Raw genomic sequence first — 55135 nt, 5'->3', positions numbered from 1 at the left:
GTTCGGCCCGGTCGCCAATCTGCCGGACGGCGTCGCCCGGGTCGGCGAGGCCTTGCCGTTCGGCGCCTCCGTGCAGGCGATCACCGGGTCGTGGAACGGGGCCGGCTTCGAGCCGGGACCGGTGCTCGCGCTGGCATCGTGCACGGTTCTCTGCGGGCTGGCCGCGACCAGGTTCTTCCGATGGACGTGAACCGGGCGGGCCACCGGCGCCCGGCACCTCATCGGAGACGCCGGGGGCGGGCCACGGTCAGGAGTGGTAAGCGATGTTCACACCCAGGTTGACCGCCACGGTCACGAAGAAGACGGCCCAGCCGATCAGGTTGCGGGAGCCTACCCGCAGGTGGGCGATCAGGGCGCCGGTGAAATACAGGACCAGGCCGACGGCGGCCAGGGTGCCGAGCAGCGGGACGGCGAAACCGACCAGCAGGCCCACGGATCCGGCGGCCAGCAGCAGTCCGAGGATCGGCACCCAGGAGCGTGGGATGCGTTTCATGTCGGCCTGTGCCTTGGGATATTCGTGGCCGATCAGATAGGTGACGGCGGCGCTGCCGGTGAACAGCGAGGCGATGATGGTCACTGCGACGTAAGTGGCGAACACGAACCCTCCAGAGTGGTCAGTTGCCACCAGGACGGGACAGGCCACCGGAATGTGACAGCGGAGGCGCCGCGGCAGGCCGAGTCAGGAAGTGACGGTGTGGTGGCCTCGTGGTGGGTCACCACGGCGCGGGCACGCGCGGGATGGATACGGGCACGCGCGCAGCTGTCAGCACGAAACTCGGGCTTGGGGGCACGCCAGAGGAGCGGTGGGCACGAAAAAAGCGAGGACCTCGTCCCCGCCACTCCCAACTTATATCGCACTGGGGGACTTGCCGCAAGACCCCGGTGCTGGCGGAGAATCGTCGACCTGAGCCGGGTACAGGGCAAATGGGGGATTCACGTAATGCATACGGTTTTGCCGACGTATGAGCCGCGACCAGCGCTGCCGACCTCCGGGAGCGGGCTGATCGCGTGAACCACACGACTACGAGCGCGTTCGCCCTGCCTGATCGGCTGGCCGCCAAGGCGGAGGCCGCGCTGATCGCCGACGACGAGAAGCACTTCGCCGCGATGACCCGCAACATCGAACAGTCGATCGCCGAGCTGTCCGAACGGATCGACACCGAGCGCAGGGCACCCGCCGGCAAGGGACGGCAGGCGGTGGACCGGGACGACGCCGTCCGCCGGATGACCGCCCGGCTGCGCACGCTGCGCCGCTTCAGCCTGGACCTCTGCCTGGGCCGGATCGTGCACGCCGACGAAGCGGAACCGGTGTATGTGGGACGGCTGGGCCTCACCGACAGCGACGGCCGCCGGCTGCTGATCGACTGGCGGTCCCCCGCCGCCGAGCCGTTCTTCGGCGCCACCCACGCCACCCCGATGGGACTGGTCAGCCGCCGGCGTTACCGGTGGACCGGTGGCCGCGTCACCGACTACTGGGACGAGGTGTTCAGCCCGGACGCCCTGCAGGGGCACGCCGCGCTCGACGACCAGTCCGCGTTCGTCGCGAGCCTGGGCAGCAGCCGGTCGCCGCGGATGCGCGACGTGCTCAGCACCATCCAGGCCGACCAGGACGCGATCATCCGGGCCGGGTCGCGGGGCGCCCTCGTCGTCGACGGTGGCCCGGGCACCGGCAAGACCGTCGTGGCGCTGCACCGCACCGCCTATCTGCTCTATTCCGACCCGCGGCTCGGTCACCGGCAGGGCGGGGTGCTGTTCGTCGGCCCGCACGAGCCGTACCTGGCCTACGTGGCGGACGTGCTGCCCAGCCTCGGTGAGGACGACGTGCAGACCTGCACGCTCAAGGACCTGGTGCCCGAGGGCGCCGGCGCGCTGCCGGAGACCGACCCGGAGGTGGCCCGGCTGAAAGCGTCCGCCGACCTGGTCACGGCGATCGACGCGGCGGTGCGGTTCTACGAGGAGCCGCCGACCACCGCGATGACCGTCGCCACCTACGAGTCCGAGGTGCGCCTCACCGCCGGGGACTGGGCGGAGGCGTTCCGGGCGGCCGGGCCTGGCGTCCCACACAACGAGGCCCGTGATCAGGTCTGGGAGGAACTGATCACGATCCTGCTGGAGAAGCACGACGGTGACGAGCCGGAACACCTGCTGCGCAAGGCCCTGACGCAGAACCGGGAACTGGCCGGCACCCTCCACCGGGCCTGGCCGCTGCTGGAACCCACCGACCTGGTCGGCGACCTGTGGTCGGTTCCCGCCTACCTGCGCAGGTGCGCGCCCTGGCTGGACGCGGCGAGCGTACGACGACTGCAGCGTCCCGACCCGCAGGCCTGGACCGTCGCCGACCTGCCTCTGCTGGACGCCGCCCGGCAGCGTCTCGGAGATCCGGCGGAGTCCCGGCGGCGCCGGCAGCGGGAGGCCGAGGTCGCCACCCAGCGCGCCGGTATGTCCCGGGTGATCGACGACCTGATCGCGTCGCACAGCTACGACGACGGTGAAGGCCTGATGACGATGTTGCGCCAGCAGGACCTGAAAGACGTCCTCGTCGACGAGAACGCGCTGACCAGGGCCGAGCCGGACCAGCTGGCCGGGCCGTTCGCGCACATCGTCGTCGACGAGGCGCAGGAGCTGACCGACGCGGAATGGCAGATGCTGCTGCTGCGCTGCCCGTCGCGCAGCTTCACCATCGTCGGGGACCGCGCGCAGGCCCGGCACGGATTCACCGAGTCGTGGGAGCAGCGGCTCGAGCGGGTCGGCCTGGACCGGGTCAGCTTGGCGTCGCTGAGCATCAACTACCGCACGCCCACCGAGGTGATGGCCGAGGCGGAACCGGTGATCCGGGCGGCCCTGCCGGACGCCAACGTGCCGACGTCGATCCGCAGCAGCGGCCTGCCGGTGAGGCACGCGGCAACCGCCGACCTCGGCGCGATCCTGGACGACTGGCTGCAGGACCACGCCGAGGGGGTGGCCTGCGTGATCGGGGATGCCGGGTTCGCGGCACGGCCGAGGGTCCGGTCGCTGGCGCCGGAGCTGGCCAAGGGGCTGGAGTTCGACCTGGTCGTGCTGGTGGACCCGGACAGGTTCGGCGACGGCGTCGCTGGGGCGGTCGACCGATATGTGGCGATGACCCGGGCCACGCAGCAGCTGGTGATCCTCACGAGCGGCTGAGACACGAAACGGCCCGGGCACCGACGGGTGCCCGGGCCGTGATCAATCGGCTACTTCGGGTCGCGCGCGGATCCCGGCTCGGCAGCAGGCGGTGTCACAGCTCCCGGTGTGACCGCCGGCGGCGCGGCAGGCGGCGGTGTCACGGCCGACGGTGCGACCGCGGGAGGTGCGCCGGAGGCTGCCGGCGATCCGGGTGCGGCTGCGGCCGGATCCTCGGTAACGGTCACCGGCGCGGCACCCCCCTCGCCCCCCGGCTGCGGCGCGGCAGTGGCGACAGGCGTGGCAGTGCCGGCAGGCGTGGCAGTGCCGGCAGGCGTGGCAGTGCCGGCAGGCGCGGGCGAGCCACCCTGTTTCTCGTCGTGCTTGTCGTCGTGGCCCTTGCCGTGGCCCTTGCGGTGCAGGGTCACGCTGAGCACGGCCACGATGAGCGCACCCACGATCAGGCCGATGATGGCACTGGCCACCGTGTTGACGATCCAGCCGACCACGCCGCCGAGGGCGCCGGTCGCGTCGTGGGCGGCTTCCTCCATGTGGTGGACGAACTCGTACAGCGGGTGGAAGCCGAGCTCGTCGGTGCCGACCAGCAGGATGTGGCCACCCACCCAGAGCATCGCGGCGGTGCCGACCACGCTGAGCACCGACAGCACCTTAGGCATCGCCTTGACCAGGCCGCGGCCCAGCGAGATGGCGCCCTTGCTGGACCGCTGCGACAATTTGAGGCCGACGTCGTCCATCTTCACGATCAGGCCGACCGCCCCGTACACCAGGACCGTCATCAGGATCGCGACCACCGACAGGATCACCAGCCGGTTCACGAACGACTCCGCCGCTACCTCGTTCAGCGAGATCACCATGATCTCGGCGGACAGGATCAGGTCGGTGCGGATGGCCCCGGCGACCAGGACCTTTTCCTCCGGCTGCTTCTGTTCGGCCTCGCCGTGGGTGTCGTGGTGGGCGATCCGCTCCCACACTTTCTCGGCGCCCTCGAAGCACAGGTAGGCGCCGCCGATCATCAGCAGCGGCGTCAGCGCCCACGGCAGGAACTCGCTGAGCAGCAGGATCACCGGCAGGATGATCAGGAACTTGTTGCGCAGTGAGCCCAGGGCGATGCGCCGCACGATCGGCAGTTCACGTTCGGCTGCCAGGCCCCGAACGTATTGCGGGGTGACGGCGGCGTCGTCGATGACCACGCCCGCGGCTTTCGCGCCGGCTTTCGCGGCGGCGGCCCCGACGTCGTCCACGGACGCGGCTGCGGCACGTGCCAGCACCGCCACGTCATCCAGCAGGGCTGCGAGTCCACCGGCCAAGGGAGGTCCTTCCGTCTGTGCTGAGCGCTTGTGCAAGCTCATTCTCGTTCGGGCAGGCTACCCACCGCAGCGCTCCCTCATTCGCCAGGCACACCAACCGGCACACCGAACTCTTCAAAAGGCGGCACCGCGACGCCGGCAGCACCCCGGTGGATGATCGGTATCGCCAGTAGCGGTGAGGGGTGACCACCGATCAGAAAACCTCCGCCACGCCGTCAGTTCTGTTGACTTTCCGCACCGGTGGAGGATTACTGACCATGACCGAAGCCAGACTGCCGGGCGCCGACGAGGCCACGTTCATCGCGGCGGTCCGCTCAGGCGACACGGCGCAGTTCGCGCGCATGACGGAGCGCCACCGGCGTGAGCTGCAGGTGCACTGCTACCGGATGCTCGCGCACTACGAGGATGCCCAGGACATGACGCAGGAGACGTTCCTGCGAGCGTGGCACAAGCGCGAGTCGTTCCAGGGACACGCGGCGCTGCGGACGTGGTTGTACCGGATCGCCACGAACGCCTGCCTCGACTTTTTGGAGAAACGCAACGCCCGCACACCCGTGTCTGCCGAGCTGCCGGGCGCGGGCCCGGACCTGCGATACCTGCAGCCCTACCCGGACCGGATGCTTCCGGAGGACCCGCAGGAGTCGGCGGTGACGCGGGAGACGATCGAGCTGGCGTTCATCGTCGCCGTCCAGCACCTGCCGCCGCGGCAGCGGGCGGTGCTCATCCTGCGCGACGTCCTCGGCTGGCCGGCGTCGAAGGCCGCCGACGCCCTGGAGTTGACCGTCGCGTCGGTGACCAGCGCACTGCAGCGGGCGCGCGTGACGATGCGCGAGCAGCTGCCCGGTCGCCGCCTCGACTGGCGGTCCCCCGCCACGCACGAGCTGTCGAACGAGGAACGCGCCGTGGTGAGGGCGTATGTCGACGCCCATGAGCGCAATGACATCGTCGGGCTGACGGCCCTGCTGCGCGAGGATCTGCGCTTCGTGATGCTTCCCGATTCGGGCACTCTGATCGTCACGGCCGAGGAAGCGGTGGACAGCTGGCTCGCCAACGGGCTCTTCCAGCGCGGCTACGACGACTGGCGCTGTCTCACCACGACGGTCAACCGCATGCCTGCCGCCGCGCTGTACCTGCGCACCCCTGACGACCCGCAGTACCGGTTGTTCACCATCGCGGTGCTGCACATCGTCGACGGGAAGGTTGCCGAACTCACCGGATTCGACGCCACCGGCAAACCATGGCTGGGCCTGCCGGCGACACTGTGATCACACATTCCCCCGCGATGAGGCCGACCAGGCGTGTCATGACTGATCGCATTCGTCCGTGCCGGTGACACCATCGTCGCGCGCTCCATGGACCGTCGCCCGCGATCTCGACGACCTACGCCAGGCTCATGCGGATGTTGACCGGCAGGGACCGTGCGGCACTGCGGTGGTTGCCGGCGCAGTGCCGCACCCGGGTTCGCCGGCCGCGGGCGCTATCCGCCGTGCCGGCTGTCGTGCAGGAGCCGGACCGCGTGCACGGCAAGACTCTGCAAGGCGTGCAGGTCCTCGTCGTTGAACGCGAAGGGCCGCTCGTCCATGACGCACAGGGTGCCGGCGGACCCGTTGCCGACAGGCAACGGCACGCCGGCGTAGGAACGCATCTCGCTGGCCATCACGAGGCGATTGCCGGCATGTCGCCGGTCAAGGCGGGTGTCGGTGATCAGCACGGGCGCATGGTGAAGGATGACCGTGCCGGAGGGCGCCGACCCGGCGGCCACATTGCCGGGCGCGGCGGGCACCCCACGAGCGGTGCTCATCAACACCACGTCATCGACCACGGCGGTCACGGCCGCGACGTGGGCCTCATAGATCACGGCGACGCGGCCCACGAATTCCCGCAGCCCCCCGGTGAGGGCGCCGTCGGCGGGCAGTAACGCTGCAACCGCGCTCGACCGATCGCCGCGTAGCGACGCGTCCACCAAGTTGTCGTTGGAGCGGTGAGCAGCGTTGATCGTCATAGGGGCCCTTCGGTTGGCGTGGCAACGAAACCCGAACGCTATCGGCCCGCAGACGGATAACCGGCCACCGCACAGGTGCGAGGTGGTTGTTGCGTAGTAAGAGATCGGCTGCCGGGCATCGCCACCCCGCAAGCCCGGGATCCGACCATCACCGCACGAGAGTGAACGGTCGATCAACGCGAGATCGAGCCCAACCCGCTTCATCGCCCCCCGGTACGGAACGGTCGAAAAGGTCGTCGGCTGACGACCTGCCCGCTGCACGGTCTGCCGTCGAGGCCCAGCTCACGGGTATCGGCCGCTCACCTGATCGTTGGGACATCGAGCCGGCGCCGGCGACTGAATGTCGGCTGCGCGCAGCAGCATGTCGTGGATACGGGTGAGGGCGGTGGCGGCATCGATGAGGTCTACGGCCGCTTGCGGCTGATCAGCCGGGGCGAGGGCCGCGGTGCGAAGAACATTTTGTTGTATGGCGCGGGCCTGCAGGGCGGCGGCGAGCAGATGGTTGACGACGTCTTGTCGGTCGTAGTGCATGGTGACCGCTGGTGGTGAGTGCATGGCTAGTCCTAGCGGGCTCGTCTGTTAGGGAGGTTTGCCGCGGCGGCCGGTACACCGTTGGCGGGGTAGGACGGTGTACCGGCCGTTGCCTGCCGGCGTGGCCGGATGCGCGGACTCTCTGCAGTGGTGAGTGGCGGAGTTTGTCGTGGTGCCGGGGCCGGGTCGCCGTTGTTCAGGTGCCTGGGTTGGTGGGGGTGCGGTGTTCGGCCAGGATGCGCATGGCTTCCGTGGCGCCGGTGGTCAGCACGGCGATGTCGGCGTCGGTGAAGGTGCGGGGGGTGACGTCGATGACGCAGTGCGCGCCGAGGATGTGGCCGCTGTCGTCGGTGAGGGGTACGCCGGCATAGCTGCGGATCGGTGCCATGGCGAACAGGGGGTTGTCGGCGTGGACGGGGTCGGTCGTGCCGTCGGCGATGCAGTACGGCCGGCCGGCGAGCACGGTGTGGCTGCACAGCGCCCATTCCGCAGGCGTGCCCTGGACTGCGGAGACCCAGCCGGGTACGCCGTGCTGGCCGATGATGAACTGGGAGCTGTCGAGTACGACCGAGACCATGGACACCGGCGCGTCGAGCAGGCCGGCGGTGCGTGTGGCCAGGGTGTCCAGTTCGGCTTGCAGGGTGGAGTCGAAGACGTCGTACCGGGCGATCTGGTGGATGCGGGCCGGCTGGCCGAGACGGCGGAACAGGTCGGTAGGAGTGATGGTGCTCATGCGGAACTCCTGGTGATGGTGTGCGCGGCGGACAGGTGGGTGTGCGCCGACAGGCGGATGTTCAGGGCCTGGGCGCAGAGCCGGCTGACGGGGTCGAGGCCGGTCATCGCGGTGAGCAGCCGGTGCAGGGCGTCGTCGCCGGTCTCAGTGCCCGACATTGCGGCGGTCTGCAGCAGCCGTTCCCAGGTGGAGCGGCCGGTGTGCCCGTGCACGCGCAGCATCGCCTCGTAGGCGTCGGACATCGTCGGGCGCTGCAGCCCGTACGGGCCGTCCGCCGTGTCCCCGGATGTGATCGACATAAGTGCCTCCTGGAAGGAGTAAGCCGCCGGCCCGCTCCGGGTCAGTGGCGGAAGCTGCCGACCAGGGTGGTCAGGTCGCTGGCGAGGCGGGTCAGGTCGCCGGAGGCCTGCTGGGTGGCTTTGGCGCTCTCGGCGGTGGCGTTGGCGACCTCGGCCACCCCGGACATGGTGCGCGCGACATCGGCGCTGCTGGTGGCGGCTTCGGCCACCGAGCGGCTCATCTCGCCGGTGGTGGCGGTCTGCTCTTCCACTGCGGAGGCGATGGTGGTGGTGTAGTCGCCGACCTGCCGGATCACGTCGGTGATCTCCCCGATCGCGGTGGCGGCGGTGGCGCTGGAGGCCTGGATGTTGCCGATCCGCGCGGTGATCTCCTCGGTGGCCTTGGCGGTCTGCTGGGCCAGTTCTTTGACCTCGCCGGCGACGACGGCGAAGCCCTTGCCGAGTTCCCCGGCGCGGGCGGCCTCGATGGTGGCGTTGAGGGCGAGGAGGTTGGTCTGCTCGGCGATGCTGGTGATCAATCGGACCACGTCGCCGATCTCCGCGCTGGCCGCACCAAGGGCGGCGACCTGGCTGGTGGTGCGCTCGGCGACGGCCATGCCGTTCTGCGACACCTGCGCCGCGGAGCTGGCATTCGACGCGATCTCCGTGATCGAGGCACTCATCTCCTCGGCGCCGGCCGCGATCGACTGCACCCCGGCGTTGACGTCCTCACTCGCCGTGGTCGCCGTGGTGGCCCGGTGCGCGGCGTCCGCGGCGCCGGCCTGCAGCTGGGTGCTGACCGCGGTCAGTTCCTCCGACGCGCCGGCCAGGGTCACGGCTGACCCTTCGATGGTGGTCACCGCCTGCCGCAGGGCACCGACCGCCGTGTCCAGAGCGTGACCCATCTGCCCCGTCTCGTCGCGGGAGGTCAGCCCGGTCGTGCGGGTCAGGTCGTTGGCGGCCAGCGCCTCGCACACGGCCTTGACCTTGTTCAGCGAGCGCACGATGGAACGCGCCACGAACACGCCCAACCCCAGCGCCACGGCCAGCCCCGTCACGAGCAGCAGAATCGACATGATGCGGCTGGAGTCATAGGCCGACCGCGCAGCCCCGGCGTTGCGGGCCGCGTCGGCGTCCTCGGCCGCGGTCAACGTGGTGATGTCCTCGCCCATCTGCGTCATCAGCGGCAGGACCTCTGCGGAGCGGGTCTTCTCCCAGCCGGCGATGTCGTTACGTTGCCCGGCAGGCAACTGTTTCGTCTCCACGATCTGCACGTAGGCCTGCCACCGCGACTCCAGGTCCGCGATCAGCGCCGGATCCCCGCTGGGATTACTGGCCCGGTACGCGGCCACCGCCGCTTCGAACGCCTCCTGGTCCGCGGCGAACGCGTCGGCGTACTTCTGGGTGTCAGCGGGCTTCTGTGAGATCAACTGGAAGGCGGTATCCAGCCGCGCCTGCACCAACGTCTTGTCCACCGACGCGATCGCCTTGACCGACGCGACATTACTGCGATAGATCAACTGCGCGGACTCGCTGGCCTGCCCCAACGCGGACAGCCCCAGCACCCCGACAACCAACGCGACCAGCGCAGCCAGCGCGACAGCCATCAGAATCTTGACGTTGACACTCAGGTCAGCGAACGACCGCCGCCCCCGAGCTGCAGGCGCCACCGGAACGGCAGCAGCAGAGGTACTCATGGGTTTCTCCTCGGCGCGTGACAGAAGGATGCCAAGCTGCTTTCCAGCCCGGCCCTCTCTCGCGGTCAGCCCCCGCCGGCCGCTCTACACCCGATCGGCAACCTCCCGGCACCTGCTGAGCCTCACCACATATCTCCTTGGAGGCCGGGTCCGGCGAACTCACCGCTCCCGCAGATCATCTCTACTGGCACGGCTTGGTCCTGGATTGCTCGCCGGGCCGCTGCCCGGCCTCCTTAGCCGCGATGGGCGAGACCGAACGGGAGAACACCCGCCCGGATCGACTGCTCAGCGTTGTCTGGTCCGGGACCGGCCGTATCGGGTCATCATCACCCCACCGGCAAACGTTCGGGTCTCGACCAGGTCCAGGTTCACCCAGCTGTCCAGCGCGGTGAAGAACGGCGTGCCGCCGCCCACCAGGACCGGATAGGTGACCACGACATATTCGTCGACCAGCCCGGCACGTATGGCCGCCCCGGCGAGGGTCGCGCCGCCGATGTCCATCGGGCCGCCGTCCTCGGCCCTGATCCGGGTGATCTCCGCGACGGCGTCGCCGGTGACCAGACGCGTGTTCCAGTCGACCTGGTCGATCGTCGAGGAGAACGCCACCTTCGGCATGTCCCGCCAGCGGCGGGCGTACTCCATCTCCGCCCCTGTGGCGCCGGGTTGCTGGTCAGCGGTCGGCCAGTGGGAACTCATCGCCTCCCACAGTTTGCGGCCGTACAGCGCCAGGCTCGTGGCTCCCACCCGGTCGGACCACCACTGGAACAGCTCGTCGCTGGACGACGAGTCCGGTCCGTCACCCCCGCTCCAGCCGAGGTCGTCACCGGGCGCGGCGATGTAGCCGTCCAGCGTCACGTTCATGGCGAAGGTCAGTTTCCGCATCGTGCCAGCCTCTCGTAAGTCGATCTCACAGGTACAGACGGGCACGGCGTGAAAACTAATCGGTGCGAACCGGGCGGATTACTGGATTACCAATAACTGCAATCCAATAATCCGCCCGGTCGGTAGAAAGGGACAAAACTCCTCTACATCATAATGACAGTTATGTTGTACGAACGATCGCCGTGGTCGTGAGGAGAGAGCCGATCCGGCTCACTTCGAAGGTGCGTTCCGGAACAGGGACCTCACCGCAGGGTCAGCGGGGTCGCACTCACCACGTGCGTCAGCTTCTCCGGATTGCGGACGTAGTAGATACCGGCAATCCGGCCGGCCACGACCCGCGCCGCCATCACCCCGTCGAACTCCCCGTCCAGATGCAGCACCAGCGACGGGCTCCCGTTGAAGACCGTCACCGCGGTGTCGATCTGCTCGTGCACCCGCCGGATGCCGCCGAAGATCAGACGGGCCACCTTGCCGGCGCCCGCCACCGGGCGCAGAGCCGCCTGCTTGATGCCGCCGCCGTCACCCACCAGCACCACGTCCGGGGCGAGCACCCGCAACAGACCCTCCAGGTCCCCGGTGACGACCGCGCTGCGGAACGTCTCCAGCACCGCACGGGTCTCCGCCGCTGACACTGTCTCCCGCGGCTTGCGGCTCTCCACGTGCTGCCGGGCCCGGTGTGCGATCTGCCGGACCGCCGCCGGCGTCTTGCCGACCGCGGCCGCGATCTCGTCGTAGCCGACGTCGAACGCTTCCCGCAGCACGAACACCGCCCGCTCGGCCGGCGTCAACGTCTCCAGAACCAGCATCAACGCCATCGACACGCTCTCGGCCAGCTCCACGTCCTCGGCCACGTCCGGCGAGGTGAGCAGCGGCGACGGCAGCCACGGGCCGACGTACGCCTCCTTGCGCCGGCCGATCGAGCGCAGCCGGTTCAGCGACTGCCGGGTGGTGATCCGCACCAGATAGGCCCGGGCGTCGCGCACCGCCTCCAGGTCCACCGCCACCCACCGCAGCCACGTCTCCTGCAGCACGTCCTCGGCGTCCGCCGCCGACCCCAGCATCTCGTAGGCGACGGTGAACAACAGGTTCCGGTACTCGACGAAAGCCGCAGTGGCACGGTCGGTCACCGGTGCGCTCCCTCCACCGTCAGCTGCGCGCGCTGCGGATCCCTGCCCCACCAGGACAGCACGCCCGGGTGACGCGCCTCGAAACGCAACTGCCCGAGGATGCCCCGGCAGATCAGCTCCTTCATCACCGCGCCCGCCCGGCCACCGACGTGATAGCCCTTCGCCGTGTCGCTGCGGGTGGCCGCCTGGAAGACACCGGCGTCCCGGCCCAGGCTCAGGCACAGCCCGGCGAAACCCACCTCCGCCGGTTTCGGCTCCCGGCCGGCGACGCGGCTCAACACCGTCTCGGCGGCCTGCGGGCCGAGCTGGACGGCGGCCTGACAACTCATCCGGTACGGCCGGCCGGACGGTGCCCCGGCATCCCCGGCCGCCACGATCCGCTCGTCGTCCACGCTGGTCAGCGTCTCGTCGACCAGCAACCGGCCGGCCGCGTCGGTGGCCAGCCCGCTGCGCGCGGCCAGGTCCGGCACCCGGAAACCGGCGGCCCAGACGGTCACCGCGCTCGGCAGCTCCCGGCCGTCGCTGAGCTTGACGGCGTCCGCGGTCACCCCGGTCACCGTCACGTCCTCGACCACGCTCACCCCGAGCCGCGCCAGCTGCTTCGCCACCGACCGCCGGCCCCGCGGATGCAGGTACGGCCCCAGCTGCCCGCCGCAGATCAGCGTCGTCCCGGCCCCCAGCTCGGCGGCGGTCTCGATGCCGGTCGGGCCGCCACCCACGACGGTGACCGGCCCGGAGCCGACCGCCTGCCGCAGCCGCTGCGCGTCCTCCAGCGTGGCGATCGGATAGGTGTGCGGCGGGGCGTCCGCGAAACTGCCCACCGCATAGATCAGATAGTCGTAGCGGACGGTGCCGCCACCGTCGAGGGTCACCGAACGTGCCGGGGCGTCGATCGCGGTCACGGTGCCGACGACCAGCCGGACCCCGCGGGCCAGCACCCGGTCGTACGCGACGACCGCGTCCCGCTGGTGCAGGCGGATCCGGTCCACGAACCGGGGCCGCGGGTTGATCAACGTCACGGACACGCCGGCCCGCCGGGTGAGGCGGTTCGCGGCCATCACACCCGCGTACCCGCCCCCGATCACAAGAACGTCGATGCTCATGGCCATCAGGCACCGGCCGCCCCACGTTTCGTGACAGCGCGTGACTCAGGTCACACCACCGGCAGCGTCAGGGTTTCCACAGCGGGTCACGGCCCGTCCTGGCCAGCAGCCTGCCCAGGTCGTCCGCGTCGTCCGGGGCGGCCAGCTCCGGGCCGAACACCCCCATCTTGCGGGCCATGTCGCCCATCAGGTCGACGAACTCCGCACCGGCGGCGAGCACAGCCGGATCCGGCCGGTACGGCTGACGGGTGGCGGTGGCCAGATCCCACGAGTGCACCAGCAGGTCCACCACGAGCATCAGGCCGACGGTGCGCTGCGGCAGACCCATCCCGGGCGAGACACCCTCCAGCGCCCGCGGGTCCGACCAGGCCACCCGCAACGCATCCAGGTCACCGGCGAACGCGCCCCGCCAGTCACCGGTGAGCCGGTCCGGACCGGGACTCCAGTCGACGTCATCGCGGCGGGCCATCGCCTGGAAGTTCACCGTCACCTGCAACAGGTGGTTCAGCAGGTCACGCACCGCGAACTCGGTGCACGGGGTGGCCTGGTCCAACTGGTCGTCACGGATGCCGCGCACCACACTGGTCGCGGCGGGTGCGGCGGTCTCGAGCAGCTCACTGATCTCAGTAGACACCCGCACCAGAGTACGGACGGGGCCCGTCCCGGACCAGGCCGGTCATCCGGCCGGGCAGCCGGCGGACGTCCCGGCTCACCGCCCACGAAGATATCGGCCGCTCTGGATGCGATCGAGTCGGGAACGTGATACTCCGGGAGGTGCGCCCCACCGGCAACGGTGCGGGCCGCACCGGTCGCGGGACGGGCGCCCCCTCCCGCCCTCCCGCGGCCGACGACGGGCGGCCGAGCCCCGCCGGGGCGGGGGCTGACGGTGAGGGGGCAGATGGCCCGGCGGCCGCGCTGCGGCCCGGCGTTGCAGCACGTCGCGGTGACACTCGGGGACGGCCCGGGTTGCGCTGGGGGGCGCTGTGACCCGTACCAGAAAGGGGTTGGCGGCGAAGACGGAAAGCCGGCGGCGCGTGACGGCCGGCAGCGGGCAGGTGGGTGGCGAGAAGGGGGAAATCTGCGGTGAGCCAGCTGGGGCAAGGGCGCGGGGTATTCCGGCGTAAGCCGGTCGAGCAGATCGAGGACGAACCCGGCAGCGGACTGGAACGCACGCTCGGACTGTGGCAACTGACCGCGATCGGCGTCGGCGGCATCATCGGAGCCGGCATCTTCGCGCTGGCCGGGGCGGTGGCCAACGAGACCGCCGGACCCGCCGTGCTGATCTCGTTCCTGCTCGCCGGGATAGCCAGCGCCGCGGCGGCCCTGTCGTACGCGGAGTTCGCCGGCATGATCCCGAAAGCCGGATCCGCCTACACCTACGGATACGCGGTGCTCGGCGAGGTCGTCGGCTGGTTCATCGGCTGGGACCTGCTGCTCGAGTACACCGCCATCGTCGCCGTCGTGGCCATCGGCATCTCCGGCTACTTCAGCTTCCTGATGGGCGAGATCGGCGTCGACCTGCCGGTCTGGATGCTCGGCGCGCCCGGCTCCGGCGAAGGACGCGTCGTCGACCTGTTCGCCGCCCTGCTCTGCCTGCTCATCGCGTTCCTGCTCAGCCGCGGCATCCGCACGGCCGCCCGCTTCGAGACCACCGTCGTGATCATCAAGGTGGCGGTGGTGCTGCTCGTCGTCGGCGTCGGCGTGTTCTACGTCAACACCGCCAACTGGAACCCGTTCTTCCCGTTCGGGGTCAGCGGCGCCATCACCGGCGCCGCCACCGTCTTCTTCGCCGTGTTCGGGTACGACGCGATGAGCACCGCCGCGGAAGAAGCAAAAGACGGCCGCCGGCACCTCCCCAAAGCGATCATGTATTCGCTGGCCATCTCGATGGTGCTGTACGTGCTCGCCACCCTCGTGCTGACCGGCATGCAGAACTACCGGCAGATCGACGCCGAGAGCGGCTTCTCCACCGCCTTCCAGTCGGTCGGCCTCAACGGCCTCGCCAGCGTCATCGCCGTCGGCGCGATCATCGGCATCCTCACCGTCATGTTCACGTTCCTGCTCGGCGTCACCCGCGTCTGGTACGCGATGAGCCGCGACGGGCTGCTGCCCGCCTGGTTCGCCAAACTGCACCCCGAACGCCGGGTGCCGACCCGGGTCACCTGGATCGCCGGCGTCGTGTCGGCCGTGATCGCCGGGTTCCTGCCGATCCGGGAGGCCGCCGAACTGACCAACATCGGCATCCTGCTCGCCTTCGTGGTGGTCTGCGCCGCCGTCATCGTGCTGCGGTACCGCCAGCCCGACCTGCCCCGCACCTTCCGGCTGCCGGGCATGCCGGTCGTACCGGCCGTCGGCATCGTCTTCTCCCTGTGGCTGATCACCTACCTGGCCCCGGAGACCTGGCTGCGGTTCGCTGCCTGGTTCGTCATCGGCGCCATCGTGTACTGGGGTTACAGCCGCAAACACTCACTGCTGAACACGTAGGAACACGACCCTCCCGTTCGGCGTGACGATTTCCCCCAGGTCGGGATCGCGGACGACGGTGACCCGCTCCTCATCGAGGTCCAGCCGGTCACCGTCGTCCAGCACCACACCGTGGGAGTTGACGTGCGCGGCGGCCCGGGTCAGCAGCGTGAACGGCCACTCCGGCGGGGCCGGCGCGTCGGCCGGCACCCGCATCGTCAGCTCGAAACCCCACCCCGACCAGTCCGGGTCGTCATCCTCGGACTTACCACCCAGCTCGGTCAGCCCGTAGGTGACGAAATGCCAGTGCGCATCACTGTCATCGAGCACGGCGGAACAGCCGTGCAGACCGCCGGCGGTGGCCGGGGCCAGAGTGACGTGATGGCGCAGCACGCCGGGGTAACGGCGATCGAGCGCGGCATCGATGGCGTCGCGGCCCGGTTTGATGCTGGTCACGGCCGCATTATGCCCTCTGTTGATCTTCAGAGTGGGTGTGGTCCCACCAGGTGGCCCCCACGTCATGCGCTGGACAGCGGCCCGGACCTCCGACGGCGAAGGCCCGAGCCACCCTCCGTCAGACGGCGTCCAGGACCGGAAGCAGCGCCTCCTCCTCGTGGTCCAGGTGCGACAGCAGCGCCGAGGTCAACTGATCAACCTCGGCCACCAGGACGCCGCGCGGCAGATCCGCGTCGGCCAGCACCGCCCGGAGACGCCCCACCAGCCCGGCGATCGCCTCGTGCTCGGCGCGAAGCTCCGCCACGACCGGCGCCAGATCGGGACGCTGCTGCTCGATGCCGGGAAACATGGCCTGATCCTCCCGGACATGATGACCGTGCAGACCCGCGCACAACGTCAGGCAGTTCACCCGCAGCTGCGCCCCGAGCACCGGGCCACCCTCAGCGATCTCGGCGCGGACCAGCGCCAGCTCACGCCGGAACGCGTCATGAACCGACTTGAGGAAACCGCCGAGAGACGTCGTCGAAACGCGCGGCGGGCCGGGGATCGCGGTCAGAGCGACAACCGGCAGCGTACGACCGGACCCGCGCTCATAATCAGCCCAGCCCCCGTCGCCCTCCACCGCCCGGGCGAAGGCATCGTCGCGGTCGGCGCCGCCGAGGACGACGGCCGTCGCCTCGTAGGTGAAGGTCCCGTCCTCCACCGTCGTCACCGGGTTGGCGAGCACGTTGTGGAACCAGGCCGGATGGCGGGGCGAGCCACCCGCCGAGCCGATGACCAGCACCCGCTCGCCACCGTCCGGAAGATAGCCGAGCGGCACGGTGTGCGGGCGGCCGGTGCGGGCGCCGGTCGTGGTGAGAAGCAGCAGGCGGGCGCCGGCGAACATGCCACCGACCACGCCCTGATTGGCGCGGAACTCCTCGATGATCGCGGTGTTGAAGTCGTTCGGCATACACAACTTTCTTGATGGGTCGGACGTCAGGAACGGCGAAGCGAGAGTCGGCCCGGTGAAGACACACGGCGGCGACTCATCGACAGAAGAAGAGAAAGAGCAGCGCTGAAAGAAGCGGGCGGCGGGCCACGCGCAGCGGGCGACCGGGGCGGTCGCCGGGCGGTCACGCGCCGGCCGGGTGCCCCACTCGGTAATGGCCCAAGGCCGACCCGGCAGTCACGAGCGGAACCCTACAACGAAAAGAACGGCTCCGCTCCCCCACGGGTTGTCGGCGAAGCCGTCCTTTGTGGTTGTGCTGGGTGCGACTTGCCGCACTACCTCTAAGCCATCCTAGGATGTTAGTCGGCGGTCCGGTGTTCGCCGAGGATCTGCAGGGCCTCCGAGGCACCGGCCGTCAGCACCGCGATGTCGGCGTCGGTGAAGATGCGCGGGGTGACATCGATGACGCAGTGCGCGCCGAGCACGTGCCCGCTCTCGTCGCGCAACGGCACCCCGGCATAGCTGCGGATCGGCGCCAGGGCGAACAGCGGATTCGCGGCGTGCGCGGGGTCGGTGGCGCCGTCGCTGATGCAGTACGGTCCCCCGGCGAGCACGGTGTGGGTGCACAACGCCCACTCGGCCGGGGCGCCCTGCGCCTCGCCGGCCCAGCCGGACACGCCGTGCTGGCCGAGGACGAACTCCGAGCTGTCCAGCACCACCGAGACCGTGGAGACCGGCGCGTGCAGCAGGCCCGCGGCGCGGGTGGCGACCGCGTCCAGGCGCGCTCGCATCCGGGGGTCGAAGACGTCGTACCGGGCGATCTGCCGGATCCGGGCGGGATCGCCGAGACGGCGGAACACGTCGTCGGTGGGGGTGATGGTCATGCGGTGCTCCTGGTCATGGTGTGCGCGGCGGTCAGATGGGTGTACGCCGACAGGCGGATGCGCAGGGCCTGCGCGCAGAGCCGGCTGACCGGGTCCAGGCCGGCCATCGCGGTGAGCAGCCGCTCCAGGGCCTCGTCGCCCTCCTCGGCGCCGGACATCCCGGCCGCCTGCATGAGCCGCTCCCAGGCCGAGCGGCCGGTGTGCCCGTGCACGCGGTGCATCGCTTCACGGGCGTCGGCCATCGTGGGACGGTGCAGCCCGTACGGGGTGGCGGCACTGTGGTCGGGTGTCGTCGGCATGGGTCTCTCCTGGGCGGGAGCAAGCCGCCTGGGCCGCTCCGGGTGAGCCGGTGCGCCGGCCGGCGCACCGGCACCGGTCAGTAGCGGAAGCTGCCGACCAGGTTGGTCAGGTCGCTGGCGAGGCGGGTCAGGTCGCCGGCGGCCTGCTGGGTGGCTTTGGCACCGTCGGCCGTGGCGTTGGCGACCTCGGCCACCCCGGACACGGTGCGGGCCACCTCGGCGCTGCTGGTGGCGGCCTCGGCCACCGAGCGGCTCATCTCGCCGGTGGTGGCGGTCTGTTCCTCCACCGCGGAGGCGATGGTGGTGGTGTAGTCGCCGACCTGCCGGATCACGTCGGTGATCTCCCCGATCGCGGTGGCGGCGGTGGCGCTGGAGGCCTGGATGTTGCCGATCCGCGCGGTGATCTCCTCGGTGGCCTTGGCGGTCTGCTGCGCCAGTTCCTTCACCTCGCCGGCAACCACGGCGAAGCCCTTGCCCAGCTCGCCCGCGCGGGCGGCCTCGATGGTGGCGTTCAGCGCAAGAAGGTTGGTCTGCTCAGCGATGCTGGTGATCAACCGGACCACGTCGCCGATCTCCGCGCTGGCCGCACCAAGGGCGGCGACCTGGCTGGTGGTGCGCTCGGCGACGGCCATGCCGTTCTGCGACACCTCCGCCGCCTTACCGGCGCTGGAAGCGATCTCCGTGATCGACGCGCTCATCTCCTCGGCGCCGGCCGCGATGGACTGAACACCGGCGTTGACCTCTTCACTGGACGAGGTGGCTGTGGTGGCCTTCTGTGCGGCGTCGGCGGCGCCGGCCTGCAGCTGGGTGCTGACTGCGGACAGCTCCTCGGAAGCGCCGGCCAGCGTGACCGCCGACCCCCCGATCGTGGTGACCGTCCGGCGCAGTGCCCCGATCGCGGTGTCCAGCGCGCGGCCCATCTGACCGGACTCGTCACCGGAGGTCAGCCCGGTCGTGCGGGTCAGATCGTTGGCGGCCAGCGCCTCACACACCGACTTCACCTTGAGCAGCGAGCGCACGATGGAACGGGCCACGAAAACGCCCAGGCCGAGCGCCAGCATCAGCCCCACCACGAGCAGCACGATCGACTGGATGCGGCTCGACTCGTACCCCGACTGGGCGGACGCGGCACTCGCGGCGGCGTCCGCGTCCTCCGCCGCGTCCAGGGCGGCGAGATTCTTGTTGACGGCGTCGATGAACCTCTGGGTCTCCGTGTCGCGGATCCTGGTCCACGTGGCCACGTCGTTGGCTGCACCTGCCGGGATGAGCTTGCTCTCCAACAGCTCGGCGTACGCCCCCCACTTCGTCTCCAGATCGTCGATCATCGCCGGGTCGCCGGCCGGGTAGCTCTGCCGATAGGCGGCCAGGCCCGCCTCGACCTCCTCCAGGCCGGCGGTGATCTCCTTCGCGAAGCGGGCCATGCCGGCGGCGTCCAAGGACAGGGCATGATTCGCCGCGTCCGACCGCACCTCGGTCATCGCGCCGTCCACCGTCCCGATGGCCCCGACACTGGCCACGTTGCTGCGGTAGATCCGTTGCGCCGAACCGTTCGCGTCATCCAGCGCCGACAGCCCCAGCACCCCGACCAGCAACGCGACGAGCGCGGCGAGCGTCACCGCGGCCAAGATCTTGATATTGACGCTCAGGTCGGCGAACGAACGCCGTTCCCGAGGTGCAGGCACCGGGACGGCACCAACGTAGGAACTCATACGGAAATCTCCTCGGCACGTCACTTCCCACGGTCAGCCTCCCGCCAGCCGCATTACTCCTGATCGGCAACCGTGAGCCTCCACTGAGCGCACACCCCTTAGAGTGTCCTAGGAAGATAGGTCAGAGCCGGTAAATCGGTTGCCGTCGCCGGCCCTTCCTGATGCGGTGGGCCGGACGAACGTCGCCGGATGAAGGAGAGAACGCCAGATGCGAGCCGCGTGCATGTCCCGCCCGGAAGGAGTCCACCCCACCTCTAAGGACATGACACTTGTCCCTGCTCAACCTCGGCATCCTGGCGCACGTCGACGCCGGTAAGACCAGCCTCACCGAGCGGCTGCTGCACACCGCCGGCGTCATCGGCCACCTCGGCAGCGTCGACTCCGGTGACACCCGGACCGACAGCCTCGAGCTGGAACGCCGCCGCGGCATCACCATCAAAGCGGCCGTCGTGTCGTTCCCGCTGCGCGGCCGCACCGTCAACCTGATCGACACCCCCGGCCACCCGGACTTCATCGCCGAGGTGGAACGGGTCCTCGGCGTCCTCGACGGCGCCGTCCTGGTCGTCTCGGCGGTCGAGGGCGTCCAGGCGCAGACCCGCGTGCTGGCCCGCACCCTGCACCGGCTGCGCATCCCCACCCTGATCCTGGTCAACAAGATCGACCGCACCGGCGCGCGGTTCACCGGGGTGCTCGACGAGATCGCCGCGCGGATCAGTCCGGCCATCGTGCCGATGAGCACTGTCGACGGCCTCGGCACCCGGGACGCCAAGGTGCTCCCGCACGTCGACATGCTGCGGCTGGCCGACCACGACGACGAGGTGCTAACCGCGTACGTCGAGGACTCCCCTCCCCCACCGCTGCGGGTGCACGGCCGGGTGCATCCCGTCTATTTCGGATCGGCGATCACCGGCGCCGGCATCGACCACCTCATCGACGGGATCACCGGGTTGCTGCCCGGCGCAGTGGGATCGGCGGAAGCGCCGCCTGCGGCGACGGTGTTCAAGGTGGAACGTGGGGCGGCCGGCGAGAAGCTCGCCTACCTGCGGATGGTCGACGGCACCCTGCGGGTGCGCGACACGGTGGGGCCGGATCGGATCACCGGCATCGAGGTGGTCGGCGGCGCCGCCGCCGAGACCCGGGACGCGATCACGGTGGGCGAGATCGGCCGGGTGCGCGGGCTTGCGGCCGTCCGGATCGGAGACACTGTGGGCGTACGACCGAAGCACGCGCACCAGGCGCAGTTCGCCCCGCCCAGCCTGGAAACCGTTGTGCTCGCGTCCCGCCGGGCCGACCGCGGGGCGCTGCACGCCGCGCTGGCCGAACTCGCCGAGCAGGATCCCCTGATCGGCCTGCGCCAGGACGACGAGGTCCACGTCTCGCTCTACGGCGAGGTGCAGAAGGAGGTCCTGGCGGCGACGCTGGCCATGTCGTACGGGCTCACGGTGAGCTTCCGGGAGACGACGACGCTGTGCGTGGAACGGGTGACCGGGATCGGGACGGCCGTCGCGGTCAACCAGATGGCACCGAACCCGTTCCTGGCCACGGTAGGCCTGCGCGTGGAGCCGGGCGCGACCGGATCGGGGGTGGCGTTCCGGCTCGGGGTCGAGTTGGGGTCGATGCCCGCGGCCTTCTTCACGGCCGTCGAGCAGAGCGTGCGCGAGACGCTGCGGCAAGGGCTGTCGGGGTGGCCGGTTCCGGATTGCGTGGTGACGATGACGCACTCGGGGTACTCGCCGCGGCAGTCGCATTCGCACGCGGTCTTTGACAAGAGCATGTCGAGCACGGGGGCGGACTTTCGTGGTGTGACGCCGATGGTGCTGATGGAGGCGCTGCGTGAGGCGGGCACGGAGGTGCTGGAGCCGATCCACGCCTTCCGGGCGGAGGTGCCGGAGGACACGCTGCCCGTGGTGCTGGCGGAGGTGGTCCGGCTGGGCGGGGTGCCCCTGGCGACGGGGCAGGCCTCAGCGGGTGCGGTCGAGGCCAGCGGGGAGATCCCGGCGGCACGGGTGCACGAGTTGCAGCGGCGGTTGCCCGGTCTGACCCGCGGAGAGGGCCTGCTGGACAGCGCGTTCGACCACTACGCGCCGGTGCGCGGGACGCCGCCGGTGCGGCAGCGGGCCGGGCCCGATCCCCTCGATCGCAAGGAGTACCTGCTGCGGGTGCTCCGGCGATCCGGCGCCCGGGAGGAGGATCACTAGTTACTGTACCGTCCGGACGGTACAGTAACTGCCATGGGAACCGCACGAGAACGCATCCTGGACGCGGCCGAGGAGCTGATCACCTCCGGCCACGTCCCCCCGGCACTGGACGCGGTGGCCTCGGCCGCCGGCGTGAGCAAGGGCGGTCTGCTCTACCACTTCGACAAGCAGTCCCTGCTCCGTGCGCTCGTGACACGGGCGGTGCAGCGCTTCGACGAGCGGCTGACCGCGGCCGCGGCCGACGGCGTGCTGGCTGCGGCCTGGCTGCGGCTCTCGGTCCCCGCACCCGGCGAACGCACGGTGTACCGGGCGATGCTGTCGATGATGCGGCTGACCACCACGGGCGAGCTCGACCTGCCCGGTGAGGTTGGCGAGGCCGAGCAGCGCTGGCAGCGGATGCTGACAGCCGAGCTGGGCGACCCGGTCCGGGCCCGGCTGGTGCGGCTCGCCGGTGACGGCCTGTTCCTGGCTGCGCTCACCGGTCAGCCGCCCACCTCCGCCGAGGTGGAGGAGCTGCTGCACCACCTCGGCCTGCAAGCGCCGGCATCCGGCCCGGACCTGCCGTGACCGCCGCGCTGCTGTCCGGCGTGGCCGGGCTCGCCCTGCTCGACGCGCTCAATCCGGCCACCATCGCCGGGGTGGCGCTGCTGCTGCTCGCTCCGATGGCACATCCGGTCCGGGCGGCGGCCGGGTTCGTGACCGGGGCCTACCTGACCGTCCTCGGGCTGGGAGCCTTGGTGTACGTCGGCGCCGACACGGCCGCGGAAGCTGCCGGCAACGGGCTCGTCTGGGTGCGGCGGACGGCGTTCACGGTGGCCGCCGTGGCGCTCGCGGTGTCCGGGCTGCGCCGGCTGCGGCCGCGGATCCGGCCGGCGGTCACCGTGCCGGGCTGGGTCAACCCGGTTACCGCGGCGGGGCTCGGCGTCCTGATGACCGGCGCGGACCTGCCCAACGCGTTCCCCTACTTCATCGCCATCGAACGCATCGTCAACGCCGACGTCGGCACGACCTCCGCCCTGCTGGTCCTCGCCGGATACGCACTGCTCTACTGCCTGCCATGCCTACTGCTGCTGCTCGCGGGGATGGCCCGCGGCGACCGGGTGCGGCGGCGCCTCGGGACGCTTTACGAGCGGCTCGGCGCCGAGAAGAAGCAGCCGCGCAGCGTGCCGATCGCGGCAGGCTGTCTTCTCGCCGCTGCCGGAGTGCTGGCTGTCGCCGTGACGGCGTGACGCATACCCCGTAAACCATCCTAGGAAGATAGGTTCGACACTATGCCCGTCTTTGTGCCCGGTGTGGAACTGGCGCGAAGCTTCTACACCGAGGTGGTCCGGCCGTTGCTGGGCGGCCGGCCGCACATCGCCGCGCGGATCGGCCCGGGCAGCGACGTGCTCGGCTACGACACCGGCCGCTCCGCCGACCACGACTGGGGGCCACGGCTCGACCTGTTCCTCTCCGATGCCGGCGACCTGCGGGAACGGCTCTCCCACGAGCTGCCGAAACGCTTCCGCGGGTGGCCCACGCACTTCGAGCCGCCCGGCGCACGGGTCCGGTCCATGGCGGACACCGACGGGCCGGTGGACCACTACGTGCTGATCCGGGACCTGCCCGCCTGGCTGGAGTCACAGCTGGGGTTCGACGCCCGGGCAGAACCGGCCGTCACGGACTGGCTCGCGCTCCCCTGGCAACGCCTCGCCGAGACCACCGGCGGCGCGGTCTTCCACGACCCGCACGGTGAGCTCACCGCGGTGCGGGCCCGGCTCGCGTGGTATCCGGGCGACCTCTGGCGCTACGTCCTGGCGTGCCAGTGGACCAGGATCGCCCAGGAGGAGGCTTTCGTCGCCCGAACCGCTGAGGCGGGCGACGACCTGGGCTCCCGCCTCGTCACGGCGCGCCTGTGCCGCGACCTGGCCCGGCTCCTCCTGCTGCAGAAGCGGCGGTGGCCCCCGTACCAGAAGTGGCTCGGCAGCGCGATCCGCACCGACCCGGCGGCGAACCTCCTGGAGGCCGCGCTGCGGGCCGATCGTGTCGGCGAGCGTGAAGCCGCGCTGTGTGCCGCCTACGAGGAAGCCGGCGTCCGGCAGAACGCGCTCGCGCTCAGCGCGCCGGTGGAGGCGGTGCGGCGGCCGTTCTTCGACCGGGGTTATGCGGTGATCGACGCCGGGCGCTACGCGGCCGCACTGCAGGCGGCGATCGGCGAGCCCGCGCTTCGTGAGCGGCCACTGACCGGCTCGATCGACCAGATCAGCGACAACACCGACGTACTGGGGCGGCCCGCCTTGTGCCGGTCCCTGATCATCGCGTCTCGGTAGCCGCGGCCGACCACACTCATGCCGGTGCCTCGCCTTCGCCGGGGTCCCAGAGGATGAACAGCTGCGGGAAATCGGGTCGAACGGCTCCCGGCGGTGTGTGAAGGTCGCGGTCCGGACGCAGGTAGGGCGCTGACGAATCAACCCTGGTGTGTGACGCCGGGCCAGACCGGTTGCAGCACATGCCAGTCGTGCGGATGCCGGCGGACGGCGCCCGTGAAGACGTCGGCCAGCTCCTGCGTCATTTCCGCCACCCGGTCCCGGGTGGTGCCGTCCTGACCCGGGACGATCTCCGGGTGGATCCGGATGCGCAGGCGCGGGCCGTCGTACCAGAGCGACGCGGGCAGCAGCGCGGCTCCGGTGCGCAGCGCCAGCTGCGCGGGCCCGGCCGGAAACGTCGTCGGCGCGCCGCAGAACCGCACGCCGATGCCGGTCGCGGACGTGTCCCGGTCGGCGACCAGGCACACCACCTCGCCGTCGCCGAGCCGCCGGGTCAGCGTGGTGACCGCCCGCCGGGTCTCGTCGGCGGGGAGCACCTCGATGCCCAGCGCCGCACGGTGGCTGACGAACCGCTGGTAGAGCCGCTCGGGCCGCAGGCGCTCCGCGACCGTGGTGAACCGGTGCCCGTTCACCACCAGCGCGGCGCCGGCCAGGTCCCAGTTGCCGCTGTGCGGCAGCGCCAGCACCACGCCGCGGCCGGCGTCACGGGCCGCGGCCACCCGGTCCAGCGACTCGAAGACCACGGCGTCCCGGATCCGGTCCCGGCTCCATCCGGCAAGCCCGAAGAACTCCCGCCAATACCGCAGGTAGGAGTGCACGCCCCGGGCGGCCGCGGCGGCCACCGCGGGACTGTCCACCGCCTGGCCGAGCACCTGAGCCAGGTTGACCCGCAGCTGGCGCACCCCACCGGCGCCGGACCAGCGCATTCCGGCGGCGACCGCGTCGAAGACGAGCGCGGCGACCGGGCCGGGCAGCCGCGGCGTGACCCGCCAGGCGAGGCCGTAGAGCCGGCTGCCCAGATCGTCTCCCACGCCGGGGATGGTAACGGGTCGCCGCCCGGAACGGCCCTCGAGGAACGCCGGAACGGAAACTGGCGTCAGCGATCGGTCGTGGCGGCGATGGTTCGGTCCATGGCGGCGATGTACTGGGTGAGGGCGTGGGAGTGGTGCTCCAGCAGGGCGATGCGCTCGGTCATGCGGTCACGTTCAGCAACCTTCCACGACGCCGCCCGCACAGCGTGACACCGCCCATGACCACCCCACCGAAACTTGCCGTCGCCGCTCCGGCACCGACGGTGCGCTCCGGCGACCGGCTCCCCCCGGGCGTCGCACTGGTCATCGGGGTCCTGATGGTCTCGACATTCATCGTCTTCCTCAACGAGATGCTTCTCGGCGTAGCCCTGCCCACGCTGATCGAGGACTTCGGCGTCAGCCCGAGCACCGGGCAGTGGGTCACGACCGGATTCCTGCTGACCATGGCCGTGCTGATCCCGGCCAGTAGTTTCGTGATTCGGCGGTTCCACATGCGAACGGTCTTCCTGGTCGCGATGTCGCTGTTCATCGTCGGGACGACGCTCGCCGCGATCGCGCCGACGTTCGGCGTCCTGGTGACCGGCCGGCCCACGTCACCGGCCTGAGCACCCTGCAGCTCGGTCTCTTCCTGCTCCCCGGCGGGGCGGCGATCTCGATCGTGGTGGCCCTCAGTGGCCGGGTGTACGTCAGCCGCGTCGACGAGAGCACGAGCGTGGTCACCCTGACCGTCGCGTGGCTGGTGTTCACCAGCGCGCAGGCCGCGATGTGGGCGCCGCTGACGACAAGTGCGATGGACGGCCTGCGGACGGAGTTCCTCCCGCACGGCAGCGCGGCTTTCTCCACCGTCCAGCAGCTCGCCGGGGCCGCCTTCGGAGCCGTGTTCATCTCCGCCTACACCATCGGTTCGGGTGCCCGGGACGCCGGCGTGCTCAGCACGGCCCAGGCCACCTCCGCCGGACACGCCGCCTTCCTGACCGCCTGGGCCATCGGCCTGCTTGTGCTGGTAGGCGTCTTGTTCGTCCGCCGGACGCCGAGTCCGGCCGCCGACGGGACGGCCGCGGCCGCACCAGTCGACGGATACGGTGGCCTGCACGGCGCCGGGAGTGCCGCTCTCCAGGATCACCCGTAGCGGCAGTTCTCGTCCCGATGTTCCGCAAGGGCCGGAACCGCTTCTAGCGGGCGGCCGGTTCCAGGTCCACGGCTGCCTCTGCCGCCGGCAGCGTGGTTCTGCTGCCGGCGGCTGTCACCGCTGCCACGTTCGCCGCGACCACCATGCCGATGCCGATCCACTCGTGGGCCTGCAGGATCTCGCCGAGCAGGACCAGGCCGGCCAGGGCGGCGAACACCGGGTGGGCGCTCATCACGATGCCGAAGAAGCGGGCGGGCACCCGGCGCAGCGCGATCACGTCCGCGGCGTACGGAACTGCCGAGGCCAGGATGCCGGCGCCGACGGCGTAGAGGACGGTGGCTGTGGTGAAGCGGTCCTGCACCGCAAGCACCACGATCACCGGGACGTAGAGCAGGCAGGAGATGGCGGTCGCGGCGGCGGGCGCCTGGAGGCCGGGCAGGCGGGCGCCGGCTGTCCGGTTGAGCAGGATGTAGGACGCCCAGCAGGTGGCGCCGAGCAGGCCCGCCCCGATGCCGAACCAGTCGCTGGTGGCGTCGGGCAGCACGAGGACGTAGACGCCGGCGCCTGCGCCCACCGCGCACAGCAGATCGAGGCGGGTACGGGAGCCGGCCAGGGCCACGGAGAGCGGGCCGAGGAATTCCAGGGTGATCGCCAGGCCGAGGCCGATCCGGTCGATCGCGGTGTAGACGCTCAGGTTCATCGTGGCGAAGACCAGAGCGAGCAGCAGCGTCGGCCACCACTGGGCCCAGGTGAAGCGGCGGAAGGCGGGCCGGGCCAACGGCAGCAGGACGGCGGCGGCGACGAGTTGGCGCACGGCGACCACGCCGGCGGGGCCGATCGCGGGGAACGCGTGGGCACCGACCGCGGCGCCGGTCTGGTTGCTGGCGGCGGCGCCGACCATCAGGGCGAGGCCGCTGAGCAGACCTTTGCGCATCTTCACGACGCCAGTATCGAAAGCGCAACGGGCCGAAGAGAAATACGGCGGACGCGACACCTATACGCTCGGCGCATGAATGTGGAGTTGCGGCATCTGCGGGCGCTGGTCGCCGTGGTGGATGCCGGCACCTTCACGGATGCCGCGGGGGACCTGAACCTGTCGCAGGCGGCGGTGTCCCGGGCGATCGCTGCTCTGGAGGGTGCTCTGGGCGTACGCCTGATGGAACGCACCACCCGGCACATCTCGCTCACCGTGACCGGCTCGCAGATCGTCGCGGCGGCACGCCGCGTGCTGGCGGAGGCCGCCCACCTGGAGCGTCTAGCCGAGGAGTCCCGCAGCGAGTTGCGCGTCGGCTACGCGTGGGCGGCGCTGGGCAAGCACACCCGGCGGCTGCAGCGAGCCTGGGCCACGGCGCGGCCCGGCACCCCGCTGGTCTTCGTGCACAGCAACACGGTGACCGCCGGTCTGAGCGAGGGCGCCGCCGACGTGGCCGTCATCCGCAGGCCGCTGGCCGACGCCCGGTTCGACACCGCACTGCTCGGGACCGAGGGGCGGTGCGCCGCGGTCGCCACCGACAACCCGCTCGCCCGGCGGCGGACGGTGCGGGTGGAGGACCTGGCCCGGTACACCGTGGCGATCGACGCGCGGACCGGGACGACCACCCTGGACCTGTGGGCGCCGGGGCCGGGACCCGCGGCGATCCGGGCCACCCACAGCGTCGACGAGTGGCTGACCTCGATCGCGGCGGGTCAGGCGGTCGGCATCACCTCGGAGGCGACCGCCAACCAGAACCCGCGGCCGGGCGTCGCCTATCGGATGCTCCGGCAGGCTCCCCGCATCGAGGTGTGGCTGGCCTGGTGGCGCGACAGTCCCCCGGACGGTCTCGGCGACCTGATCCGGCTGAGCCGGGCGGCATACTCCAGGGCATGAGCCATCCCATCATGTTCGACGAGGCGGACCCGATGCTGGCGCGCGTCCGGGCGATCGCGCTGGACTTCCCGGACGCGGCCGAGAAGGTCTCGCACGGCATCCCGGCGTTCTACACCACCAAGGTGTTCGCGTACTACGGCGGCTCGGTCAAGGTCGGCGGCGGGTGGCGCCGGCACGACCAGTCGATCCTGGTGCTGGCCGACCCCGGCGAGTGGGAGGCGCTGCTCGAGGAGGAGCGGTGCTATCTGCCGGCTTACCTCGGCCCGTCCGGCTGGGTCGGTGTCGACCTGCGCGCGGACACCGATTGGGCGGAGATCGCGGAGCTGATCGACGCCAGTTACCGGCGCACCGCCGGGGTGCGGCGGGTGGCCCGGCTGGACGCCCGCCGGACGGAGTCGCTCAGGACTGCCAGGCGGCCTGCACCAGGGCGGTGAACCCGTTGGCCAGCAGCACCACCGCGATGCTCGTCAGCAGGATCCCCGCCACCCGGTCCAGAATGGCGGCCGCGGCCGGCGAGATCCGCCGCTCCACGTGCCCGGACAGATACAGCGTCACGCCGGTGACCAGGGCGTACGCGACGGCTGCGACCGACAGCCAGGCCCGCCCGCTGACGCTGCCGGCGTCGGCGGAGGCCGCCACCCCGAAAGCGAACGTGGTGCCGCCGACCGTGAGCGGGAACGTGAGCGGCGTGAACAGCACCGACCGCCGGCCCTCGTCCGCCGAGGGCGCGGCCGGCGCGCCCTCGGTGGCCGCTCCCGCCACCCCGGCACGCTCACCGGCCTCGGCGGCCGGCACCGCGACCGGCACCGGATCAGGGGCCGGCTCCGGGGCCGGGGTGGTACCCCGCATCAGCGGCACCGCCGCCAGGATCAGCGCGATGCCGCCCGTCGCGGTCAGCGCCGCCGTGCTGATCCCGAGCAGTTCCAGCAGCGGCTCACCCACCCAGATGGCGAGCAGCACGAACACCGCCACGTTGACGACCAGCCCCATCGCGAGGCGCAGCTGCTGCGGATGGCTGTACGGCCGCACGTAGGGCAGGTACGACGACAGCGCCGCCACCGGGCTGTAGAGGGCGAACAGCGCCAGGAACAGCACCAGCGCCTCGTACTTGAACGACATGTCAGTAGTCCAGACCGTCTCGGACGAGCGGGCAGGTCATGCAGTGCCCGCCGCCGCGCCCCCGGCCCAGCTCCGCGCCCACGATGGTGATCACCTCGACGCCGGCCCGCCGCAGCAGCGTGTTCGTCGTCGTGTTCCGGTCGTAGGTGAACACCACGCCGGGCTCGACCGCCACCGCGTTGTTGCCGCTGTCCCACTGCTGGCGCTCCGAGGCGTACACGTCACCACCGGTCTCGATCACCCGCAGCTCCTTGAGCCCGAGCGACGACGCGACCACCTCGGTGAAGGCACGCCCGCCCTCGTCCACCACCTCCACGCCGGGTGCCCGGTCCGAGGGCAGCAGCGTGAACGTGTGCACCGCGTCCATGATTCGCGGGTACAGCGTGACGATGTCCCGGTCGGCGAACGTGAACACCGTGTCCAGGTGCATCGCCGCCCGCAGTTTCGGCATCCCGGCGACCACCACCCGCTCCGCCGCCCCGGCCGCGAACAGCGCCGCCGCCACCTGGGTGATCGCCTGCCGGGAGGTGCGCTCGCTCATCCCGACCAGCACCACCCCGTTGCCGACCGGCATCACGTCGCCGCCTTCGAACGTGGACATCCCCCAGTCCTGCTCCGGGTCGCCCCACCAGATCGTGTCGGCGGCGAAGTCCGGGTGGAACGTGTAGACGGCCTTCATCAGCAGCGTCTCGTCGTGCCGGGCCGGCCAGTAGAGCGGGTTCAGCGTCACCCCGCCGTACAGCCAGCAGGTCGTGTCCCGGGTGTAGAGCGTGTTCGGCAGCGGCGGCATCAGGTACTCCCGGGCGCCGGTCTGTTCGCGGGCCAGCGCCACATAACCGGACCGGAAGTCGGCAGGCAGATCGTCGGTGGCCAGCCCGCCGATCACGTACTCGGCCAGCTCCCGCGGTTTCAGGCCGTCCAGGAACGCCCGGGTGTCGGTCAGCAGCCCCAGTCCCACCTCGTTCGCGACGATCTTGCGGTCGAGCAGCCACGCCTTGGCCTCCGGGATCGCCATCGTCTCGGCGAGCAGCTCGTGCAGCTCGACCACCTCGACGCCGCGGCCGCGCAGCTTGTTGACGAAGTCGGCGTGGTCGCGCTGCGCGTTCTCCACCCACATCACGTCGTCGAAGAGCAGGTCGTCGGCGTTGGTCGGGGTGAGGCGGCGGTGCGCGAGGCCGGGTGCGCACACCAGCACCTTGCGCAGCCGGCCGACCTCGGAGTGGACGCCGTGTGTCATGACGGTTCCTTTCGCACGAAGGAAACACCCCGTGGCCGGGGCGGCTCAGAGGGAGATCCAGCCCGTGGCGAGGGCCACGACGCCGGCGACGGCGCCGGTCACCGAGACGGCGAGGACGACGAGTTCCCGGCCGGAGAAGAGCTGCCGGCCCTGCTCCCGGCGGGCCTTGACGAACAGCAGCGTCGCCGGGGCGTACAGGATGAAGCTGACCAGCAGGAACTTCGGGCCGGCCGCGAACAACAGGAAGATCGTGTAGATCAGTGCGAGCACCGCGACGACCAGCTCGCGCCGCTTGCCGATCCGCACCGCGTACCCGGCGGCGAGAGCGAACGGGATCAGGCTCAGCGCGCTGGTCAGGTCCAGGGCGAAGTTGAAGGCGTCCGCGGAGAAATAGGTGACCACCAGGATCACCTGGACCAGGATCGAGGTCAGCAGCAGCGCCGCGAACGGCACATCCCCGGCCCGGGTACGACCCAGGAAGCGCGGCATGTCGTCGTCCTTCGCGGCGACGTAGAGCACCTCGGCGGCCATCAGCGTCCACGCCAGGTACGCACCCAGCACCGACACGATCAGCCCGACGCTGACCAGCACCTGTCCCCACTCGCCGACCGCCGCCTCGAGGACACCGCCCATCGACGGCTGCCGCAGCTCGGCGATCTCGGCGGCCGGCAGGATCCCGTAGGACACGATCGTCACCGAGGCGAACACCGCGAAGACCGCCAGGAATCCGAGCACCGTGGCCCGCCCGACGTCCTCACGCCGCCGCGCGTGCCGGGAGTAGACGCTCGCCCCCTCGACGCCGAGGAACACGAACACGGTCACCAGCATGGTGCCTTTGACCTGCTCGAACAACGATCCGTATTGCGGGCCGCCGCCGCTGAGGTTGCCGGCCAGCACGGCCGGGTCGAGGGCGAAGAGCGCGAGCAGAACGAACACCAGGATGGGTACGACCTTCGCGATCGTGACGATCCGGTTGACCGCCGCGGCGTCCTTCACCCCACGCTGGATCAGGTAGAAGAACACCCACACGCCGACCGACGAGAGCAGGATCGCCGGCACCGTGTCACCGTCACCGAGCGCGGGCATCACCGCCCCGGCCGTCGACATGATCAGCACCCAGTACGTGACGTTGCCGACGCACGCGCTGGCCCAGTACCCGAACGCCGAGAAGAACCCGAGGTACTCGCCGAACCCGGCTTTCGCGTAGGCATACACCCCGGCGTCCAGATCGGGCCTGCGGACCGCGAGGGTCTGGAAGACGAACGCCAGCATCAGCATCCCGAGACCCGCGACCGTCCAGGCGATCAGCGCGCCGTAGACGCCGGTCTCCTGCGCGAAGCGCCGCGGCAGCGAGAACACCCCCGCACCGATCATCGACCCGACGACCATCGTGGTCATCGTGGCCAGCGTCAGTTTCTGGGTCGTGGTTGCGGTCACGCTCACAGTTCGCCCACCAATACGCTCGTCTCCCGCTCTGCCGCGGCGGCGACGCCGCAGCCGGTCACGGCAGCGGCAGCGGCCGGCGCGGGCTCGGCGTCGTCGGCCGCTGCTGCGCCGAGAGCCCTGCCGGCCGCCCTCGCGACCAGAGCGGGACCGACAGCGTCGGCGGCCCATCGCCCGGTCGAGACCTCCATGTCACCGGACGCTAAGGCCTCGATGGGCCGCTGCCTTCCTCCGGAACGGATGAGCCGCACGCCGGCCCACACCCTCTGATGCATCCTAGGAGGCTAGTTCGAAACCCGGCCCGCACTGCCGGCGTGGGATGCGACCCTCGGCCGGCATTCCCGCATGATCCCCGTCTCGGGACCCGTGGTCAGTGGCCCGAGCGGCGCACGAGCATCGGCACCAGCATCGCCGGGAACATCAGAATGTGGCCGGCTGTCATCAGCGTCCCGCCCGAGATCCACCCCAGCCAGTACGGCGGCAGCAGCACCACGAACGGCACGTACATCGCCGCGCACATCTCGCCGATGTGGGCCCACGAGTGCCGGCGGATCCGCATCCACAACGCCATTCCGATGGCCATGTTCGTGGCCATCACCATGGCGTGCGCGTCGGGATGCGCGTCCAGTCCGGGTACCGCCCGGTCCCACAGCGGGGCCAGCGCGATCATCCCGACGAACATCGCCACCACCATCTCGAGGTAGTGGCCGAGGAACCGCAGTTTCGTCATGCCATCGATGGTCGGGCCGCGCGGGCCGTACGGCAGGTGCCGGAGGTCATGGTCCGGGGTCATGATCCACCGTGACCCGGGCTCAGAGCAGGCCGAGCTCGCGCGCCCGCAACGCCGCCCGGGTCCGGTCCCGCACGCCCAGCTTGCCGAGCACATTGGTCACGTGGTTCTTGACCGTCCCCTCGGCCAGGAACAGTTCGGCGGCGATCTCCCGGTTGCTGTGCCCGGAAGCGACCAGCCGCAGCACTGACAGTTCCCGTTCCGAGAGGGGCACCGGCAAGGCCTGCGCGGAGGTGTCCGCGACGAAGTGGGACAACACTCGCGCGGCCACCGACGGCTGCAGCACCGATTCGCCGCGCACCGCCGCCCGCACCGCCTCCAGCAGCCTCTCCGACGAGACGTCCTTCAGCAGATAGCCCACCGCCCCGGCCCGCAGCGCCGCGAACACGTCCTCGTCGTCGTCGAACGTCGTCAACGCGATGACCCGGGCGAACGGCAACTCGGCCCGGATCCGCCGGATGGCCGACACGCCGTCCAGGACCGGCATCCGCAGGTCCATCAGCACCACGTCGGGCCGGAGCGCGGCCACCTGCGTCAGCGCTTCCGCCCCGTTCCCGGCCTCGCCCACCACTTCCAGGTCGGGGGCGGCGCCGAGCAGCACCCCGAGCGCCTCACGGAACAGCGCCTGATCGTCCACGAGCAGGACGCGCACGCTCATCCGGGCACCTTCATCCGCAGCGTCGTCCCACCGTCCGGGGCCGCCGAGAACGTCAGTTCGCCACCCAGCTGTGCGGCCCGTTCCCGCAGTCCCAGAAGCCCGAAACCGCTGCCCGGATCGTGCGCTCCCACGCCGTCGTCACGCACTTCGACCGAGACGGAATCCGGCGCCGAATAGTCGAGCACCACCCGGACCCGGGACGCCGCCGCGTGTTTGCGGACGTTCGTCAACCCTTCCTGCACGGCGCGGAACAATCCTTCCTCCGACTCGGGGCGTAACGCTCTGCCCGTACCCGCGATCTCGAATTCACCAGGGATTGCGCAAGCCGCGGCCATCGCACGCAGCGCTTCCGGCAGCGGCGCCGCCGGGCGTGGCTCGCGCAGCGCGCCCACCGACCGCCGCACCTCCCGCAGCGCCTCCTCGGCCTGCTCCTGTGCTTTGGCCAGCATCTCCTCGGCCCGGCCGGGCGCCGCCCGCGCGGCCTTGATCTGCATCTGCACCACCGTCAGCGCGTGCCCGAGGCCGTCATGAATGTCGCGCGCCACACGATTGCGTTCCTGCACCGCGGCCAATTCCTCGATGCGCAGCGCATGGTCCCGGAGCCGTTCGTGCGCCGAGGCCAGCTCCGCCCGGGCCCGTTGTTCGCGCATCAGCAGAGTGGTCACCACGGCGGCGAAAGCGCCGACCGCCAGCAGCCCGAGCCCTTCCCGCACCCCTTCCGCGAGTTCCATCCCGGTGTGGAAGAACGGCAGTGCCGCCACCACGACGGCGACGGCCGGGACGGGAAGCAGAAGCACCGTCTGAACGACGAGCACGACCAGCATCAACGTCGCGCCGACCGACGCGTGCGACAGGACGAACGTCAGGAAGCCGAGAAGGAACAGCAGCGCGACATGGCCGTACCTCCCGATCCGCGCCTTGCGGTGCTCGACCCGCGGGAACCCGAGCGTGGCCACGAACAGGAACACCGCCGCCGGCCACAGGGCGGTCGCGGGCCGGCTCTCGCCCGCCACGTCGACCAGCAAGGTCAGAAAGGCCGCCACGGTCAGCGCGGCCATCGCCCGTCTCACCCCGACACTGTGCCACGCTCCGGCCGGTGCGACGTCAGGCCCGCTCCCGTTCTTCGGTGCGGAAGGTGCGCCAGCCCCGGCGGTGATAGTTGGGCAGCGCGTGAGGATGGTCCACCGACGACGTGTGCAGCCGGATCCGGGTGACCGCCGGCGCCGGCTCCCAGGCGGTGCGGACACCGAGCGTCAGCGCGTACCCGCCGAGGCCGCGCCCCAGGAACTCCGGCGCCGGGCCGGCCGGCTCACTTGGCACGGGGTCGGCCGGGACGAGCTGGTCGCGGCCGGTCATCTCCAGATGGGTGACGGTCTCCCTCACCGGGGCCACGTTACCGGTGTTCGCCGCGCCGCCGGTCGTACCCGAGCGCGAGCCCCGTGGCCACCGCGCCGGCGGCCTCCCACAGCGCCACCCCGAGAAATTCGGCCGGTGCCACGTCCGCCACGACCAGACCGGCGAACACCAGGAAGGTCAGCAGGCGGAACGGCACCGTGAACCGGAAGAACGGCCGCCACTCGGTTGCCGTCGCCACCAGGTAGTACACCCCCATGTTCAGCGACGCCATCGACGACGCCGTCACGAACACCCGCGCGTCCGGGCCGATCGACGGGAAGCCGGCGCCGGCGGCCACCACAGCCGGTGCCACCAGCCCGGTCACCCCGAACACCGCCGCCATCGCCCCGAACACCGCGATGGTCCATCCCGCGGCGCTGCGCGGTCGCAAGATCCTCACCGGCGTGAATGTACTCAACGGGTGAACGTGCGGGCGACGGACTCCCGGTTGTGCGCCATCAGGTGCACAGTGATCTGCCCCGTCCGCCGGCACCGCTCACAACGGAAGGATGCGACGACAACCGCCCGCCTGGCAGCCCACGCCGGAAGAGATCGAACAGATCAAGCGCGCGTTGCGCACCGAGGCCCACCCGCCGACGGTCCGCAGCGGCCTCGGCGCCGCGGTGCGCAAGGCCCCCTGATCCACCGGGCACCGGGATCCGCGCGGTCCTGCGAGAATGCCGCCGTGATCGATTCTCCGGCGGGCCGCCTCAGCCCCGGTGTCCTGGCAGTGTTGCTGGCCGCCGCCTGCGCCACTCCCGGCAGCACACCGTCCGCCGCCGCGCTCCCGTCGGCGACCTTCCCACCCGGCTGCGACGTCGCCACCGCCGGGATCAGCTGGCAGGAGCCCGTGCAGCAAACCCGGCTCACCCGGGTCGTCCTCTTCCGCGCGGTCCGCGAGGACCCCGCCGGCGAGGACGTTCTCGACGAGCCGTTCGCGCCCGCCGTCACCGGTGCGACCGCCTCCGCCGAATGGACTGCCCGGCTCGCCCGGTCCCTCAGCGCCGAGATCGATGCCGAGGTGAAGGCCGGTCCGGTGACGGTGCCGGACGGCGGTGACCTCGGCATGTCCGGTGGCCGGATCGACTCCGCCATCCCGGAGACCCTGATCTACCAGGGCGTCGACACCGTCGCGGCGACGTTCACGGTCGACTGCGCGACGCCCGTCACCGGCACCTTCACGTCCTGGACCAGGGCCCGGGTCGGCGGTGTGAACTGTGCGAACTACGAGCGGCCGGCCGAACGCCTGGGCCGGCTCGCCCACCCGTACTGTCCGCGTACCCCGGGTCCGGAGTCCTCGTCCCGCGGAGGCACCGCCACGTTCCTCGAGCCGGGCACCAGGATCGGGGAGCCGAGCCGCCAGATCAATTAGGGCAGCACCACGCAGCGCCGGCACCGGGCCTCGTACGTGTAGGTCCCGTCGTCCGGCAGCGCCGTCGACGGCGCCAGCTCGCGGATCATCGGCTTGCCGTGCTCGAGGACCTGGGTGTGCGTCGCGTCCAGCGACCGGCACAGGTCGCACACCGCCCGCCGGTAGATCACCTTCTCCGGCGCCAGCTCGAACAGCGCCCGCACCGGGGCGAACAGCTGTCCCCGGTGGTCCAGATCGATGCCCGCCACCACCACCTTGACGCCGGCCCGGACCGCCCGGCCCAGCACCGCGATGTCGTCGACGGTGAACATGTGGATCTCGTCGACGCCGATCACCTCGACCCCGTCGTCGGCGGCCCCGGCCAGCGACTGCACCTTCACCGTCTCGAGGGTGCCGCCGGACCGCGACATGACCGCGGTGTCCCGCCCGTGCCGCGCCGACTGATAGATCCGGTGCGGGATGCCGGTGTGCTGCAGCGGCGACAGCAGGCTGATCATCTCCAGCGATTTGCCGCCCTTCATCGGGCCGAGGATCACGGTCAAATCCATGCCGGAGACCGTGCCACCAGCCACCCGGCCAGGCCAGCGGCGGAGACGAACATTACAGCCGCCGGCCGCACGTCAGGCGTCGACGATCCCGTACCGCGCCATGATCGCCGACCGTCGCGCCCGGTTCACCGCGCGCACCCGGCGCCCCACGACCAGACCGTCGGCCAGCGTCCACAGCCCGAGCCCGCCGAGCGTGAACAGCATCGCCACCGACCGGCCGGTGTCACCCAGGTAGAACCGGTGCCCGCCGATCAGGCCGACGACGGCCCACAGCGCGTACGCCACCCGGGGGTCCTTGCGAACCGATGCGAACTCCGACTCGGCCCGGAGCACCCGGAACCTCTCCCACTCCGGCAGCTCGTTCACCGCGCAACGATAACCGCCACCGTAGAGACTCATATCCGTCAATCGATTGTCCCTCGGGAGCCGACTCGGCAGGGTGGGCGGCAAAGCCGACCGCACCACGGGGGTTCCCATGGCACGCCGATCGACCGCCTTGGCCGTGCTGACCGCACTGGCCGTGACCGTTCCCACGCCCGCCGCGGCAGCGCCCGCTGCCGACGCCCGGGCCGCCGCACCCCATGCCGTCACCACGAACGCCGTCATCGCCTGGAACATTCACGCCCAGAACGCCGCCTACGGCACGGCCCGGCAGTCACCGACCGCCGCCACCCGCAGCTTCGCGATGGTGCACGGCGCCGTCTACGACGCCGTGAACGCCATCGCCGGCCGGCCCTACGAGCCTTACCTGGTCGCTCCGCGCTCACGGCCCGGCGATTCGGTGCCCGCAGCCGTGGCGGCCGCCGCCCACCGCGTACTCACCAGTCTGTTCCCGGCGCAGGCGACGACGTTGCAGGCGCAGTACGACGCGGCACTCGCCGCGATCCCGGACGGCCGGGCCGAGCGCGGCGGCGTCGCCGTCGGTGAGGCAGCGGCCGCCGCCATGATCCAGGCACGGGCCGGCGACGGCGCGTTCGCCGCCGTCCTGTGGCCGGTCGGCGACCAGCCGGGCCAGTACCGGCCGACGCCGCCGGCCTTCGTCAACGCCGGCGCCTGGTACGCCCGGCTGAAGCCGTTCTCGCTCCGTGACCCCGGCGCCTTCCGCATCCCGGCCCCGCCGGAACTGACCAGCGCCGCCTGGGCCCGCGAGCTGAACGAGGTCAAGATCCTCGGCGAGGCCGGCAGCACGATGCGGACCGCCGAGCAGACCGAGGCCGCGACCTGGTGGGACGACCCGCTGATGGTCGAGTGGGAGATCAAGCGCAACCTGGCGACCTCCCAGCGGCTCAGCACCCTGCAGACCGCGCGCCTGTTCGCGATGGTCGAGGTGGCCGCCGCGGACGCGCTGATCGCCTGCTACCGCGAGAAGACTCGCTGGGCGTTCTGGCGCCCGGTCACCGCGATCCCCCTCGCCGACACCGACGGCAACCCGGCGACCAGCGCCGACCCCGACTGGCAGCCGCTGCGCGTCACCGCCCCGTCCGCCGAGTACCCGTCCGGCCACGCCTGCTTCACGACCTCGGTGATGACCTCGTTCCGCACCTTCTTCGGCCGCGACGACGTCCCGTTCAGCGCGTACAGCCCCGACTCCGGCACCACCCGCCACTACGACAGCTTCGCCGGGGCCACCGCCGAACTGGCCGAGGCACGCATCTGGGCGGGCGTCCACTACCGCTTCGCCGTCGTCCACGGCACAACGATCGGCCGGGACGCGACCCGCGAGGTGCTGCGCCACGAGTTCCGCCGCAACCGCTGACGACGCCGACGGCCCGGCGCGATGCCGGGCCGTCGGCCCACACAGCCCGACCCGCACGGTGATGAGCTACCCCGCCGCCCAGAACCGGGCCCCGGCTGCGCCGAGGGAGGCGTCGAGCGGCCGGTCCGGAGACTCCTCGACCGGCTGGAACTGGCCGCTGCCGGGAGACAGCCGGCCGCGCAGCACCCGCGGGCGATGGTGACGGCGCCGCTCAGCGCCGACCGAGGCGCGTCCGGGCCTGGCGGTCGGGCATGTGTCCCGGCGCGTCCGGCCCGGCGCGCCGGATCTCAGCAGCCGAGTCGTGTGGTGGACAGGGCGATGTCGTCGATCCACAGGTTGAACTCGTCCGGGGTGGTCCCGGGCTGGTACAGCTGCCAGCCGATCTTCACGGTGTCCACCGCCGGCAGGATGAAGGGGACGTCGTTGCCGCCGTGGCGGGTGGTGGAGGCGGTCAGCTCCGGGTTGGCGACACCGTCGATCCAGACGGCGACGCGGTTGTCGGCCGGGTCGAGGAGCCACTCGAAGCACTGCCAGGTGTCCTCGATGACCGGGGCGGACTCGCGCCATGCCGTCCAGTCGCCGGTGGGGCCGCCGTCCGCGCCGACGCCCCAGAAGATGCCGGGGACGGTGGGCGCGTACTGGCCGCCGATCGGCCGGACGACCTCGGCGCTGCCGGTGCCGGTGGCCTCGACGAGCGTGAAGTGGGCCCAGTCCGGGGCGGTGGGGAACGCGTCGACGCGCAGCCGCATCCGGCCGTAGAACCGGTTGCCCGGCGCCGCGAAGTCGTCCACCCGCAGGAACGCGCGACCGTTGTCGACCGTGCGGACGTGCAGGTGCTTGCCGCGGCGGCCGCGCTCGACGGCGAGGGTGCCGTTGCGGGTGTCGACGCCCCAGTTCAGCGTGCTCGGGCCGCCGGTCGGGAGCCGGTCGAAGTCCTCGCAGAAGAGCAGGCCCCGGGTGCAGGAGCCGCGGTGTGCGGCACCCGGTGCGGCGGCGGTGCCGGTGGCACCGGCCGGGACGCTGCCGGCCGTGGCGCCGAGCAGCAGCGCCGCGGCCAGGGCGGCGATCACGTTGCGCATGGTTCCTCCTCCGTACGGTCATATGGGAGCGCTCCCATCATCGCAGGTGATCGATGTATGGCAAGTCGTCGCCGAACCGACACACGGCGAAGATCACCGGGTGCCCGGTGGTAGTGACGAGGGTGAGTAGACTCCCGGGGCGCGGGAGGCGCCTGAGGGGGACGACAGAGATGAGCACGCCGCTCCGTCCGGGCGACCGGACCCGGCTCGGCCGGTACGAGTTGATCGGCCGGCTGGGCGAGGGCGGCATGGGTGCTGTCTATCTGGCGCGCGATCCTGACGGGCGGCAGGTCGCCATCAAGATGGTGCGGCCCGAGTTCGCCGACGACGCCGAGTTCCGTGGCCGGTTCCGCAGCGAGGTGAACCGGGCCCAGCAGGTGCCGCCGTTCTCCACCGCCGAGGTCCTCGACGCCGACCCCGACCACGAGCCGCCCTACCTGGTCGTCGAGTACGTCGACGGGCCCAGCCTCGCCGCCGAGATCCGCGACCGGGGTCCGCTGTCCGGCGCCGCCCTGCACAGCGTCGCGGTCGGCACCGCCACCGCGCTCACCGCCATCCACAGCGCCGGTGTCATCCACCGCGACCTGAAACCGGGCAACGTGCTGTTCGCCCGCGGCGGCATCAAGGTGATCGACTTCGGCATCGCGCGGGCGTTCGAGGCGACCAGCCAGCACACCCGCACCGACCAGATGGTCGGCACGGTGGCCTACATGGCGCCGGAGCGCTTCGACGCCGAGGGCGGCCGCCCGGTGACCGCCGCCGCGGACATCTTCGCCTGGGGCGCTGTCGTGGCGTACGCGGCGACCGGCCGCACCCCGTTCGCCGCCGACAACGCGGCTGCCACCGCCATGCGCATCCTCACCCAGCCCCCGGACCTGACCGGTGTCCCGGCGTCGCTGGTGCCCACCGTGGAACGGGCTCTCGCCAAGGACCCGCTCGAACGGCCGACCGCCCGGGAACTGCTCGACATGCTGCTGGCCGGCGGCGCCGGCCCCATCCGGCCAGGAACCCGGGCGGCGGTGCCCACGCAGGTGTCCCCGGCCGCTCCGGGCGCCGAACACGCTCCGGCGCCGGAGCCTTCCTCGCCCTCGGGCCCCGTCCGGGCATCGGCTCAGGCCGCGGCCATCCACCCGGGACCGGCGGACCAGCCCGTGGCCAGGCGGCGGCGCTGGCCGCTGCTGATCGCCACCATGGCCGCCGTGCTGATCGCGGCCGGGCTCGGGGCGGCAGCCCGTTACCTGCCGATCCTGCCCGCCGGCCAGCAGGCGGGCGGTCAGGTCTCGCCCGGCTCCGTCGCAGGCTCGGCCCCCACGCCGTCCGGTCCGGCCGCCGTCGAGCCGATCACGCCGCAGGAACGCCTCGATGCCATCCTGCGCGGCGACCGGCGCACCCTGATCCACGTCGCCGAGGTGGATCGTGACCTCGCGCTGGACCTCTCCGACTACGAGGTGGCGACCGGCGACGGGACCGGCGCGAAGTCGGAGTTCTCGCTGATCCGGGTCGGCGTCGACCACATGATCCGGACGCTGCGCGATCCCACCGGCGCGCAGCGGTGCCTCGGTGTCAAGGTCGTACCGGACGAGTTGGCCCGGCTCGTCGCGACCAGGTGCGACCCCAGCAAGGCCACGCTGTTCTCGCTGAGCCGCACCGACGGCGGCGTCGACGACCAGGGCCGGCCCACCTATCACATCTACAACGAGGACCACGGCTTCGTGCAGTTCGACGCCGACGACCGGGTGCTGTACGTGCAGCAGGTGGGTGACGCCGACCCGATGTCCACGTTCAGTTTCGTGGACCGGGGCTGGCTGCCCTCCCCCTCCCCCAGCTAGGACCCGGCCCGCGCGGAACCGGTTGCCTTCTCGTGGTGTCCTGGGTGACATGAAGCGCGGCTGGCTCGTACTCCTGTTGTTGGCCGGATGCTCGGCTCCCGGTGAGCCGGCGCCGGCGCCGTCGCCCGCGATCGGCTCCGCGCCGCCCGGTCCACTGTGCGTTCACAACATCATCGGCACCGAGCCGCCGGACCTGGCCTCCGCGCGCGTCGTCCTGGACGCGGTCGTGCTCCCCCGGCGGACCTTGCAGACCTCCGGGTCCGGTGTGCCCGGCGAGCTGTTCGCCAAGCAGGGACTGCTGGTCCGCGCCGACACCGAGGTCCAGATCGAGGTGGCCCCGGACGCGCCCGCCGGCACCCGGATCGGGTGGGGCAGCCCAGCTTTCCAGGGCACCACTGTCACCGTGCCCGCGTGCCCGCACCGGATCGGCTGGCTGGCCTTCGCGGGCGGTTACACCGTGCGCGAGCCCTCGTGCGTGCCGCTGCTGGTGCGCGCCGGCGGCCGCGAGGAACGCGCCGAGGTGCCCGTCGGCAAAGCCTGCTGACCGGTCACTCGCCCTTGTTCACGAAGCTGGGGTGGTCGAGCAGGAACTCGCCGACCCGGTTCTCGCTGACCGCCCGGAAGAACTCGTCCACCTCGGGGGTGAAACGCTCGCCCAGGTACTTGCCGTTGGGCTGGTGAGCGCCGCCCGGCAGGTTGATCGTGGTCATGTCGTCGGTGTTCATGTCCTTGAGCTCGAGGCCCCAGTCCACGATGCTGTGCCGGCCGCCGGCGAACGTCAGCGAGTCGCCGGCCGCGCCCATCACCTTGAGCAGTTTCGCCGGGTCGGTGACGACGTCCTTGCTCATCGCCTGCTTCGCCATGGCCTTGATGAACTGCTGCTGGTGACGCTGCCGGTCGTAGTCGGTGCGCGGCAGCCCGTAACGCTGGCGCACGTAGTCGAGCGCCTCCCAGGCCTCCAGGTGCACCGGCTTGGCGCTCTTCTTGTACTGCTTCTGCGGGCCGGTGTACGGCCGGGTGCAGCGGTGATGGCCCTGGCACTCGGGTTTGCGGTCGCGCGGCTTGCCGTTGGGCTGCAGGTGTTCGGAGGGCACGTCCTGGTCGATGACCATGTCGACGCCGCCCATCGCCTCGACGATCTTCTTGAAGCCGCCGAAGTTGATGATCGCGCCGGCGTCGAACTTCTTGATGCCGGTGACGCCGCTGACCGTCTTCGACAGCAGCTGGAAGCCCTGGGCGGTGCTGTACTTCCCGTTGCCGAGCTGGCTGCCGACCGACATCGCGGCGTTGATCTTGGCGGAGTGCGGGCGGACACCGGCCTTGGGGAACGCGGGAATGTCCACCCAGAGGTCACGCGGCAGCGAGAACAGATAGGCCCGGCTGCGGTCCTCCGGGATGTGCGCCACGATGATCGAGTCGGAGAGCGGCGCCGTCTTGTCGTCACGCGGATCGATGCCGGCCAGCAGGATGTTCAACGGACCCTTGAGATCGGTCTCCTTCGTCGCCGCCTCGGCCGGTTGCTCCTCCAGGAGGCTGGCGTCGGTGACCGCGCCCGCGTACTTCGACATCAGCGCCTGACCGGTGACGAGCACACCGCCGCTCGCCACCAGGAACACCACACCGAAGACGACGCTGATCCGTGCCCACAACGGCGCACGGCGCTTCGCGGACTTAGCCACCCGATCCCCCCATTACCGGTTCGCCCAACGATCTCGCATGATCGCACGCCTGGGCAAACGCACGAACAGCCCGCGCGGATCGAAATCAGTCCCTATGGGATGCACGATTTTTCCGCCGTGACGAAGGATCCTCACGTCGTCGGGGGCATAGTGCCCCGTCCGCCGCCGTTCACTCCGGGCGGAAACTTCGCCGCGATTCTCAGCTCCCCCGTTCACCGGCCGATGGACCGAGGTCAAGCAACGGGGAGGAGAACCCATGCGCCGGCCACGAGCCACCGCTCCGGCCTGGGCCGTGCACGTCCTCCTGCTGGTCTGCGCCGCCACCGGCCTGATCGGCTATCAGATGGCCGGGGATGACGGGCGCCCGGCGGTGCAGACCGTGGTCGCCGCCTTCCCCGCGACCACCTGGCTGCTGGCGCTGGTCAGCGGCCACCTGGGACACCGCCGTCCGTGGATCGTCGCCGTCGGCGGGCTGGCACTGCTGCTCGGCTCGCAGTTGCTGTGGCCGGAGTATGTGCGGGACGGCCATCTGGGCGCGGGCGGCACCGGCGTCCCCGACCTGGCACTCTTCCTGTCCCACGGGATGTTCCTGACCGGCACCGCGATGGCGCTGCGCCGGCGGATGACCGGGGACGCCGGCGGCGTCCTCGACGCGTCGCTGATCGGCTTGTGCGCCGGCGGCCCGATCTGGGCGTGGGTGATCCAGCCGCACCTCTCGTCACAGGTCAGCGGCGTGGGCGAGATCCTCATCCTGGTGGACGTGCTGACCCTGTGCGGCGTGTTCGGCTGCTTCGTGCGGATGGCCACCGCGGGCGGCCCGGGTCGCGGCCCGTTCCTCTACCTGCTGGCCACCGGGGCGCTGACGCTGGGTGCGATCAGCACCGGCGCCGTGACCGCCGGACAGGAGAACCGCTGGGTCGCCGCGCTCTGGATGCTCGCCTTCCTCACCCTGGCCGTCGCCCCGCTGCTGCCCGACGCGTACGCCGTGACCCAGCTTCCGCCGGCTGTTCCGGCGACCAGCGAGACCGCGAACCTGGCCTGGCTCGCCGTTGCGCTCGCCATCAACCCGTTGATCGCCGCCGTGCAGATCCTGCGGGGCAGCGACTCGGCGAACCTGTTGCTGGCCGTCGGCACGCTGATGGTCATCCCGCTGGTGCTGCTGCGTTTCCAGCGGCTCACCGCCCAGCGGGAACGTGCCGAACGGACGCTGGCCCATCAGGCTTCGCACGACGAGCTGACCGGGCTGCGCAACCGCCGGCATGTGATGGGCGAGATCGACAGCGCCCTGGCCGAGCTGGAGCGCGGCGAGCTGACCGGGGTCACCGTCCTGGTCTGCGACCTGGACGGCTTCAAGCCGGTCAACGACAGGTACGGCCATCTGGTCGGCGACGAGGCACTGCAGGCCGTGGCGGCCCGGCTGACCGCGGTCACCGGCCCCGGCGACACGGTGGCCCGGCTGGGCGGCGACGAGTTCCTGGTGCTGCGGCGCTGCCCGGACACCACCGACCCGGGTCTGGCCGACCGGATCAGGGACGCGCTGCGCTGCCCGATGAACCTGTCCGCCGGCCCGGTGGAGGTGGGCGTGACCATCGGCTCCGCCACCGCCCGCCGCGGTGACGGGTCCGGCCGGGAGACGCTGATCGGGCACGCGGACGCCGCCATGTACACCGGCAAGGCCACCCAGCGGACCCCGGCCCCGCACGCCGAACCGATCATCACCCGATAGACCAGGAACAGAGGCGGAGGGAGGTACGACCGATGCCGGCTCGCGCAGCCGCCGCAGCGGCCTGGGCGTCGATGCTGACAGCGATCGCCCTGATCGCGCTCGGCACCCGGACACCTCTGCCCGTGTACGCCGTCTGGGTCCCCGCGATCGCCGGCCTCGTCGTCGCCGTCGGCATCTGCCGGCAGACCGCCCGGACACTCGACGGCCCGCTGCGCGTCTTCTGGCGGCGGTTCTCGTGGGCGTGCGCCGGCATGCTGGCCGCCGCGATCAGCCAGACCGTCGACGCGCTGACGGTGCCCGCCACCTCGGTGCCGCCGGTCAGCGTCCGCACCATGCTCATCTACGTCGTCGCGTCCACGGTCGCCGCCACCACCCTGGTCCGGTTGCCCGCCGGCGAGCGCACATGGCGCCAGCGCACCACCGCGGTCCTCGACGTCACCGTGGTCACCCTCGCCGTCGGCATGGCCGGGTCGGTCTATCAGTGCTGGTTCCGCGACGCCCTCGGCGACGAGCCCGCGGCGGTACGCCTGAACTTCGCGGTCGCCGCGATCACCGTCGCCGGCATCGTGATCATCCTCAAGGCGATGATGTCGCGGACCAACCCGATGCCGTGGCCGGCTCTGTGGTTCCTCAGCCCGATCGCCGTCGCCGCCCCGCTCTCGGTGGTGCTGATGGACGTGCTGCGCCCGTGGCCGTACCTCAGCGGCAGCGCCGCCGTCCTCCCGGCGGCGGGTCTGATGTGCTCGTTCGCCGCCCGGCTGACCACCGACCGACCGGCGCCGGCCATCCCGCAGATCTCGTCGCGGCGCACCACCACCGTGCCGCTGCTGGCCAGCGTGCTCGCCGGCGCGCTGATCGTCACCGTGTACGCCCGCTCCGGGTATCTCGACGGCTTCCAGGTGGCCGGCGTCGCGGGGATGCTGGTGCTGGTAGCCGCACGCCAGGCGTTCGCCGTCGCGGACAACGCGATCCTCATCGACGCGGTCACCCACCACGCCGAGCACGACGAGCTGACCGGGTTGCACAACCGCCGTCACCTGGCTGCCGCGATCACCGCCGGGTGCGGCGTGCGGACCGTGGTGCTGATCGACCTGATCGGGTTCCGGTCGGTCAACGAGAGCCTCGGCACCAGCGCCGGCGACCTTCTGCTCACCGCGTTCGCGGCCCGGCTGACCGAGGTGGCCGGCACCGGCGCGGTGGTCGCCCGGGTCGGCGGCGACGACTTCGGGTTGCTGCTGGCCGGCCCGGCCGGCGCGGCCCCGATCGACCGGCTTCTCGCACTCGGGCGGGTGCCGCTGCACGTCGACGGCCAGGACGTACTGCTCGACGTGGCAGCCGGCGTGGCCGACGGCGGCGACGGCGAGGCCGCCGACCTCTACCGGCGGGCGGGCATCGCATTGCGGGCCGCGCAGGCCGGCGTCGGGCCGGTCGCGGTGCACTACGACGCCGCGCTCGAACAGCAGGTGACCCGCCGCACCCAGATGGCCGCGGACATGCAGCGCGCCCTCGGCGACGGCGAGTTCCACCTGCTCTACCAGCCGATCGTCGGCCTTCCGTCGGGGCGCATCACCGCGGTCGAGGCGCTGGTCCGCTGGCGGCGGGCGGACGGCCGGGTGGTCCCGCCGGGCGAGTTCATCCCGGTCGCGGAGGACACCGGCACGATCACCGAGCTGGGCGCGTGGATCCTCGACACGGCGTGCGAGCAGGCCGCGGCGTGGCAGGCGAGGTACGGGCCGGCGGCGCCCCGGGTCGGTGTCAACGTCTCCGCCCGCCAACTGCTGGATCCGAGGCTGCCCGGGACGGTGGCCGCCACCCTGGCCCGCCACGGGCTGGCCGCGCAGGCCCTCACCGTCGAGATCACCGAGACCGCGGTCTTCGGCGGCGGTCAGGCCCTCGCCACGGTGCACGCGCTGTCGGCGCAGGGGCTGGCCATCGCGCTGGACGACTTCGGCACCGGGCACTCGTCGCTCGGCCTGCTGCGCACCTGCCCGGTCGACGCCATCAAGGTCGACAAGTCGTTCGTCGACGGGCTGGGCGGCACCCCGCAGCAGGAGGCGATCGTGACCGCGCTGGCCGGCATCGCCGCGACGATGAACCTGCACCTCGTCGCCGAGGGCGTGGAGACCGAGGAACAGGCGCGGCGGCTCGTCGAACTGGGGTACCGCAACGCGCAGGGCTTCCACTTCGCGCGGCCGCTGCCCGCCCTCGACGTCGAGGCGCTGCTCGAACGCACCCCCGCCCCCCTCCCCGCCTGACCCAGCGTGTGAACTTCGGGTTCGCCCCGCACCCCAACTCCCCACGCAAGGCCGTCCCCACCCCAGCGTGTGAACTTCGGGTTCGCTCCGCACCCCAACTCCCCACGCAAGGCCGTCCGCACCCCAGCGTGTGAACCTCGGGTTCGCTCCGCACCCCAACTCCCCACGCAAGGCCGTCCGCACCCCAGCGTGGGGAGTTCGGGTTCGGTTCGCGCCCGAAATCACCACGCTGATTTTGGTTCGCGTTTCAAGACTGTTTCGTGGGGTGAGATCCGTCTAAAGTGCGCCCTCATGGTGGCGATGTGGTCTTTGTTCGTCTGTCTGGGTCTCGTGGTCGCGGTGGCGGTGGCCGCGTGGTTCGGCGTTCGGCGGATGTGAGCGATGAGCAACGGAGCAGTGCTGATCACCGGCGCCAGTGCCGGGCTCGGTGAGGAGATGGCGCGACAGTTCGCCGCGCTCGGCTACGACCTCGCGCTCTGCGCCCGCCGCGGCGACCGCCTGGCGCAACTCGAGCAGGAGATCACGTCGCGGCATCCGGAGCTTCGCGTGTGTGTACGCGCACTCGACGTCACCGACGACACGGCGGTCTTCGCGGTGTTCCGGGAGTTCGCCGCCGAGCTGGGCCGCATCGACCGGGTGGTGGTGAACGCCGGTCTGGGCAAGGGCGCCCCGCTCGGCAGCGGCCGGTGGGACGCGAACCGGGCCACCGCGATGGTCAACTTCGTCGGCGCGCTGGCCCAGACCGAGGCCGCCCTGGAGCAGTTCCGGTCGCAGGGCGGCGGCCACCTGGTGATCATCTCGTCGATCTCCGCGTTGCGGGGCATGCGCCGGTCGATGACCACGTACGCCGCGACCAAGGCCGGCATCGCCGCGGTCGCCGAGGGGGTGCGCTCGGAGCGGATCCCGGGCGTGGACGTGTCGGTGATCTACCCCGGCTACATCCGCTCGGAGATGAACGAGCACGTCCAGCAGCGCACCCGGTTCATGGTCGACACCCCGACCGGTGTCCGCGCGATCGTCGACGCGATCGAGAAACGGCGGGCGAAGGCGTACGTCCCGGCGTGGCCCTGGGTTCCCCTCGGCATCCTGCTGCGCACGTTGCCGCTCTCCGTCGTACGAAAAATGGTGTGAAATGACCCGCCGCCTGATCCGGCCGCGCCGCTGGCGGCCGCCCACCCTCGACGATCGCGGTCGCACCGCGGCCCTGACCGTCGACCGCAGGCTGCCCACCGGGGGTGTAGGTCCGGAGGACGTGGTCTTCGACCGCGCCGGACAGGTGATCACCGGGACCGCAGACGGCCGGATCGTGCGGCTGGACCCGGCCACCGGGGAGCGGACCGTGCTGGCGGACACCGGCGGGCGTCCCCTCGGCCTGCACGCGCGCGACGACGGCGGGGTGCTGGTGTGCGACCACGACCGGGGGCTGCTGACGGTGGACCCGGACGGCGCGGTGTCGGTGCTCGCCGAGGTGGTGTTCGCGAGCAACGTGGTGGAGGCGGCGGACGGCGTCGTCTGGTTCACCAGTTCGACGACCGAGTGGAGCCTGACCGATCACCTCGGCGACGTGTTCGAGCATTCCGGCACCGGGCGGTTGCTGCGCCGTGACCCGGACGGCACGGTGACGACGGTGCTGGACGGGCTGAAGTTCGCGAACGGCCTGGTGCTCGCGCCGGACGGGTCGCACCTGCTGATCGCGGAGACCGCGGGTTACCGGATCCGGCGGCACTGGATCGCGTCCGGGCGCACCGAGGTCCTGGTGGAGAATCTGCCCGGGTTCCCCGACAACCTCTGGCTGGGCGACGACGGCCTGGTGTGGGCGGGCATCGCGGCGCCCCGGAACGCCCTGCTCGACCGGCTGCTGCCGCTGCCCGGCCTGTTGCGGCTGGTGCTGTGGAACCTGCCCGAGGCGGTCCGCCCGAAAGCGGTGCCGATCGCCTGGGTGATGGCGTTCACCCTGGACGGCGACCTGGTGCACGACTGGCGGAGCAGCGACGGCTCCTACGGGTTCGTGACGTCGGCGGCCTCGCAGGGTGGGGTCATCGTGGCGGGAAGCCTGACCGAGGGTGATGTCGCGGTCCTCCGGCCGGCGGAAAAGGGTTCGACGCGGTGATGCCCGGGCTTGTACCGTGCGATCGACTGTGACGCGGCCCGAGGAGGTGAGACCCATGAACGATGTTCCGATGTGGGTGCTCCCCCTTCCCGTCACGGCCGGCGACTGACGTATTTGTCGCCGGGAGCGCCTCCCCACAGGCACTTCCGGAAGGCAACTACCGATGCACCACGACGTGATCATTGCCGGCTGCGGGCCGGCCGGTGCGATGCTGGCCGCTGAGCTGCGGCTGCACGACGTGCGGGTCCTGGTCCTGGAGAAGGGGACCGAGCCCGTGTCGGTCGTCCGCATCGTCGGCCTGCACATCCGCACCATCGAGCTGATGGCCATGCGCGGGCTGCTGGAACGGATCCGCGAACACGGCAGACAGCGGCCGGCGGCCGGGTTCTTCGCCGCCATCGACAAACCCGTGCCCCCGGGCCTCGACTCCGCGCACGCCTATCTGCTGGGCATCCCCCAGCCGGTCGTCGTCCGTCTGCTCGAAGAACACGCGATCGCACTGGGGGCACAGGTCCGGCGAGGTCGTACGCTGGCCGCCCTCCAGCAGGACGACGAAGGCGTCACCGTCGAGCTGGCCGACGGGGAGCAGCTGCGCTCGCGGTACCTCGTCGGCTGCGACGGCGGGCGCAGCACGGTGCGCAAACTGATCGGCGTCGGCTTCCCCGGCGAGCCGTCACGGACCGGGACGCTGATGGGCGAGATGGAAGCGGATGTGCCATGGGAACAGATCGCCGCCACGGTCACGGAGATCCGCGAGACCGACAAGCGGCTCAGCCTCCAGCCGTTCGGTGACCGGATCTATCGCGTCATAGTCCCCGCCGCCGACGTCAGCGACCGCGCGGAACCGCCCACCCTCGAGGACTTCCGGCGCCGGCTGCGCGCCGTGGCGGGCACCGACTTCGGTGTGCACTCGCCGCGGTGGCTGTCCCGGTTCGGCGACGCCACCCGGCTGGCCGAACGCTACCGGGCCGGGCGGGTGCTGTTGGCCGGCGACGCCGCCCACATTCATCCGCCCATCGGCGGCCAGGGCCTCAACCTGGGCGTCCAGGACGCGGTCAACCTCGGCTGGAAACTGGCCGCGCAGGTCCGCGGCTGGGCGCCGGACACGCTGCTGGACACCTACCAGGCCGAACGGCGGCCGGTGGCCGCGGACGTGCTGGACAACACCCGCGCCCAGATGGAGTTGCTGTCGCCCGGGGCGGGACCGCAGGCCGTACGCCGGCTGCTCACCGAACTCATGGACATCGACGAGGTGAACCGCCGCCTGATCGAGAAGATCACTGCGATCGACATTCGGTACGACCTCGGCCCCGGCCCCGACCTGCTCGGCCGTCGCCTGCCCGACCTGCCCGTGGGAGGGGGCACCCTCTACGGTCTGCTGCGCCGGGGCCGTGGCCTGCTGCTGGACCGCACCGGTCGGCTGAGCGCCGGCGGCTGGTCGGACCGGGTCGACGAGCTCGCGGATCCCGCCGTGGACCTGGACGTTCCGGGTCTGCTGCTGCGGCCCGACGGCCACGTGGCCTGGATCGGGGACGGCCAGGGGGACCTGGACGGCCGGCTCGGCCGATGGTTCGGCAGCCCGTCGGCGATCGGGTCGTAACTGCGGCGGTGCGGGTCAGCGTGATCGCCGGCCCAGGGCGGCGCCGACGACGAGCGCCGCCACACCGCCGGCGGCCAGCGCCACCCGCTTCGCTGTCCGGGAGCGCGGTGGCTCGGGGGTGGCGGCCTTGTCCTGGGTGCGCGTGTCCTCCGGGGTGTGCTGCTTTTCCGGGAGATGCGGCTGTTCCGGGGCGGCGGCCTTGAAACCCGCGTTGACCAGGGCGACGAAGCGGCGGTTGCGTTTCGTGTCGGCGTGCGCCCAGTGGTCACCGACCGACGCCCACCAGGCGCGCGCCTCGGGACGGCGGAACAGGTCCTCGGACGCACTGGCGACACGGTCGTCCTCGATGACGCCCAGGTCCCAGAGCATCAACCAATGGGCGACGGTCAGATTCGCGTACGCCCGCCGGGCGAACTCGTCCTTGGTGAAGCCGGGGATCGTCTCGTGGTCGATCGCCAGGCGCACCAGTTCGAAATGCATCACCCGTGCGGAGGACAGCATGGCCACCTTGGTCTGCCGCCGCTGCAGGACGAGCGAGACCGCGATGGCCGACAACGCGAGCGCGGACAGCATCGCCGACATCCCGCCGTACGACTGGCCGACGTCCGACAGGACCTGCCAGTCGTCGCGCTGGTCAGAGGCCCACCGCGTCATCGACGGGGTGAGCAGGACAGCGACCAACAGGAGCGCGGTGGCGAGGAGAGTGATCAGAACCGGGCGGTAGCGACGAACGGGGACCATGACGTCTCCTCGGGCCGGCGACAGTCCCATTGGACCGCACCCCGGCAAGCACCCGTTTCGGCCGTTCACGCTCCCGGGTATCGACGCGGAGGCGTTCATACTGCGGGCGCTCGGCTGCGGCGGCTCAGGGTCCGGGCGCTCGGTTGCGGGCGCTCGGTTGCGGGCGCTTCAGGTTCCGGGTGCTGTCGCGCTGCCGGCGTCCTGCCACAGATAGACGGCCAGGGAGAGCGCCGCCAGGGCGATCGCCACCCGCAGCGGCCTCTCCGGCAGCCGCCGGACCGCGGCCGGGCCGAGCCAGCTGCCGATCAGGCACCCGGCCGCCAGGCAGCCCGCGGCGGCCGGGCGATGCGAGCTCCCTGCCCGCGCAGCTCGCGCCGCGACCCGGCGGCGCCGACCGCGCTCGACAGCAGGGCCACCGTGTTGGTGACGTTCGCGGCGACCGGCGGGAGGCCGACGGCGAGCAACACCGGGTAGCTGACGAGCGAAGCCAGCCCGGCCATCGAACCCGTCAGGCCGGAACCGACACCGCCGAGGAACAGCAGACCGGCGTGATCAAGCTGCACGCGGGGTCAGGACGCCGGCCGCAGGCGCCCGTCCACCCGGCGCGGGATGCCGTCGTAGTCGTCCCTCAACTCTGCGGGCAGCAGCTCGGCCGGCGCGTTCTGCCAGGTGACCGGGCGCAGGAACCGGCGGATCGCGGTCGCGCCGACGGACGTGTGCTGGGTGTTGGTGGCCGGCCACGGCCCACCGTGGTGCTGGGCCCAGGAGACTGCCACACCCGTCGGGTAACCGTCGTAGATGATCCGCCCGGCGATGGGCCGCAGCCGCCGGGCGAGTTCGGCGGGCAGCTCCGTCTCGCCCGGTCCGCGGTGGACCGTGGCGGTCAGCGAGTTCGGCAGCCTGCTGAGGGCCGCGAAGAGGTCGGCCTCATCGGTGTAGCGGGCGATCACCGCGACCGGCCCGAAACACTCCTCGGTCGCTTCCGGGGGAAGGTCGGCTGCGGTGGTGGTGAGCAGAGTGGGAGTCGCGAGAAAGCCGCCTGACGTGTCGGGCTGGCTGCCCGCCGCCCCACCGTGCGCGGTCGCCGCGCGGAGGGCGGCGGTCCCGCGCGCGAACGACGCGGCGATGTTTCCGCTCAGCATCACCATCGGCTGGGCCGCGACGATCGCCTCGCCGGCCGCGGCGACCAGGGCATCCCCGTCCGGCCCGGCCGGGACGAAGGCCAGGCCCGGCTTCGTGCAGAACTGGCCGGCGCCGAGCGTGAACGACCCGGCGAGCTCGGTCCCGATCCGCGCCGCCCGGTCGCCCGCCGCGGCGGGGGTGACGACGACCGGGTTCAGGCTGCTCAGCTCGCCGAAGAACGGAATCGGGTCGGCGCGCTCCTCGATGATGGCGAGCAGCGCCCTGGCGCCGCCGGTCGAGCCGGTGAAGCCGACTGCCCGGATCGCCGGGTGCGCCACCAGGTCGGCGCCGGCCTGCCGGCCGTAGACGATGCCGAGCGTGCCCTCCGGTGCTCCCGCCTTGCGGGCGGCCTCGCTGAGCAGCTCGAAGCAGAGTTTCGAGGTCGCCGGGTGCGACGGGTGCGCTTTCAGCACCACCGGACTGCCCGCGGCGAGGGCGGACGCGGTGTCGCCGCCGGGCACCGAGAAGGCCAGCGGGAAGTTGCTCGCGCCGAAGACGGCGACCGGCCCGACCGGCACCAGCATCCGGCGCAGATCCGGCCGGGGACCCATCGCGGTGTCCCCGGCATGGTCGACGGTGGCCTCCAGATATCCACCGTCGGCCAGCACCGAGGCGAAGAGCCGCAGCTGGTAGCAGGTCCGGGTCAGCTCGCCGTTGAGCCGGACCTCGCCCAGCCCGGTCTCCCGGTCGGCGACCGCCACGACCCGCTCCCGTGCCTCTTCCAGCGCGGACGCCAGCGCTTCGAGCAGCGCCGCCCGCCCGTCCCGGCCGCGTGCCTCCAGGGGTTCCGCGGCGGTGAGCGCCGTCTCGCAGAGCCGGGCCACCTCGGCGGAGGTGGTCTCCTGCGCGACCACCTCGACCACGTCGCCGGTGCGCGGATCGATGCTGGACACCTCTGAGCTCACTGCGGTCCTCCTATGTCGGCACGATCCACGGCCCATGCGCTCGCCAGGTCGCGGAGAGTGACTCCGAGCCCCGGTCGGCCGGGGAGATGGATGCGCCCGTCGCGGATCTCCAGCCTCTCGTTGAACAGCGGGTGCAGCCAGTCGAAGTGTTCCACCCACGGCTCGTGCGGGTAAGCCGCCACCCCAGTCCGCCCGGGGCGCGGTGGCCAGCCGGTCGGTGCCGGATCAGCGCTTCCGGGGGCGGTGCCGCAGCGCCAACACCAGCACTACGGCCACGGCGGCCACATCAGCCACGATCAGGGCCGCCTGGGGCCCGAGGAACAGCGCCACGAACGGCAGCGCCAGGAACGTCACCGCACACAACACCGGCAGCAACGGAAAGGGGCGACCACCCGCCGCGTCCATCCGGCGGACGAAATCGGGGTCGTCCGCGCGCAGACGCGATTCGATGTCCGCCAGAGCACGGCGGTCCTTCTCGTCGAGCATCCTTCACCCCAAGCGATGGCGATGGCGATGGCGATGGCAACAAGCAATGGCGATGGCATGGGTGGCGACGGGGACGACAGTGCGACGGGCCACGGAGCGACAGAGCGGGGCGACAGGACGGCGGGGCGGTGCGGCAGAGCGACGGGGCGGGGCGGCGGCAGGGCAAGGCGGGGCCGAAGGGCGGCGGGGCAGGGCGACCGGCGCAGCACGGCACACAAGACCCGCAGACCTCACCCGTACCGCCGAATATGCGGCTGATGCGCGGATCTGGCCCGTATTACTGCGGTAGCAGCCTATAACGGAGAGTGAACACCAGTTCTCCGTATGCGAAGCTGAGGTGCCTGCATGACCACCGTCGCCCCGAGACCCGTACCCGTCCGGCCGCATCCGGTCCGCCGGCAGGTGAAGGGCTCGGCTCTCGCCCGGATCCTGCGGACCACCGACGCGAAGCAGATCGGGATCATGTACATGATCACGTCTGTCGTGTTCTACATGGTCGGCGGCCTGATGGCCCTGCTGATCCGCGCCGAGCTGGCCAAGCCCGGCATGCAGATCCTGTCGCCGGAACAGTACAACCAGCTCTTCACCATGCACGGCACAGCCATGCTGCTGTTCTTCGCGACGCCGATCGTGTTCGCCTTCGCGAACTACATCGTGCCGATCCAGATCGGCGCGCCCGACGTGGCGTTCCCGCGGCTCAACGCGTTCGCGTACTGGCTGTACCTGTTCGGCACGCTGATCGCGATGGCCGGCTTCCTCACGCCGGGCGGCGCCGCCGATTTCGGCTGGTTCGCCTACACCCCGCTGAGCGATTCGCTGCACTCCCCCGGCGTCGGCGGCAACTGCTGGGTCGTCGGCCTGGCCATCGGTGGTCTCGGCTCGATCCTCGGCGCGGTCAACCTGATCACCACGATCCTGACCCTGCGCGCGCCCGGCATGACCATGTTCCGCATGCCGATCCTCACCTGGAACATGCTGGTCACCAGCCTGCTGGTCATTCTGGTCTTCCCGTTCCTGGCCGCGGCGCTGTTCGCGCTGGCCGCGGACCGGGTGCTCGGCGCGCACGTCTTCGACGTGGCGACCGGTGGCCCGATGCTGTGGCAGCACCTGTTCTGGTTCTTCGGCCACCC

59 protein-coding genes (1 of these 59 cut by a window edge) are annotated in these 55135 nt (G+C 71.3%); 24 read left to right on the top strand and 35 right to left on the bottom strand.

Going from position 1 to position 55135, the window contains the following annotated elements; translation table 11 throughout:
- Nucleotides 1-190: the final stretch of an ABC transporter permease gene (locus AC0NH5_RS26200; RefSeq protein ID WP_474408609.1), read on the top strand. Its footprint begins 575 nt before the window's first position; the window shows 190 of its 765 coding nt (coding positions 576-765); its start codon lies beyond the left edge, outside the window; its stop codon occupies nt 188-190.
- A 57-nt stretch (nt 191-247) separates the two neighbouring features.
- On the opposite strand, the gene AC0NH5_RS26195 is transcribed toward AC0NH5_RS26200, so the two are convergent.
- Complete coding sequence (locus tag AC0NH5_RS26195; protein ID WP_474408606.1) at nt 248-598, bottom strand: DoxX family protein; 351 nt, start codon at nt 596-598, stop codon at nt 248-250.
- Nucleotides 599-1008: 410 nt separating this feature from the next.
- Here AC0NH5_RS26195 and helR point away from each other — a divergent pair, with 410 nt between their 5' ends.
- On the top strand, nt 1009-3162 hold the full coding sequence (helR, locus tag AC0NH5_RS26190; RefSeq protein WP_474408604.1) for an RNA polymerase recycling motor ATPase HelR: 2154 nt from the start codon (nt 1009-1011) through the stop codon (nt 3160-3162).
- Between the two features lie 50 nt (nt 3163-3212).
- Here helR and AC0NH5_RS26185 read toward each other — a convergent pair whose 3' ends face one another.
- Nucleotides 3213-4469: a DUF808 domain-containing protein gene (locus tag AC0NH5_RS26185; RefSeq protein ID WP_474408601.1), complete on the bottom strand. Its 1257-nt coding sequence runs from the start codon at nt 4467-4469 to the stop codon at nt 3213-3215.
- A 257-nt stretch (nt 4470-4726) separates the two neighbouring features.
- On the opposite strand from AC0NH5_RS26185, the gene AC0NH5_RS26180 reads away from it, so the two are divergent.
- Nucleotides 4727-5734, top strand: coding sequence for an RNA polymerase subunit sigma-70 (locus AC0NH5_RS26180; RefSeq protein WP_474408598.1), 1008 nt, complete (start codon nt 4727-4729; stop codon nt 5732-5734).
- A 212-nt stretch (nt 5735-5946) separates the two neighbouring features.
- Here the strand turns inward: AC0NH5_RS26180 and AC0NH5_RS26175 are convergent, their stop codons facing one another.
- A complete protein-coding gene (locus AC0NH5_RS26175) occupies nt 5947-6471 on the bottom strand; it encodes a GAF domain-containing protein (protein WP_474408595.1) in 525 nt (174 codons plus the stop codon).
- 366 nt (nt 6472-6837) lie between these two features.
- Between AC0NH5_RS26175 and AC0NH5_RS26170 the strand changes: the two genes are divergently transcribed.
- Nucleotides 6838-7020: a hypothetical protein gene (locus tag AC0NH5_RS26170; RefSeq protein ID WP_474408593.1), complete on the top strand. Its 183-nt coding sequence runs from the start codon at nt 6838-6840 to the stop codon at nt 7018-7020.
- Nucleotides 7021-7198: 178 nt separating this feature from the next.
- On the opposite strand, the gene AC0NH5_RS26165 is transcribed toward AC0NH5_RS26170, so the two are convergent.
- From AC0NH5_RS26165 to AC0NH5_RS26135, 7 genes are all read right to left on the bottom strand, one after another.
- Nucleotides 7199-7735, bottom strand: coding sequence for a GAF domain-containing protein (locus AC0NH5_RS26165; RefSeq protein ID WP_474408591.1), 537 nt, complete (start codon nt 7733-7735; stop codon nt 7199-7201).
- Complete coding sequence (locus AC0NH5_RS26160; protein WP_474408589.1) at nt 7732-8034, bottom strand: hypothetical protein; 303 nt, start codon at nt 8032-8034, stop codon at nt 7732-7734. Before AC0NH5_RS26160 ends, AC0NH5_RS26165 begins: the two co-directional genes overlap by 4 nt.
- A 41-nt stretch (nt 8035-8075) precedes the next feature.
- Nucleotides 8076-9710, bottom strand: coding sequence for a methyl-accepting chemotaxis protein (locus AC0NH5_RS26155; RefSeq protein WP_474408587.1), 1635 nt, complete (start codon nt 9708-9710; stop codon nt 8076-8078).
- A 285-nt stretch (nt 9711-9995) separates the two neighbouring features.
- Nucleotides 9996-10592, bottom strand: coding sequence for a dihydrofolate reductase family protein (locus AC0NH5_RS26150; protein ID WP_474408584.1), 597 nt, complete (start codon nt 10590-10592; stop codon nt 9996-9998).
- Nucleotides 10593-10834: 242 nt separating this feature from the next.
- Nucleotides 10835-11719: an RNA polymerase sigma-70 factor gene (locus AC0NH5_RS26145; protein ID WP_474408581.1), complete on the bottom strand. Its 885-nt coding sequence runs from the start codon at nt 11717-11719 to the stop codon at nt 10835-10837.
- The gene (locus AC0NH5_RS26140) at nt 11716-12822 is read right to left on the bottom strand and encodes an NAD(P)/FAD-dependent oxidoreductase (protein ID WP_474408579.1); all 1107 of its coding nucleotides are present in this window, start codon (nt 12820-12822) and stop codon (nt 11716-11718) included. Before AC0NH5_RS26140 ends, AC0NH5_RS26145 begins: the two co-directional genes overlap by 4 nt.
- A 67-nt stretch (nt 12823-12889) precedes the next feature.
- Entirely contained in the window at nt 12890-13456 is a 567-nt protein-coding gene (locus AC0NH5_RS26135) for a TIGR03086 family metal-binding protein (protein WP_474408576.1), read from the bottom strand.
- Nucleotides 13457-13905: 449 nt separating this feature from the next.
- Here AC0NH5_RS26135 and AC0NH5_RS26130 point away from each other — a divergent pair, with 449 nt between their 5' ends.
- Nucleotides 13906-15306, top strand: coding sequence for an amino acid permease (locus AC0NH5_RS26130; RefSeq protein ID WP_474408573.1), 1401 nt, complete (start codon nt 13906-13908; stop codon nt 15304-15306).
- Here AC0NH5_RS26130 and AC0NH5_RS26125 read toward each other — a convergent pair.
- The 5 genes from AC0NH5_RS26125 to AC0NH5_RS26105 all read right to left on the bottom strand — a co-directional run bounded on the left by AC0NH5_RS26125 (nt 15289) and on the right by AC0NH5_RS26105 (nt 19564).
- Nucleotides 15289-15741, bottom strand: a complete 453-nt coding sequence (locus AC0NH5_RS26125) for a suppressor of fused domain protein (RefSeq protein ID WP_474408570.1) — start codon at nt 15739-15741, stop codon at nt 15289-15291. The two genes, AC0NH5_RS26130 and AC0NH5_RS26125, sit on opposite strands and share 18 nt — an antisense overlap.
- A gap of 118 nt (nt 15742-15859) precedes the next feature.
- A complete protein-coding gene (locus tag AC0NH5_RS26120; protein WP_474408568.1) occupies nt 15860-16693 on the bottom strand; it encodes a nitroreductase/quinone reductase family protein in 834 nt (277 codons plus the stop codon).
- 338 nt (nt 16694-17031) lie between these two features.
- Complete coding sequence (locus tag AC0NH5_RS26115; RefSeq protein WP_474408566.1) at nt 17032-17556, bottom strand: GAF domain-containing protein; 525 nt, start codon at nt 17554-17556, stop codon at nt 17032-17034.
- Nucleotides 17553-17855 carry a hypothetical protein gene (locus AC0NH5_RS26110; protein WP_474408564.1) on the bottom strand — a complete coding sequence of 101 codons (303 nt, stop codon included), beginning with the start codon at nt 17853-17855 and terminating at the stop codon, nt 17553-17555. Before AC0NH5_RS26110 ends, AC0NH5_RS26115 begins: the two co-directional genes overlap by 4 nt.
- 77 nt (nt 17856-17932) lie before the next feature.
- Nucleotides 17933-19564, bottom strand: a complete 1632-nt coding sequence (locus AC0NH5_RS26105; protein ID WP_474408562.1) for a methyl-accepting chemotaxis protein — start codon at nt 19562-19564, stop codon at nt 17933-17935.
- A gap of 269 nt (nt 19565-19833) precedes the next feature.
- On the opposite strand from AC0NH5_RS26105, the gene AC0NH5_RS26100 reads away from it, so the two are divergent.
- Genes AC0NH5_RS26100 through AC0NH5_RS26085 form a run of 4 tightly spaced genes read left to right on the top strand, consistent with a single transcriptional unit; the run spans nt 19834 to nt 24071 of the window.
- On the top strand, nt 19834-21762 hold the full coding sequence (locus AC0NH5_RS26100; protein WP_474408560.1) for a GTP-binding protein: 1929 nt from the start codon (nt 19834-19836) through the stop codon (nt 21760-21762).
- Between the two features lie 33 nt (nt 21763-21795).
- Nucleotides 21796-22329, top strand: a complete 534-nt coding sequence (locus AC0NH5_RS26095; RefSeq protein ID WP_474408558.1) for a TetR/AcrR family transcriptional regulator — start codon at nt 21796-21798, stop codon at nt 22327-22329.
- Entirely contained in the window at nt 22326-22991 is a 666-nt protein-coding gene (locus AC0NH5_RS26090; RefSeq protein WP_474408556.1) for a GAP family protein, read from the top strand. The genes AC0NH5_RS26095 and AC0NH5_RS26090 overlap by 4 nt, the downstream gene beginning before the upstream one ends.
- A 42-nt stretch (nt 22992-23033) precedes the next feature.
- Nucleotides 23034-24071: a DUF4037 domain-containing protein gene (locus AC0NH5_RS26085; RefSeq protein ID WP_474408554.1), complete on the top strand. Its 1038-nt coding sequence runs from the start codon at nt 23034-23036 to the stop codon at nt 24069-24071.
- Between the two features lie 137 nt (nt 24072-24208).
- On the opposite strand, the gene AC0NH5_RS26080 is transcribed toward AC0NH5_RS26085, so the two are convergent.
- Nucleotides 24209-25099, bottom strand: a complete 891-nt coding sequence (locus AC0NH5_RS26080; protein ID WP_474408552.1) for a phosphatidylinositol mannoside acyltransferase — start codon at nt 25097-25099, stop codon at nt 24209-24211.
- Between the two features lie 218 nt (nt 25100-25317).
- Here AC0NH5_RS26080 and AC0NH5_RS26075 point away from each other — a divergent pair, with 218 nt between their 5' ends.
- Together AC0NH5_RS26075 and AC0NH5_RS26070 are read left to right on the top strand one after the other, a co-directional pair.
- Nucleotides 25318-25704: an MFS transporter gene (locus AC0NH5_RS26075; RefSeq protein WP_474408550.1), complete on the top strand. Its 387-nt coding sequence runs from the start codon at nt 25318-25320 to the stop codon at nt 25702-25704.
- 53 nt (nt 25705-25757) lie between these two features.
- Nucleotides 25758-26228: a hypothetical protein gene (locus tag AC0NH5_RS26070; protein WP_474408548.1), complete on the top strand. Its 471-nt coding sequence runs from the start codon at nt 25758-25760 to the stop codon at nt 26226-26228.
- Between the two features lie 43 nt (nt 26229-26271).
- On the opposite strand, the gene AC0NH5_RS26065 is transcribed toward AC0NH5_RS26070, so the two are convergent.
- Nucleotides 26272-27162, bottom strand: coding sequence for an EamA family transporter (locus tag AC0NH5_RS26065; RefSeq protein ID WP_474408934.1), 891 nt, complete (start codon nt 27160-27162; stop codon nt 26272-26274).
- Between the two features lie 75 nt (nt 27163-27237).
- On the opposite strand from AC0NH5_RS26065, the gene AC0NH5_RS26060 reads away from it, so the two are divergent.
- Complete coding sequence (locus AC0NH5_RS26060) at nt 27238-28095, top strand: LysR family transcriptional regulator (RefSeq protein ID WP_474408546.1); 858 nt, start codon at nt 27238-27240, stop codon at nt 28093-28095.
- Nucleotides 28092-28529, top strand: a complete 438-nt coding sequence (locus AC0NH5_RS26055; protein WP_474408544.1) for an MmcQ/YjbR family DNA-binding protein — start codon at nt 28092-28094, stop codon at nt 28527-28529. Before AC0NH5_RS26060 ends, AC0NH5_RS26055 begins: the two co-directional genes overlap by 4 nt.
- On the opposite strand, the gene AC0NH5_RS26050 is transcribed toward AC0NH5_RS26055, so the two are convergent.
- The 9 genes from AC0NH5_RS26050 to AC0NH5_RS26010 all read right to left on the bottom strand — a co-directional run bounded on the left by AC0NH5_RS26050 (nt 28495) and on the right by AC0NH5_RS26010 (nt 35080).
- Nucleotides 28495-29214, bottom strand: a complete 720-nt coding sequence (locus AC0NH5_RS26050) for a MarC family protein (RefSeq protein WP_474408542.1) — start codon at nt 29212-29214, stop codon at nt 28495-28497. The genes AC0NH5_RS26055 and AC0NH5_RS26050 overlap by 35 nt on opposite strands.
- Nucleotide 29215: 1 nt before the next feature.
- Nucleotides 29216-30451, bottom strand: coding sequence for an arginine deiminase (locus AC0NH5_RS26045; protein WP_474408540.1), 1236 nt, complete (start codon nt 30449-30451; stop codon nt 29216-29218).
- A 45-nt stretch (nt 30452-30496) separates the two neighbouring features.
- A complete protein-coding gene (locus AC0NH5_RS26040) occupies nt 30497-31888 on the bottom strand; it encodes a basic amino acid/polyamine antiporter (protein ID WP_474408538.1) in 1392 nt (463 codons plus the stop codon).
- Nucleotides 31889-31890: 2 nt separating this feature from the next.
- Complete coding sequence (locus AC0NH5_RS26035) at nt 31891-32085, bottom strand: hypothetical protein (protein ID WP_474408536.1); 195 nt, start codon at nt 32083-32085, stop codon at nt 31891-31893.
- Nucleotides 32086-32264: 179 nt separating this feature from the next.
- Nucleotides 32265-32687 (bottom strand): hypothetical protein, encoded by a 423-nt coding sequence (locus tag AC0NH5_RS26030; protein WP_474408534.1) that lies wholly within the window; start codon nt 32685-32687, stop codon nt 32265-32267.
- A gap of 19 nt (nt 32688-32706) precedes the next feature.
- On the bottom strand, nt 32707-33342 hold the full coding sequence (locus AC0NH5_RS26025) for a response regulator (RefSeq protein ID WP_474408532.1): 636 nt from the start codon (nt 33340-33342) through the stop codon (nt 32707-32709).
- Nucleotides 33339-34412, bottom strand: coding sequence for a sensor histidine kinase (locus tag AC0NH5_RS26020; RefSeq protein ID WP_474408530.1), 1074 nt, complete (start codon nt 34410-34412; stop codon nt 33339-33341). The genes AC0NH5_RS26025 and AC0NH5_RS26020 overlap by 4 nt, the downstream gene beginning before the upstream one ends.
- A gap of 34 nt (nt 34413-34446) precedes the next feature.
- Nucleotides 34447-34725, bottom strand: a complete 279-nt coding sequence (locus AC0NH5_RS26015; RefSeq protein ID WP_474408528.1) for a hypothetical protein — start codon at nt 34723-34725, stop codon at nt 34447-34449.
- Nucleotides 34726-34735: 10 nt separating this feature from the next.
- A complete protein-coding gene (locus AC0NH5_RS26010) occupies nt 34736-35080 on the bottom strand; it encodes a hypothetical protein (RefSeq protein WP_474408931.1) in 345 nt (114 codons plus the stop codon).
- Between the two features lie 166 nt (nt 35081-35246).
- Here AC0NH5_RS26010 and AC0NH5_RS26005 point away from each other — a divergent pair, with 166 nt between their 5' ends.
- Nucleotides 35247-35378: a hypothetical protein gene (locus AC0NH5_RS26005; protein ID WP_474408526.1), complete on the top strand. Its 132-nt coding sequence runs from the start codon at nt 35247-35249 to the stop codon at nt 35376-35378.
- 44 nt (nt 35379-35422) lie between these two features.
- A complete protein-coding gene (locus AC0NH5_RS26000) occupies nt 35423-36109 on the top strand; it encodes a hypothetical protein (protein ID WP_474408525.1) in 687 nt (228 codons plus the stop codon).
- Here AC0NH5_RS26000 and AC0NH5_RS25995 read toward each other — a convergent pair.
- Nucleotides 36106-36657 carry a thymidine kinase gene (locus AC0NH5_RS25995; protein WP_474408523.1) on the bottom strand — a complete coding sequence of 184 codons (552 nt, stop codon included), beginning with the start codon at nt 36655-36657 and terminating at the stop codon, nt 36106-36108. The genes AC0NH5_RS26000 and AC0NH5_RS25995 overlap by 4 nt on opposite strands.
- 72 nt (nt 36658-36729) lie before the next feature.
- The gene (locus tag AC0NH5_RS25990) at nt 36730-37023 is read right to left on the bottom strand and encodes a TM2 domain-containing protein (RefSeq protein ID WP_474408521.1); all 294 of its coding nucleotides are present in this window, start codon (nt 37021-37023) and stop codon (nt 36730-36732) included.
- A gap of 109 nt (nt 37024-37132) precedes the next feature.
- Between AC0NH5_RS25990 and AC0NH5_RS25985 the strand changes: the two genes are divergently transcribed.
- On the top strand, nt 37133-38413 hold the full coding sequence (locus tag AC0NH5_RS25985; RefSeq protein WP_474408519.1) for a vanadium-dependent haloperoxidase: 1281 nt from the start codon (nt 37133-37135) through the stop codon (nt 38411-38413).
- A gap of 287 nt (nt 38414-38700) precedes the next feature.
- Here AC0NH5_RS25985 and AC0NH5_RS25980 read toward each other — a convergent pair whose 3' ends face one another.
- Entirely contained in the window at nt 38701-39492 is a 792-nt protein-coding gene (locus AC0NH5_RS25980; RefSeq protein WP_474408517.1) for a hypothetical protein, read from the bottom strand.
- Nucleotides 39493-39662: 170 nt separating this feature from the next.
- Between AC0NH5_RS25980 and AC0NH5_RS25975 the strand changes: the two genes are divergently transcribed.
- Together AC0NH5_RS25975 and AC0NH5_RS25970 are read left to right on the top strand one after the other, a co-directional pair.
- Nucleotides 39663-41321, top strand: coding sequence for a serine/threonine protein kinase (locus AC0NH5_RS25975; protein ID WP_474408515.1), 1659 nt, complete (start codon nt 39663-39665; stop codon nt 41319-41321).
- A 49-nt stretch (nt 41322-41370) separates the two neighbouring features.
- Entirely contained in the window at nt 41371-41865 is a 495-nt protein-coding gene (locus AC0NH5_RS25970; protein ID WP_474408513.1) for a hypothetical protein, read from the top strand.
- Between the two features lie 4 nt (nt 41866-41869).
- On the opposite strand, the gene AC0NH5_RS25965 is transcribed toward AC0NH5_RS25970, so the two are convergent.
- A complete protein-coding gene (locus tag AC0NH5_RS25965) occupies nt 41870-43000 on the bottom strand; it encodes an LCP family protein (RefSeq protein WP_474408511.1) in 1131 nt (376 codons plus the stop codon).
- Between the two features lie 256 nt (nt 43001-43256).
- Here AC0NH5_RS25965 and AC0NH5_RS25960 point away from each other — a divergent pair, with 256 nt between their 5' ends.
- The 5 genes from AC0NH5_RS25960 to AC0NH5_RS25940 all read left to right on the top strand — a co-directional run bounded on the left by AC0NH5_RS25960 (nt 43257) and on the right by AC0NH5_RS25940 (nt 50691).
- Nucleotides 43257-44726: a GGDEF domain-containing protein gene (locus tag AC0NH5_RS25960; protein ID WP_474408510.1), complete on the top strand. Its 1470-nt coding sequence runs from the start codon at nt 43257-43259 to the stop codon at nt 44724-44726.
- 32 nt (nt 44727-44758) lie between these two features.
- The gene (locus AC0NH5_RS25955; RefSeq protein WP_474408508.1) at nt 44759-46981 is read left to right on the top strand and encodes a putative bifunctional diguanylate cyclase/phosphodiesterase; all 2223 of its coding nucleotides are present in this window, start codon (nt 44759-44761) and stop codon (nt 46979-46981) included.
- 381 nt (nt 46982-47362) lie between these two features.
- Nucleotides 47363-48112, top strand: coding sequence for an SDR family oxidoreductase (locus tag AC0NH5_RS25950; RefSeq protein WP_474408506.1), 750 nt, complete (start codon nt 47363-47365; stop codon nt 48110-48112).
- Nucleotide 48113: 1 nt separating this feature from the next.
- Nucleotides 48114-49091, top strand: coding sequence for an SMP-30/gluconolactonase/LRE family protein (locus AC0NH5_RS25945; RefSeq protein ID WP_474408504.1), 978 nt, complete (start codon nt 48114-48116; stop codon nt 49089-49091).
- A gap of 163 nt (nt 49092-49254) precedes the next feature.
- Nucleotides 49255-50691, top strand: coding sequence for an FAD-dependent monooxygenase (locus AC0NH5_RS25940; protein ID WP_474408502.1), 1437 nt, complete (start codon nt 49255-49257; stop codon nt 50689-50691).
- Nucleotides 50692-50706: 15 nt separating this feature from the next.
- Here the strand turns inward: AC0NH5_RS25940 and AC0NH5_RS25935 are convergent, their stop codons facing one another.
- The 5 genes from AC0NH5_RS25935 to AC0NH5_RS25915 all read right to left on the bottom strand — a co-directional run bounded on the left by AC0NH5_RS25935 (nt 50707) and on the right by AC0NH5_RS25915 (nt 54005).
- Entirely contained in the window at nt 50707-51432 is a 726-nt protein-coding gene (locus AC0NH5_RS25935) for a DUF6082 family protein (protein ID WP_474408500.1), read from the bottom strand.
- Between the two features lie 305 nt (nt 51433-51737).
- Nucleotides 51738-51995 carry a hypothetical protein gene (locus AC0NH5_RS25930; protein WP_474408499.1) on the bottom strand — a complete coding sequence of 86 codons (258 nt, stop codon included), beginning with the start codon at nt 51993-51995 and terminating at the stop codon, nt 51738-51740.
- 6 nt (nt 51996-52001) lie between these two features.
- Nucleotides 52002-53519 (bottom strand): aldehyde dehydrogenase (NADP(+)), encoded by a 1518-nt coding sequence (locus AC0NH5_RS25925; protein ID WP_474408497.1) that lies wholly within the window; start codon nt 53517-53519, stop codon nt 52002-52004.
- Nucleotides 53516-53701 carry an enolase C-terminal domain-like protein gene (locus AC0NH5_RS25920; RefSeq protein ID WP_474408495.1) on the bottom strand — a complete coding sequence of 62 codons (186 nt, stop codon included), beginning with the start codon at nt 53699-53701 and terminating at the stop codon, nt 53516-53518. The genes AC0NH5_RS25925 and AC0NH5_RS25920 overlap by 4 nt, the downstream gene beginning before the upstream one ends.
- Nucleotides 53702-53744: 43 nt before the next feature.
- Nucleotides 53745-54005 carry a DUF3040 domain-containing protein gene (locus AC0NH5_RS25915; protein ID WP_474408494.1) on the bottom strand — a complete coding sequence of 87 codons (261 nt, stop codon included), beginning with the start codon at nt 54003-54005 and terminating at the stop codon, nt 53745-53747.
- Between the two features lie 345 nt (nt 54006-54350).
- On the opposite strand from AC0NH5_RS25915, the gene AC0NH5_RS25910 reads away from it, so the two are divergent.
- Nucleotides 54351-55135, top strand: a 785-nt coding sequence (locus AC0NH5_RS25910; protein WP_474408492.1) for a cytochrome c oxidase subunit I, incomplete at its 3' end; no start/stop codon positions are given.

This window comes from Actinoplanes sp. 13 (genome assembly GCF_056134165.1).
The sequence above is the reverse complement of the archived record's forward strand: the minus strand, read 5'-3'. Positions and strand labels throughout refer to the sequence as shown.

Bases quoted from the DNA above. Each gene is read 5' to 3' on its own strand.
- AC0NH5_RS26180 (WP_474408598.1), top strand. From the start codon at position 4,727: ATGACCGAAGCCAGACTGCCGGGCGCCGACGAGGCCACGTTCATCGCG.
- AC0NH5_RS26175 (WP_474408595.1), bottom strand. From the start codon at position 6,471: ATGACGATCAACGCTGCTCACCGCTCCAACGACAACTTGGTGGACGCG.
- AC0NH5_RS26165 (WP_474408591.1), bottom strand. From the start codon at position 7,735: ATGAGCACCATCACTCCTACCGACCTGTTCCGCCGTCTCGGCCAGCCG.
- AC0NH5_RS26160 (WP_474408589.1), bottom strand. From the start codon at position 8,034: ATGTCGATCACATCCGGGGACACGGCGGACGGCCCGTACGGGCTGCAG.
- AC0NH5_RS26155 (WP_474408587.1), bottom strand. From the start codon at position 9,710: ATGAGTACCTCTGCTGCTGCCGTTCCGGTGGCGCCTGCAGCTCGGGGG.
- AC0NH5_RS26150 (WP_474408584.1), bottom strand. From the start codon at position 10,592: ATGCGGAAACTGACCTTCGCCATGAACGTGACGCTGGACGGCTACATC.
- AC0NH5_RS26140 (WP_474408579.1), bottom strand. From the start codon at position 12,822: ATGAGCATCGACGTTCTTGTGATCGGGGGCGGGTACGCGGGTGTGATG.
- AC0NH5_RS26120 (WP_474408568.1), bottom strand. From the start codon at position 16,693: ATGCCGAACGACTTCAACACCGCGATCATCGAGGAGTTCCGCGCCAAT.
- AC0NH5_RS26115 (WP_474408566.1), bottom strand. From the start codon at position 17,556: ATGACCATCACCCCCACCGACGACGTGTTCCGCCGTCTCGGCGATCCC.
- AC0NH5_RS26110 (WP_474408564.1), bottom strand. From the start codon at position 17,855: ATGCCGACGACACCCGACCACAGTGCCGCCACCCCGTACGGGCTGCAC.
- AC0NH5_RS26105 (WP_474408562.1), bottom strand. From the start codon at position 19,564: ATGAGTTCCTACGTTGGTGCCGTCCCGGTGCCTGCACCTCGGGAACGG.
- AC0NH5_RS26095 (WP_474408558.1), top strand. From the start codon at position 21,796: ATGGGAACCGCACGAGAACGCATCCTGGACGCGGCCGAGGAGCTGATC.
- AC0NH5_RS26085 (WP_474408554.1), top strand. From the start codon at position 23,034: ATGCCCGTCTTTGTGCCCGGTGTGGAACTGGCGCGAAGCTTCTACACC.
- AC0NH5_RS26075 (WP_474408550.1), top strand. From the start codon at position 25,318: ATGACCACCCCACCGAAACTTGCCGTCGCCGCTCCGGCACCGACGGTG.
- AC0NH5_RS26065 (WP_474408934.1), bottom strand. From the start codon at position 27,162: ATGCGCAAAGGTCTGCTCAGCGGCCTCGCCCTGATGGTCGGCGCCGCC.
- AC0NH5_RS26060 (WP_474408546.1), top strand. From the start codon at position 27,238: ATGAATGTGGAGTTGCGGCATCTGCGGGCGCTGGTCGCCGTGGTGGAT.
- AC0NH5_RS26055 (WP_474408544.1), top strand. From the start codon at position 28,092: ATGAGCCATCCCATCATGTTCGACGAGGCGGACCCGATGCTGGCGCGC.
- AC0NH5_RS26050 (WP_474408542.1), bottom strand. From the start codon at position 29,214: ATGTCGTTCAAGTACGAGGCGCTGGTGCTGTTCCTGGCGCTGTTCGCC.
- AC0NH5_RS26045 (WP_474408540.1), bottom strand. From the start codon at position 30,451: ATGACACACGGCGTCCACTCCGAGGTCGGCCGGCTGCGCAAGGTGCTG.
- AC0NH5_RS26035 (WP_474408536.1), bottom strand. From the start codon at position 32,085: ATGGAGGTCTCGACCGGGCGATGGGCCGCCGACGCTGTCGGTCCCGCT.
- AC0NH5_RS26030 (WP_474408534.1), bottom strand. From the start codon at position 32,687: ATGACCCCGGACCATGACCTCCGGCACCTGCCGTACGGCCCGCGCGGC.
- AC0NH5_RS26025 (WP_474408532.1), bottom strand. From the start codon at position 33,342: ATGAGCGTGCGCGTCCTGCTCGTGGACGATCAGGCGCTGTTCCGTGAG.
- AC0NH5_RS26010 (WP_474408931.1), bottom strand. From the start codon at position 35,080: ATGGCGGCGGTGTTCGGGGTGACCGGGCTGGTGGCACCGGCTGTGGTG.
- AC0NH5_RS26005 (WP_474408526.1), top strand. From the start codon at position 35,247: ATGCGACGACAACCGCCCGCCTGGCAGCCCACGCCGGAAGAGATCGAA.
- AC0NH5_RS25995 (WP_474408523.1), bottom strand. From the start codon at position 36,657: ATGGATTTGACCGTGATCCTCGGCCCGATGAAGGGCGGCAAATCGCTG.
- AC0NH5_RS25985 (WP_474408519.1), top strand. From the start codon at position 37,133: ATGGCACGCCGATCGACCGCCTTGGCCGTGCTGACCGCACTGGCCGTG.
- AC0NH5_RS25980 (WP_474408517.1), bottom strand. From the start codon at position 39,492: ATGCGCAACGTGATCGCCGCCCTGGCCGCGGCGCTGCTGCTCGGCGCC.
- AC0NH5_RS25975 (WP_474408515.1), top strand. From the start codon at position 39,663: ATGAGCACGCCGCTCCGTCCGGGCGACCGGACCCGGCTCGGCCGGTAC.
- AC0NH5_RS25970 (WP_474408513.1), top strand. From the start codon at position 41,371: ATGAAGCGCGGCTGGCTCGTACTCCTGTTGTTGGCCGGATGCTCGGCT.
- AC0NH5_RS25960 (WP_474408510.1), top strand. From the start codon at position 43,257: ATGCGCCGGCCACGAGCCACCGCTCCGGCCTGGGCCGTGCACGTCCTC.
- AC0NH5_RS25955 (WP_474408508.1), top strand. From the start codon at position 44,759: ATGCCGGCTCGCGCAGCCGCCGCAGCGGCCTGGGCGTCGATGCTGACA.
- AC0NH5_RS25950 (WP_474408506.1), top strand. From the start codon at position 47,363: ATGAGCAACGGAGCAGTGCTGATCACCGGCGCCAGTGCCGGGCTCGGT.
- AC0NH5_RS25945 (WP_474408504.1), top strand. From the start codon at position 48,114: ATGACCCGCCGCCTGATCCGGCCGCGCCGCTGGCGGCCGCCCACCCTC.
- AC0NH5_RS25940 (WP_474408502.1), top strand. From the start codon at position 49,255: ATGCACCACGACGTGATCATTGCCGGCTGCGGGCCGGCCGGTGCGATG.
- AC0NH5_RS25935 (WP_474408500.1), bottom strand. From the start codon at position 51,432: ATGGTCCCCGTTCGTCGCTACCGCCCGGTTCTGATCACTCTCCTCGCC.
- AC0NH5_RS25915 (WP_474408494.1), bottom strand. From the start codon at position 54,005: ATGCTCGACGAGAAGGACCGCCGTGCTCTGGCGGACATCGAATCGCGT.